This is a genomic window from Lysinibacillus sp. S1, from assembly GCF_044986265.1.
In the GTDB taxonomy this organism is placed as follows: domain Bacteria; phylum Bacillota; class Bacilli; order Bacillales_A; family Planococcaceae; genus Lysinibacillus; species Lysinibacillus capsici.
In genome coordinates this window covers 978,620-1,036,290 of record NZ_CP173154.1, presented here as the reverse complement: position 1 = coordinate 1,036,290, position 57,671 = coordinate 978,620, and the positions used below count along the sequence as shown (strand labels likewise).

The window sequence follows — 57,671 nt, the reverse complement described above, 5'->3', positions numbered from 1 at the left end:
AAACACTTCGTAAGCGTTTTAGTGGATAGCTCGGTATTTTTATGGGCTGAAACACTGTTGCTCCAGCCTCTTTACATAAGTATTGAAAAACAAAACCATCAATAGAATTTCTGATGCTGGCTACTTGCTTTCCTGTGGATTTAGCGTTACAGAGGAGACCATGGAGCGAAATCACCCCCACCTTGCTAGAAAGTTTTAGCTAGTGACATGATCTTTACTTCAACACTTTGGACATATCCACTTAATCAGAAGACTGGATTTTCGTTGCCAATTATTATTCAATTGTCATTTTTTTCGGTGTTTCTGTACCTGTATACCAATCAAATTCAATTTCAAATGAATGCTTGTCGCCCTTTTTTGTATAGGAGTATTCGATTTTGAGCTGTTCACTTGGGCTGACAACTGTTGGCTCTGTGTCTTGAACAAAAGTGAATTCACCATTTTCTTTAAGCTTTTTTGCAATCGTTTCCAGTGTTGCTGCAAATTCTGCTACACTTTGTCGTTCTTTATGCTTCAAAATAACTTCAGTCATGGGTTTATTTTGTTTTTGCATCGAAATCCCTCCTTACGTCTTGTTACTTCTATTATAACATGGAGGGGGCATTCAGCTTATAAAACAATACAAAAAGCGGATGAAGGAAACGATGCATTTCCTAATCCGCTGCTAATCTGGAACTACACGGATAGTCCCATTACGCTTATAGTTTTACAACATTTGATGCTTGGGGTCCACGATTGCCTTCCACAACATCAAATGAAACCTTTTGACCTTCTTCAAGTGTACGGAAGCCTTCCTCCTGGATGCCCGTAAAATGAACAAATACATCTTCGCCATCATCACATTCAATAAAGCCATAACCTTTTTCATTATTGAACCACTTTACGATCCCCTGTTGCATAAGCATTCGCCTCCAATGCGCTTGAATGTAAAATAAAGTTAAATAAATGGTGCACTCATTGAGAAAATGTGAAAAAATTGCATTTTCTCTTAGAACATACAGGAATTGAACAAATAAGTCAATTGATTGACGAAATGCTTGCATATCTGGCTTTCTTTTTTTTCACAATTAAGACTATAATGGAAATGAACAACATAGAAAGTAGGATGCCAAATGACAACGAAAAATCAACCATTATCAGATTTAGAAATCGCTAGTCAAGCAGTGATCAAACCTATTACGGAAATTGCCAATGCTGCGGGTATTCCAGAGGATGCTCTTGAGCAGTATGGACGCTACAAAGCAAAGATCGACCCATTAAAAATTACTGCTCAGGGCGAGGATGCAAAGGTAGTATTAGTATCAGCTATAAGTCCAACCCCAGCTGGTGAAGGAAAGTCGACTGTGACTGTTGGACTAGCAGATGCCCTTCATCAATTAGATAAGAAGGTGATGGTCGCATTACGTGAACCATCATTAGGTCCAGTCATGGGCGTAAAAGGTGGCGCAACTGGCGGAGGTTACGCACAAGTTATACCAATGGAGGATATTAATTTACATTTTACTGGCGACCTTCATGCGATTACAACAGCTAACAATGCTTTATCCGCATTTATTGATAATCATATCCACCAAGGAAATACACTTAACATTGATCCACGACGCATTATTTGGAAGCGTGTCATGGACTTAAATGATCGTGCCCTTCGTAAGGTAGTGGTGGGATTAGGTGGTCCTGTTCAAGGCATGCCGCGTGAGGATGGCTTTGATATTACGGTTGCCTCTGAAATTATGGCGGTATTCTGTTTAGCAACAAGCATTGAGGATTTACGTGAGCGAATCGCTAGTATCGTGATTGGCTATACTTTCGAGCGTGAGCCTGTCTTTGTGCGTGATTTACAGGTAGAGGGTGCCTTAACACTATTATTAAAAGATGCCTTCAAGCCAAACCTAGTTCAAACATTAGAGGGAACACCTGCTATTATCCATGGTGGTCCATTTGCGAATATTGCCCACGGCTGTAATTCTATTATGGCGACACAAACCGCTCGTAAGCTAGCTGATATTGTGGTGACAGAAGCGGGCTTCGGCTCTGATTTAGGTGCTGAAAAATTCATGAACATTAAAGCTCGTAAGGGAGGCTTTAAACCAAGCGCAGTTGTCATTGTAGCGACAATTCGTGCATTAAAAATGCATGGTGGTGTACCGAAAACAGCGCTTGTAGGTGAAAATGTGGAAGCACTCCTACAAGGAATTGAAAACTTAGCTAAACATGTAGATACAGTTCGTACATTTGGCGTTGAACCAATTATTGCCTTAAATCGTTTTATCACGGACACAGAGGCTGAACTAGAAGCCGTTCTGAACTGGTGTCAAGAAAATCATGTTCGCATTGCCCGTACGAATGTCTGGGAAGAGGGCGGTAAAGGTGGTCTAGCCTTAGCTGAGCAAGTACTAGCTGTGCTAGAGGAAGAAAACAACTTCTCTCCTTTATATGATGTAACAGAGTCAATTGAAGAAAAGGTACGTACGATTGTGCAAAAGGTATATGGCGGGAAAGATGTACAATTTACAGACCAAGCCAAAAAACAAATTGCCCAAATCGAAAAATTTGGTTGGGACTCCCTTCCAATTTGTATGGCGAAAACCCAGTATTCTTTATCAGACCAACCAAGTTTACTTGGTCGTCCAGAAGGCTTTACCATCACAATTCGCGAAGTTATTCCAAAGCTTGGTGCAGGCTTCTTAGTTTGTCTAACTGGCGATATTATGACAATGCCAGGACTTCCAAAAGCACCAGCTGCGCTACGCATGAATGTCGATAACGAAGGACATGCGGTAGGATTGTTTTAACAGAATATTAAAAGCTGCCTACTTAAATGGGCAGCTTTTTTATTGATAATGGGTAAACATGGTTTGTAGGAGGTGACCCAATTCATCGTCTATCTACAATGCAAATATGGTATAAAAGTAAAATTTCGGATGATTCCTTCATCCACCTCTTGAGTAAAAATTCATAAAAATTAATTTTTTTAAAACGATTTTAAGATTCTAGTGAAAACTAGGATCTTTTTTATGTTGCACAAAAATCACGAGAACCTTCCTTATATAAATGTGTTTGGTATTTTTTATCAATAGTTCTCTGATATTGGAAAGATAGAGCGGGTTTTTACAACGAAGGACAATTGTCAAATGAATTTTTATTTAAAAAATACATTGAATTTTCTTTTTCTTTTAAATATAATTTATTTAATTCTAATTCGGAACACTGTACCGATAATAGGAACAYGGAGGKATGAAGTCTTGAAAATCGCAACAGATATTGKCGGTACTTTTACTGACCTAGTTTTCACAGATGAAAAAGGAAATCTTCATTTTGATAAGGGACATACGACACCTGGTCACTTTGAGGATGGCATATTAAATGTATTAGGACGACATGTAACGGAAGATTCTTTCATTGAATCATTTATTCATGGATCGACGGTTATCATCAATACATTAACGGAAAGAAAAGGGGGCGTAGTTGGGTTAATTACAACAAAGGGTTTCCGTGATGTTATAGAAATTGCTCGTGGAAATCGACCAGACTTATATAACTTTAAATATAAAAAGCCAGAACCATTTGTAGAGCGTTATTTACGTCAAGAAATTGATGAGCGAATTGATTTTAAAGGAAATATTATGAAAGCGCTTAATACCGAGGAAGTTGACGAGATCGTTTATAAATTTAAGGAATTAGGTGTTGAGGCGATTGCCATTTCCTTAATACACGGCTATAAAAATCCAATTCATGAACAACAGTTAAAAGAAGCCATTTTAAAAATTTGGCCGGAAGTATATATCACACTTTCAAGTGAAACGATTAAAGAATACCGTGAGTATGAAAGAACAAACACAACAGTCCTTAATTCTTATGTAAAGCCAATTGCACATGCCTACTTAAAAAGCCTAAAAGAGAAATTAAGCACAATTGGCATTACAGACCATTTAAAAATTATGCAATCGAATGGCGGAACTACAAGCTTTGATAAAGCAATGGAGCTACCAATCAACCTCGTTGAATCTGGACCTGTAGCAGGGATGTTTGGGGCAGCTAAATTAGGCCAACTTTTAAATGAATCGAATATCATAGCTTTTGATGTTGGTGGGACGACAGCAAAATGTTCGCTTATTACAGATGGCAAAGTCAATGTCACAACAGATTACTATATTGAAAGAAATGAAAAATTTGCGGGCTATCCAATTAAAACACCTGTAGTGGATATTGTGGAAATCGGAAATGGTGGTGGCTCTATCGCACGTGTAGATCAGTTTGGCTCATTAAAGGTTGGACCAGATTCTGCTGGGGCAAAGCCAGGGCCTGTAGCATATGGCTTAGGGAATACACAGCCAACAATTACAGATGCCAATGTTTATTTAGGAAGATTATCCTTAGCAAACTTTGATAACCCAGTATCCATTGACAAAGTGGAGGAGGCTCTTGTTGAAGCAATTGCGAAACCATTTAATGTGTCAGCAGAAGAAGCAGCACAGGGTATTTTAGATATTGCAAACTCCAATATGTTAAATGCACTGAAGCTGATCTCTATTCGTAAAGGCTATGATCCTGAAGACTTTACAATGGTGGCATTTGGTGGTGGTGGTCCACTACATGCGATTAATTTAGCAGAAGAGCTTGGTATGAAAAAAGTCATTATTCCWTAAGGATCATCCGTCTTCTCAGCAKTAGGAATGATGATGACCGAATATCGACAAGATTACATTCAAACAAGTTTAATGAAMTTTGACAAAGACCATCTTGCGGCTATTCAAGAAAATAKTGATCAAGTCATTGCTAATGCMTATGCAGATGCACCATTATCAAAGGATCATTATTATTTTGAAATTAATTATGATTTACGCTACAAAGGTCAAGAGCATGCCGTTAAATTAAATGCATCAGCTATTACGCTTGATGAAGAGGGGCTACTTGCATTAGCAGAAGCCTTCCATATCAAACATAAACAAGAGTTTTCTTTTGATTTACCAGCTACACCAATTGAGTTAGTCAACTTACATCTTACAATCTACGGGAAAGATGAGGCGGTTCAATTTAAAGAGCTAGACTTCTCTCATATCGACAATTCCACATGTATCAAGGCACAACGCAATTTATATGTGAAGGGAACAGGTTGGGTAGAGGTCAATGTCTATGACCAACAAAAATTAGTACCTGGCTATGTCATTACAGGTCCTGCAATTGTGGAAAATCCAACATCTACGGTCGTAATCAATAATAATCAATCAATTGAAATTGATAAATACGGCAATTTGATAGTAGAGATGGAGGGGAAATAAAACATGAAAAAAGATGTTTTTGCAGTAGAAATTATTCAAGATTCATTGCTAGCTATAGGCGATGAGATGTTTATAGCTTTAGCACGCTCTTCTATGAGTCCAGTAATCTATGAAGTATTAGACTATGCTTGTGGTTTAACAGATGCCAAGGGTAATTTAATTAGTCAAGGAAACGGTGTAACGAGCTTTATTGGGATGTTAAGTCCAATGGTACAGCGTGTAATAGAGAAGTTTGATAATGGGAAAAAACTACATGAAGGTGATGTCATTATTATCAATGACCCTTATGTTGGAGGTGGCTCGCATTTATCGGATGTGGGCTTAGTTCTCCCAATTTTCTACAACGGTGAAATTATTGCGTACTCTGCCAATAAAGCACACTGGACAGAGGTAGGGGGCATGGACCCTGGTTCGTTTACAAGTAATTCTAATGAAATCTATCAGGAAGGTTTACAGCTACCAGGTGTCAAACTTTATCATCAAGGTGAGTTGAACGATGCAGTCTATGAAATCATTTCTACGAATGTTCGTTTACCAGAGCTTTCAATCGGTGATATGTTTGCACAAGTAGCCGCCTTAAAAACAGGTGAAAAACGAATCGCAGAGCTTTGTCAGAAGTTTGGTGCGGAATCGGTGAAATTGTCCATTCAAAAATTATTGGACAAGGGTGAGAAAATTGTAGAGTATGAGCTTCAACACCTACCTAAAGGTGAATTTTATGCGGAGGACTTTATTGAAGGGGACCCATTAAAGGGTGGACCTTATCCAATAAAAGTGAAAGTCACAATTAGTGATGAGGCGTTTATTTGTGACTTCAGAGGCTCACATCCTGCAGTCAATGTGCCAATGAACTGTTCTCAGTTTGGTTTAATGGCAAGTGTGCGCGTTATGTTCCTAGCATTACTTGGCGATATTGACGTAATTAACGAAGGTGTCTTTAAACGCTTAACGATTATCACAGATGACAATTCGATTGTTTCAGCTAAACGCCCACATCCTGTGTCTATGAATTTTGAGGCACGTATTGGGGCAGCTGATCTAATTTGGAAAGCTCTTGCGCCGCATTTACCAGAACGCTTATCGGCGGGGCATTTACAATCTGTTTGTACGTTTATTCTCACTGGGAAAAATCCTGAAAATGATGAGTCATTCCTAATTGTTGWSCCATCTGTTGGTGGCTGGGGAGCGGCGAATGATGAGSATGGGCAAAGCGGGCAATACKGTAWGGGRGWTGGTGAAACATATAATCTTCCCGTTGAAATTGCAGAAACAAAATACGGTATTCAAATTGATGAATATAGCTTGAATTGTGACGGTGCTGGTGCTGGTCAATTTAGAGGTGGCTTAGGTGTTCGTCGCGTTTATACAGTCAATCATGATGGTCAAAGGGTTTCTGTGAACTTAGGTAGACATCAATTCGCGCCATTCGGCTTAAATGGTGGTGGAGAAGGCTCTCACAACTATTTAATCATTCATAAAAAGGATGGAACCAAAATTGGACCAGTGGGCGTACTTGCCAATTATGAATTGCAAAAAGGCGACCGTATTGAGCTTGTGACTGCTACTGGCGGTGGTTATGVTTCTCCACACGAACGAAGCTCAGAGGCCATTGAACGTGATCTATTAAATGAATATATTTCTGTAGATGTAGCGAAAGAGCGATACGGTTATCAAAACGCTTAAAGGGAGAAATAGATGACTGTCAAGACATTAAAAAACTCATTGGATATACTAGAATGCTTTGCAACGACAGAAAATGCATTAGGTGTTCGTGAAATTTCACGCATGATGAAACTGCCGACAAGTGTCGTGCAAAGAACCATTAATACATTTACAGAAGCGGGTTATTTAATACAGGATGAACACACGAAAAAATATAAATTAGGTTATAAAATGTACCTTTTTTATGATGTGTTATCGAATTCAAAAGACCCTCACTCGACCATTTATGAATTGATGCAAAATCTTGCCAGTGAAATCAATGAATCAGTATTTCTTACTTATATGGACAATGAATACGGTGTCACAACGAAAATAGCCGAAAGCAATAAAAATGTAAAGTATGCGGTGTCTTTAGGAACAAAGACACCCCTTTACATCGGTGCTTCCTGTAAGGTCATGTTTGCTTATTTAGACCAGGACAGGCAACTGGAATTAATGGCCTTCTTTCATGAGGAACAATCGAAGGAAGAGCAGGTTTCTTTCCTAGCGTCATTAAAGGAAGAGCTGCAACAAATTCGCCAAAACMACTGGTGTGTTACCATCGGGGAGTATAATGAACATGCATTTGGCATTAGTGTACCGTTATTTAACTATAAAAAGGAAATCACTGCATCTCTTACAATTTCTGGGTTAGTATATGATTTAGATGATCAAAGGGAGAAAAATATGCTTGAACAGTTAGTGAAAGTAGCTCAGCAAATACAATCACACATTTCAAAATTATAACAACAATAGGGGAGCTGACACTATGAATAATAAAGTATTACATCCAAGGGCTTTAGAGCCTGTAACTCTACTAATGATCGTCTTAACATCTGTTGTGGGGGCAATTATTGGGATACAGCTAATTACGACTTTAGGGATTTCTGCCAATACATCAATCGTTGGGGCAATATTTGCGATGATTCTTGGAAGAATACCGATTGGCAAGCTAATTGCCTTTAAATCTGTACACAGACAAAATATTATTCAAACTGCCATTTCGGCAGCAACGTTCAGTGCAGCAAGTAGTTTAATGTTGCCAATTGGTATTCCATATGTATTAGGCTATGAAAATTTAGTATTACCATTGTTTATCGGTGTTATTTTAGCGATGTTTGTTGATGCTTTATTATTATATAAATTTTTCGATACAAAGATTTTCCCAGCAGCAGGTACTTGGCCACCAGGGATTGCAACAGCTGAAGCCATTAAGGCGGGCGATAAAGGCGGTAAGAAKGCAAAGGTATTAATTGGTGGCGTGTTAATTGGTATCGTGGGATCTGTTTTGAAAATTCCAATGTCAGCTTTTGGGGTAGCGTTCATCGGTAATATTTGGGCACTGACGATGTTTGGGATTGGGCTTTTATTAAGAGGCTATTCTGTTCAATTATTTAATGTTGACTTAAATGCTTACTATATTCCACATGGCGTTATGATTGGTGCTGGGATTGTAGCACTTTTCCAAGTAGCTTTTGCCTTATTGAATAAAAAGTCGGCTAAAAAGTCAGAAGAGTTAAGCTATTCAAAAGATGCAAAAGAAATTCGACAAGCATTTGGTGTTGGGTTTATAGCATATTTAGCCATTGCTCTATTAATCGCTATTTTAGGCGGTATTATTTCACACATGTCTTTCGGTATGTTAATAGGATTCATCATCTTTGCAACGATTGCTGCATTTGTCCATGAGCTAATTGTAGGTATCGCAGCGATGCATGCGGGTTGGTTCCCTGCATTTGCAGTGGCATTTATTACACTGATTGTTGGTATTTTAATTGGTTTCCCAGCTCCAGCACTTGCATTACTAGCAGGGTATAGTKCTGCTACAGGGGTAGCATTTGCGGATATGGGCTATGACTTAAAAACTGGTTTCATTDTACGTGGTAATGGTAGTGATGTTGCATTAGAAAAAGAAGGTCGCAAGCAACAATTGATTGCTGGTATGCTAGCTTTTGCAATTTCCGCAGTTGTAGTATTGCTATCCTATAAATCTTATTTTGCACAGGATTTAGTAGCACCTGTTAACCATGTGTATGCAGCAACAATTCAATCAGGCGTTACAGGCGATGTAGCGAAACAATTAATGATTTGGGCGATTCCAGGTGCATTAATTCAGCTAATTGGTGGTTCAAAACGTCAAATGGGTATCTTATTCGCAACAGGTTTATTACTTGTCAATCCAATTGCTGGCTGGGCTGTATTAGTGGGTATCATACTTCGTGTTATTTTCACATATGTGACGAAAGGTAAGAGAGAATCTGAAATGACGGTCTTTGCAGCAGGTGTCATCGCTGGAGATGCGCTATATAGCTTCTTCTCTTCCATTCTAAAAATAGGGAAATAGAAAGGAGTCATGCTGAATGGCGAAAGGATTATCGTATGAGGATGGGATTGCTGCCGTTTACGGAGGAGCAATCCTTGGCGGAGGCGGCGGTGGTCTCCTAGAGGAAGGACTCAAGCTAGTGGAGGAAATCTTTGCAGTAGGCGAACCTCAAATGGTTGATATTACCGAATTAGACCAAGAAGATTTAGTTGCCTGTGTGGCAATGGTAGGTGCGCCATCAGCGGCCGATCAATATATTTCAAATGAACAGCTTTGTTGGAGCTATCGTAGTATGAACAACTATATCAATCAACGTCTAAAGGGCATCATTACAAATGAAAATGGTGCCATCACGACGATCAATGGCTGGTTGCAGTCAGTCTTATTAAATGTACCTGTTGTGGATGCTCCCTGTAATGGACGAGCACATCCAACGGGAATCATGGGTTCTTTAAATCTCCATGAACAACAAGAATATCAATCCGTACAATTTTATGCAGGAGGAAAAGGTGACTTCGCCGTCCAAGGCTTTGTGGAAGGGAATTTACACAGCACCGCAAAGACAGCACGCCAAGCTTCTATTTTAGCAGGCGGGCTAGTCGGGGTCACTCGAAATCCTGTGACGATTGACTATTTACAAAAACATGGCGCACCAAATGCGATTACCATGGCTATAGAGCTTGGCTATTGCTTCTTAAATGGGCAAACCTTTGAAGAAAAGCTAGCCCATGTGTTGCAGTATTTGAATGGCGTGCACATTGTATCAGGCGCTGTCACAAATTATTCGTTAACAAAGGAAAATGGCTTCGATGTAGGGGAATTATCAGTGGGTGATTACCATCTGACGTTCTGGAATGAATATATGACATTATCGAAAGAAGGGCAGGTACAATCCAAATTCCCAGACCTCATTATGACGTTCGATACAGAGAAAATGATGCCAGTTCCAAGTGCAAGTATTGAAGAAGGAATGCATGTTGCAGTGATTCATGTAGACCAATCTAACTTAAAATTAAGTACAACCATGCAAAACGAAGCACTATTGCGGGAAATTGATGAAGTGATCAAAGGCGTTCTATAAAGTAAGAAAATAAAACAGTAAAAGCTGCCATCATCTACTTGAATGTAAGATGGGCAGCTTTTATTTGTCCTTCAGCGGGATGGTAATACATTTTATCACAATCGTTCCTACTTCCTTTTTCACTTCATACATTGATGGCTTAAATGAATTTCTTACTGATTTGCACAACTCATCGAACGTGGTATTCACAAGCTGTAAGCAATTATCGTGTACGATTTTCATTAAAGGGAGGAGCTACGTTCATACATAATCAAGGTATTGACTAGAAGAAGGTAACAACCAGTAATGAAAAAACAATGCACTTCTGCTACAACTGGCGAAATCCTTTTGGTCATGCAACAAACTAACTTGTTGTTCACATTTTCGGCATGTACATTTGGCTATGCGGGTTAAACAAAGAATTTCTAAGGGAAAGTGTTCACTTTTATTTGTTTAGATGATAGGTTTTCAATACGCACGTCATCTTTTAAACAGGTTATTCAATTGTAAGCCCGCTGAAGTTAATGTTAAATCTGTTAAACACACAGCTGTTGTACATTGCTGAAAAATATGAGGTACAGAACAAATAGCTGTTCTGTACGTTTATCATACAATATTCTGAAAAATTAGTCAATTGAAATGGATTTGATTTTTAATTTTTCTAGATTACCTCTTATGTAATAAAATACAGTATAATTTTGTAGGAAAGGAATGAGTGAAGACTATGAATCATTTAATGAATAAAGTACGTGAAATATATGATCAATTTGATGCTAGTCATGATTTTCAACATATTGAACGTGTCTATCAAAATGCATTAGCTATCCTACATAGCGAGCCAACAGCAGATGAAGAAGTTGTGAAAATAGCGGTACTTTTACATGATGTCAGTGACAAAAAGTATACCGATAGCAAGGAAAAGGAAGAACAGCTTATTGCGGAATTACCTGTTAGTGAAGGTAAAAAGCGGCATATTCGAGATTGCATTGCTCAAGTGTCATTTAATGGTGGGAATGAGCTAGAAGCAACATCATTGGAAGCAAAAATCGTCCGAGATGCAGATCGTTTAGATGCAATTGGTGCTATTGGCATTGCCAGAACATTTGCTTATGGTGGCGCAAAAGGTCGCAAGCTTTATGATAAGGAAGAAGAAGCACGCACAAATATGTCAGAGTCAGAATATCGTCAAAACAATACCGCGTCTGTTACTCATTTTTATGAMARATTATTACTGCTAAAAGATTTAATGGTGTCGGAAAAGGGCAAGCAAATGGCACTTGAACGTCATCAATTTATGGAAAGTTTTTTAAAGCAACTCCAGCACGAAATCGGTCAATAGCACATAGCACAAAAACCGCCTTTTCAATTTGAAGGGCGGTTTTTGTGCTTCATTCGGGTATGGTCTTCGTACCACCAAAAGGATGTATGGTAAGCTAGTACTTTAGTTTTGTATTGACTATCAAATAGATGGGAGACGCACAAATGAGGAATCCTTCATCATGTGTTACTCCATTACCTTTTAATAGCTTAGATAGATTCATTAAAATAGGAGGATATCGCTGTTGTTAATGCTTCCCAAATGATTGCCAGGTCTGCTTGGGAAGTACGCCAATTACTGAAAGCCGCGCGAATAGCTGGCGTACCTTTGTAGACAGTTGGCGTCATGTATACTTGGCCTTGTTGATTTAAAGTTGTTAAAAATTGTTGGTTCATTTCAGCTGTCAGTGCCTCATGATTGACGGCGAAGCACACGATATTCAGTCGAACAGGTGCTAGCAATGTAAAGTAGGGACTGTCATCTATTTTTTGACCAAGCTGTTGTGCGAGTAATACATTTTCTTCTATTAATTGTTGGTAGCCCAATTTACCATAGGCCTGTAAAGAAAACCAAGCAGGTAGCGCACGAAAACGACGTGAATTTTCTGGTGTAAGATCACAGAAATCTGGATTTTCAAGGGAACTACCAAGATAGGCAGCATTATTTTGAAAAACGGTTGCTTGCAACGATTGATGACGGGTAAATTGCATAGCGGCATCATAAGGGACGTTCAGCCATTTATGTGCGTCAATTGTAATAGAATCTGCATAATTCATGCCCTCAACAAAGTGACGATACTTTGGTGAACAGGCTGCAAAGCCACCAAAGGCCGCATCGATATGAAGCCAGAAAGGGTATCGCTTTTTTAGCTCGCCAATTGCTTGTAAATCATCAAAGTCAACCGTATTGACAGTTCCCGCATTTGCTACAACTATACAAGGTTCATGTAGGTTTTCTTCAAGAAACTGCTGTAATTTTGTGATGTCAATGGCTTCTCGCTGTTCTAGGCATAGCATAGTGTGAATGGAATTTCTTCCCATGCCAAGCATAGAGGTTGCTTTGATTATACTTGAGTGGGGCGTTCCGCTAACAATCTTTATTGGAGGGATACCATATAKACCATCCAGMGCMGTGTTTTTTCCATAGTATTKTGCAATCCATTCCCTTSYTTGAGSAARTCCTACAAAATTAGCCATCGTAGCCCCACTGACAAATGTTCCTCGATAATCATCGCTTAATAGCAATAACTCCTTTAGCATGTCAATTGTCGCAAGCTCCATTGAACCTGCAATAGAGCCCTTAGAATGGGATAAATTTTGATCGTAAACACTTACTAACCAATCTCCGACAATCGAAGCAGGGGTAGATCCACCTGTGACAAAACCCAAGTATCTTGAGCCTACACTACTATTTAAGCCTTCAGCAAATTGCTTTGTAAAATATTGAAGTGTTGCCTGAGCACCCTCACCCACTTCTGGAAGTGTCGGAGTAGGAAGGCTAGAGGAATGGTTCGTTACAGCTCTATGCTCCAGATTAGTAAAAAAATTGGCTGCATGGTCAACTACATCCATTAAAAGCGTTTTTATTTTTTCCTGATCTTGCTTCATGTTCATCATGTATCATCATTTCCCTTCATTTTAACTTAGCTATTTCTGCCTCTACACTATATAGTGATATATATAACAGTCAAATGAAGACTATAACAGTTGGAGGTCCAATGGAAATAAAGCTGAATCGTCAGTCCGATCAATCTTTAATTGATCAAATTTCAACTATCCTTGCAGAAAAAATAAGGTCAGAATTTTTACAGGAAGGGAGCCAATTACCTTCTATTCGGAGCTTTTCAAAAGAAAATCAAGTGAGTCCTGTCACAGTCAGTAAGGCATATGCCTTATTAGAAAGAAATGGTTATATTGAAGTGATACATGGCAAGGGGGCGTTTGTTCGAAACAAAGAACAAAGAAGCTCAAATGAGAGCGGTAGTGATTATAATTGGCAACTAACCATTCCTGATTACATTCAACGTTCACAATCTAWGTKAAATAAAAGAATGGAATATGYGATGAAATTCTCCAGTGCGACCATCCACCCTGGATTATTACCCTCTGTTTATTTGGTGAATGAAATTGTGGCGATATTACAGGCAGATCCTCAGATTGTGGCTCGTTATGGAACGGTAYAGGGRGWTGAAGATGYACKAAAGGCAATCCGAGACTATGTCAAAACATATAGTAATATTGCCACAACACCGCAGGAAATTATTGTKACAAACGGTGTACAACAAGGTATAGATTTAGTGGCTAAAACATTTATTGGMCCTGGAGATATTGTCATTACCGWAGCCCCTACAWATACAGCAGCAATCGATGTCTTTAGAAATCGTGGGGCCCACATTATTCCCATACCAGTAGACGAGGAAGGAATGCAGACAGCTCTTCTAGCGACACTCTGCCTAAGCAAACAGCCAAAGCTTATCTATACAAATCCTACCTTCCATAATCCTACARGCACAGTATTAAGTGAAGCAAGAAGGAGAGAATTACTGGATCTTGCCCAACAATATGGTTTTCTTATTGTAGAGGACGATTCATGGAATGAAATTTATTTTGACGATAACTCACCACCACCACCTCTGAAAGCTTTAGATACAAGTGGTCATGTTATTTATTTAAAAGGCTTTAGTAAGACGTTGGCCCCAAGCTGTAGAATCGGCGCTATCCTTTCAAAAGGTACCGTTCATCAACGACTTTTATCTGCCAAATCCAGTGCCGATTCGGGTAACCCCTTATTAACACAAAAGGCACTGATTCCATTTTTACGTTCAGACCGAATGCATGCCCATTTAGAAAAACTGCGCATTGCACTTGAGATAAGAAGGGATCAGACCATTGCATTGTTGAATAAGCATGCACCAAAGGGCGTTACGTGGATCGAGCCAAAAGGTGGACTTAATATTTGGGTGTCTTTACCTAGTAATGGCAATACGGATGAGCTGTTATGGAAGGCTCAACAAGACCAAATTACCTTTTTACCAAGCTCAGCTTGTTATCCAGGAGAGCCACAATATCACCATCTAAGAATTAGTTACTCTTATCCTGAACCCCACGACTTAACACAAGGAATCATCAAGCTTTGTCAGCTTATGGAATCCTATTTACAGGACATGCCACCAGTTCGTTGATAGTTTGTTGTTCTTTGTTTACCTGCGGTTTGATGTTATGATGAATAGTGGATATCAATAATCGTCTACATAAAAATCGTGTGGGCATGAACAATACCTAACATGAAAGAGATGGAATAGTGGAATGAGTCATTTAATTGTACAAAATTTAACCAAAACAGTGGGCGATAAAACGCTTTTTCAAAATATTGAATTTACCATTTATGAGGGAGAGCGGGCAGGCTTAATCGGTATAAATGGAACGGGAAAATCAACCCTGTTATCCATTTTAGCTGGGGACATGGAAGCGGATTCGATGACAGTAGATCGCCCGAATAAATACCGTGTCGCTTATTTACCACAGGAGCCTACTTTTAAGGCAGGCGAAACAGTTTTACAAGCTGTCTTTTCAGGCGATTCGCCCATTTTACAGCTGAATCGTCAATATGAGGAAACGGTTGCTGCTCTAGCAAGTAACCCAACATCCGAAAGTTTACAAAAGACGTTATTTAGTCTGCAACAGCGCATGGATGAAGAACAGGCATGGGATGTCAATGCCCTTGCAAAGACGGCCTTAACAAAGCTTGGGATTGAAACTTTTGAAAAAGAGGTACTAACGCTATCAGGCGGTCAGCAAAAACGTGTTGCATTAGCGAAGGTGTTAATTGAACCAGCGGATCTTTACTTATTGGATGAGCCCACCAACCATTTAGATGTACAATCTACAGAATGGCTTCAAGAGATGGTCTTACGATTAAAGGGTGCAGTGATTTTCATCACCCACGATCGTTATTTCTTAGATGAATTATCAACACATATTTACGAGTTAGCAAATCAAACCTTGTATCGTCATACAGGGAATTACGGTGATTATTTAGAGGCTCGAGCTATTCGTGAGGAGATGCAAGCTGCTTCTGCACAGAAGGATCGCAATCGTTATCGTTCAGAATTAAAATGGATACGTCGTGGTGCGAAGGCGCGTTCAACCAAGCAAAAGGCTCGTATTCAACGCTTTGAAAAGCTAGAAGAAAACCTAGAACGCAAAACAGAAGATGTTTCCTTGGATATGGGACTTGCGACAACACGTCTTGGACGTAAAGTGCTGGAGGCTGAGAAAATTTCGAAAGCCTTTGGCCAGCAAAAAATCCTTGAAAACTTCTCGTTTCTAMTACAGMAAGGTGATCGAATTGGCATTATCGGCGCGAACGKTGTAGGAAAATYAACTTTGTTGAACATGCTAGCAGGAKMGCTGMCACCCGAWCAAGRYGAAATTCTTGTTGGGTCAACGGTCAAGCTGGCACATTTCAMGCAAACATDGCCGAAAATGAATGAAAATGWGCGCATGATDKAWTATATACGNNAGGCTTCAAATGATATYWCCGATGSAGAGGGTGTCCGTTACTCAGCTGCTCAAATGCTGGAGCGCTTTTTATTCCCGTTGCATGCTCATGGTACAGCAATTGGAAAAGTATCGGGGGGTGAGCGCAAGCGTCTTCATTTATTACGTTTATTGATGGAGCAACCAAACGTCTTATTATTGGACGAGCCAACGAATGATTTAGATATTGAAACATTAGGTGTGCTAGAGGATTTCATCGAGCATTTCCCAGGCGTGGTTATCACGATTTCCCATGATCGCTTCTTCCTCGACCGTATTGCGAAAAAGCTATGGATACTAGATGGTCAGGGACAAGTAGAGGAAACACTGGATCTATACAGTGAGTATCTGGAGAAACGTGAGCAGACAGCTACTGTCAAAGTAGAAACGCCAAAAGTAGAAAAGGCCAAATCAGAAAAGCCAAAATCAGACAAAAAAAAGCTATCGTTTAAAGAGCAAAAAGAATGGGAAACGATTGCAGACGAGATAGAGAAAACAGAAACTGCTATTATGGAAACCGAAGAAGGAATCGCCAATGCAGGCTCAGATTTTACCAAGCTACAGGAATTAACAGCTAAGTTGGATGAGCTAAATGCACAGTATGAGCATCTAATTGAAAGATGGTCGTATTTAGATGAAATAGTTAACGGATAAGGAGCGATAGACATGAAGATTATTACCATTGAACCGACGCCAAGTCCCAATTCTATGAAGATTGTTGTTGATACAGAGCTACCATTCGGGAAGAGCTATAATTTTACAAAGGATAATAAAGACGAAGCAACAGGCGAAGCGGCTGCTATTTTAGCGATTGAGGGAGTAAAGGGCGTTTACCATGTAGCCGATTTCTTTGCTGTTGAGCGTAATGCTAAATATGCATGGGAAGGCATTCTAGCAAGTATTCGTCAAGTGTTAGGGGAAGATGTCCAAACACAAGAAGAAACGGTTGTGGCCAATGAATTTTATGGAGAGGTTTATGTCCATGTACAATTTTACAAGCAGGTGCCTTTACAAGTAAAAGTTTTTGATAACCAACGTGAATATCGTATTAGCTGCGGAGACCGTTTTGTCGATGCTTTTAATCAAATTATTGAGTCAGCAGTAGATGAAAACTATATTTTCCAACGTAAGTGGATTGATTATGGGGTTCGCTACGGTGAGCTGGAGGAAATTGCTGAAACAATCAAACAGGAGATTGATGTCACTTATTCTGCTGACCGTTTAGCAGAAATTGTCACAGCTATCAATAATGATGGTGAAAAAGCCGCTGTGAAAACGGACAAACTCAAAGTGACAGTAGAACAGTTCAAGCAACCTGAATGGGAGAAACGCTTCCAACTGCTCGATCAAATGGCTGATCCTGAGCTAGACGACCTACCGCTATTAGATTTAGMCTTACAGGATGAACAAATGTCTATCCGTCGACTAGCGACGGTGTACTTAGGCATGATTGAGGATGTGGCAGTTGTCCCTTATTTAGAAAGAGCCCTACAAGATAAAAGTGCAGCAGTACGTCGAACAGCAGGTGACTGCATGAGTGACCTGGGCTTTGTAGAATTTGAAGAAGCCATGCTGCAAGCCTTACAGGACAAAAACAAATTGGTTCGCTGGCGCGCAGCCATGTATTTATATGAGGTCGGCACAGAACAGTCCTTACCAGCATTGAAGGCTGCCGAAGATGACAAAGAATTCGAAGTGAAGCTACAAGTGAAMATGGCCATTGCYCGTATCGAACAAGGCGAGGAAGCAAAAGGCTCGGTTTGGAAGCAAATGACCGAATCCCGTCAACAATAATCAGGAAAAACCAGCAAATGCTGGTTTTTTCTATTTTGTAATGGTTGGCATTCGCCCTAATAAATGGGTAAGGTGCTTCTGAATGGTGATAGGTCCTCTCCAAGAGATGAGCGAACCACTCCAAAGAAGTGTGGACCCGCTCTTAAAAAGAGTGAGCCGCTCAAAAGAAGCGAATACCCGCTCCAAAGAACCAAAAACTCTTTCTCCAAATTAAAGAAATCCCACTCAAAAAAGTGTTCCCTCTTCCAAACTATAATTATCTAACCACCTGAAAATCAAAAACAATACTCTCTTGCATTCGATGAATTGATCGAAAAACCGTATAAAACAGAAAAAAATGTTGTTTTCTAGTGATTCATTGCTAAACAAAAAGTTAAAGGCGTTCTTTGAATCATTAACATATTGTCTAGTTTCATAGAGAAAGGACAATGTTAAAATAACATAAATTCAGAATATTCTTTAAAAATAGGAGGTCCTTTGCATGACAGTAACTAGTTTAAAGACAACAAAATCGTATGTGCGAGATCGTGAGACGGTGATCGCCTTAACACAGAAGCTCGTGCGCATTGAAAGCGTTTACCGTGAGAACGATCCGAAGGGCAATGAGCAAGAGGTGGCGACTTTTGTAGCGGCGTATTTACGAGATATTGGCATCGAGACGCATATCGAGGAGGTTTTGCCAGGGCGACCAAATGTCATTGGTATTATTGATTCGGGCAAGCCTGGGAAAACATTACTTTTCGAAGGACATACGGATGTGGTGACAGAGGGCAATCGAGAGGCTTGGGCCTATGATCCATTTGGAGCAGAAATTGTAGATGGGCGTATGTATGGCAGGGGAACGAATGATACAAAAGGGAATCTTGCTTGTATGATTACAGCTTGTCAGTCATTGCTACTAGATCAAGAGGCGTTTACGGGCAAAATTANTTTMTGTWTTCCATGTGATGAAGAAGGGCTTATGCTAGGCATTAAGCATTTTATTAAAAATGGCTGGGMCGWTGGTGTKGATGGTGCGATTATCTGTGAGCCACAGGAAAATAATGTGTGTATTGCACAACGCGGGGCTATTCGTTTACAGGTAGATATTTTCGGTAAAATGGCGCATGGTGCGATTTCGTGGAGTGGCATTAATCCTAACTGGCGTATGGCACGTTTCATCGTAGAGCTTGAAAAATTGGAAAAAGAGGAGCAAGCACGATTAGGGCGTGATCCAATGCTGAATTGGCCATCTATTACACCAACGATTTTACGAGCGCCTGTAAAGGGAGATGCACAAATCAATGTCATTCCCGATCACTGTATGACAACACTCGATATTCGCACGGTGCCTGCGCAGGACCATGATGAACTACTGGGCAAGATTGAAGCAATTATTAAACGATTACAAGCAGATGATCCTGATTTCAAAGTAGAACTGACGGTTCTTGATAACCGACCTGCAACAGCAACAGCGAAGGAAGACCCTGTTGTACAGGCAATATATGAGGCTGTGGCAGAGGTAACAGAGAAGGAACCAAAATATAATGGTGTTCCAGGCGCGACAGATGGGACGTTTCTTCATGTGCATGGTATTCCAATTGTAACGGTTGGAGCAGGAGATCGAGAAATTCCTCATCAAATCAATGAGTATGTGGACATTGAAGAATTGGCAGAAACAACGGCCATTTACCGTTTAGCAGCATTAAAATTTTTGGCGGGTGATGCACAATGACAGCTATCAAAATAGCAGTAATACCAGGAGATGGCATAGGAAAAGAGGTTATGCAGGAAGCGTTAAAAGTTTTAAATTGTTTGCAAGAACAACATAGCTCCTTACAAATTGAAACAACCATCTTTCCTTGGAGCTCCGATTACTACGTACAGCATGGCTGTATGATGCCTAATGATGCACTGGCAACACTTCAAACATATGATGCGATTTTATTTGGGGCTATTGGCGATGCTCGTGTGCCTGATGATGTTACCGTTTGGGAATTAATTATGCCCATTCGAAAGCATTTCCAGCAATATGTGAATTTCCGTCCTATTAAATCACTACCTGGGATAGCGTCGCCCTTGGCTAACGGCAAAGAAATTGATTTTGTGATCTTCCGTGAAAATGCAGAGGGTGAATATTCTGACAGTGGTGGTCGACTGTACCAACAGCAGCCGCAGGAAATGACGATTCAAAATACAATCATGACGCGCATTGGGATTGAAAAGATTGTCCATGCTGCCTGTGAATATGCGAAGCAACACGGTAAAACCAAAATAACAAGTGCGACAAAATCGAATGCCATTATTCATTCGATGAAATTCTGGGACGAGCATACAAGCAAAGCGGTGAAGCAAAGTTCACCAGCACTACAGCTCGAATCCATTTATATCGATGCACTCGTCGCCTATTTCGTAGAACGACCACAGAATTTTGAAGTGGTGGTAGCGTCCAATTTGTTTGGCGATATTTTATCCGATTTAGGCTCTGCTATTGTCGGAGGACTTGGTCTATCACCATCAGCCAACCTGAACCCCGAAAAGGATTTTCCATCGATGTTTGAGCCTGTTCATGGCTCAGCACCAGATATTGCAGGCAAGGGCATTGCCAATCCAATCGCTCAAATTTGGTCGCTTGCCTTACTGCTTGGCCATCAAGGCAGACCAGATTTAGAACAGCTCATTGTTAAAGCCATTACAGCTGTGCTGCAGGAAGGCGTTGTGAAAACAGCAGATATTGGTGGACAAGCGACAACAGCACAAATGGGCGATGCGATTTGTCAGGAAATTATTAATAGAACTTTAACAGCAGGAGGTGTTTAGCATGGCAGTTGAGCAACAGGTGATTGTGGTTACTGGTGCAGGAGGCGGTATGGGAAAGGCCATTATTCACGAGCAATTAAAGCTGGGCAATCGAGTTATTGGACTTGATCTATCCATAGATGCCTTATCAGATATTACACAGGATGCCCTTCAATGCTTTGAAGTCAATGTGTTACAGGAGGAACGTGTGCAAGACATCTGCCAGCAGGTTTTTGATAAGTATGGCAGAATAGATGGTCTTGTTAATGCACTGGGAATTGCCCAGTCAGCTACGCCGATTGAAGAGGTCACAATGGATGAATGGAATCGTTTAATGGATGTTAATGTGAAAAGTTTATTTATCACGACAAAGGCAGTTGTCCCTTTTATGAAAAAACAGCAAAGGGGTTCTATTATTACAATTGCCTCGATTTCAGCAGTGCGACCAAGACCGGGCTTACAGGCTTATATTGCATCGAAGGGTGCAGCAGAGAGCTTTACGAGAGGACTAGCAATTGAACTAGCATCTAGTCAAATTCGGGTTAATACGATTCATCCAGGACCAGCAGACACACAAATGCTTGGTCAATTTGCCGCACAGGGTGCAGACGTAGAGCAGACGAAGCAAAGTGTCTTTGTGCAATCTGTGCCATTAGGACGATTAGTGAAGCCAGCAGATATAGCAGGAGCTGTTAGTTATTTACTATCAGATGCAGCAAGTATGGTCACAGGAACGACATTACATGTAGATGGTGGCCGTGGATTATAGGAGGGGTACAATGAAAAAAATTCCTATGTTGATAGATGGTGAGTGGATTCACGGTGATGCTCAGACATACCTCGATGTTAAGAATCCCTCAACGGGTGAAGTGATTGCACAAATTAGCAACGCGAGTAAAGAACATGTAGAAGAGGCAGTACGTGCAGCCCGTGTAGCCTTTGAACGTGAGGACTGGCGTCAATGGAAAGCCTATGAACGTGGGCAGTTATTGATCGAATTTGCACATTATATTCGTAAGCATGCAGAGGAATGGAGTTTGCTAGAATGTCGGGATGTAGGAAAGCCCTTATCACAGGCAAGAGCAGATATTGAAGCAGCGGCACGCTATTTTGAATTTTATGGTGGTGCAGCGGATAAGGTGATGGGAGATACAATTCCGATTGAGGATGGGCTTTTAAATGCAGTAGTGCTAGAGCCAGTGGGCATTACGGTACATATTGTGCCATGGAATTATCCGATTCAAATTACGGCAAGAAGTGTAGCAGCCGCTATAGCAACTGGTAATGCAGTCATTGTGAAAAGTGCGGAGGATACACCGCTAACAACACATGCCATTGCAGAATGGTTCGCCGATAAGTTGCCGAAAGGGATTTTCCAGCATATTACGGGCTTGGGACGAGAAGTTGGTCCTTATTTAACTTCACATCCCGATATTAATCATATTACGTTTACAGGTTCTGTTCCCACAGGAATTGCGGTGATGAAGGCGGCTGCTGAAAATGTTGTGCCTGTGACATTAGAGCTTGGTGGTAAATCTCCTAATATTGTTTTTGCGGATGCTAACATGGAGCAGGCATTAGAGGGAGTTGTACGTGCGATTATTCAAAATGCTGGTCAAACTTGTTCAGCAGGGGCACGTTTACTCATTGAGGAACGAATAAAAGAGTCCTTCATTTCCCGATTAGCCCAAAGGTTCCAAGTGATCCAAGTAGGACCAGGTGAAGCAGATATGGAGATGGGACCGTTACTGAATGAACAACAATATACAAAAATCACTGCATTATTACAGCAAGCAAAGGTAGATGGCTATGTTGTGACGGGTGGGGAACCATTGACATTGGCAGGCTATGAGAACGGCTTTTATGTTCAGCCAACTATACTTGATGGTGTTGATCCAAATGATCCATTAGCTCAGGAGGAAATTTTCGGTCCAGTGTTAACCGTCTTGACATTTTCGACTGTAGAGGAGGCCATTGCATTAGCCAATAGTACGGACTATGGCCTAGTGGCGGGCATTTGGTCACAAAATATCGATACGGCTCACTATGTGGCAAGTCGTGTGCAGGCGGGACAAGTATTTGTCAATAATTATGGGGCTGCTGGAGGCATTCAAATGCCATTTGGAGGCTATAAAAAAAGCGGAATTGGTCGAGAGAAGGGCTTTGTTGCACTGCGAAACTATACGCAAATGAAAAATATCGCTATACGCTATGCACCACCTAATCAACACTGAGATGGAGGGACGCATATGGAACAGCCAAAAGACAAAGATGTGCTTTTAGAGGTCAATCATTTATCAATTAAATTCCATTTAAAAAATGGCAAAGAGGCAAAAGTTGTGGAAGATGTGAATTTTACTATTCATAAAGGAGAAACCGTTGCACTGGTTGGTGAATCGGGAAGTGGCAAAAGTATTACATCCTTAGCCATTATGCGGTTGCTGCCTATACCTCCAGGAGAAATTACGTCAGGTTCTATCACTTTAAACGGTAAAAATCTACTTACCTATAAAAATAAAGAAATGAGCCGTATACGAGGCAATGAAATTAGTATGATTTTTCAAGAGCCCATGACCTCTTTAGATCCCGTTTTTACGATTGGCAATCAAATGATTGAAGGCATACGAAGACACCAAAAGGTATCGAAAAAAGAGGCATGGAATAAAGCGCTACAGCTATTAAAAGAAGTCGGGATTGCGAATGCAGAAAAGGTCATCGCTGAATATCCTCACCAACTCTCAGGCGGGATGCGACAACGAGTTATGATTGCCATCGCAATGTCGAATAATCCGCAGCTATTGATTGCGGATGAGCCAACTACTGCACTTGATGTCACGGTTCAGGCACAGATTTTAAAGCTGATGCTAAAAATGAAGGAAGAGCATCGATCAGCCATTTTATTCATTACCCATGATATGAGCGTTGTTGCAGAGACAGCTGACCGCGTTATGGTGATGTATGCGGGACAGATTGTCGAGGAGGCCCCAGTAAGAGAGCTCTTTTTAAATCCACAGCATCCTTATACCACAGCGCTTTTAAAGACGATGCCAAGCCTTGAAACAGATGTCAAAAGGCTACCATCGATTCCTGGTACTGTGCCACCTGCGTATGCATTACCTGACGGCTGTCGCTTTGCGCCACGTTGTCCCCATGCGCTGGCACATTGTCATCAGGAGCAACCTGCTGTTCATCACATTCAGGAGGCACATAAGGTACGCTGTCATTTATTCACGGAGAAAGGAGAGCTGGCTCATGACAGAGAAAGAAGTTTTGCTGGAAATTAATCATTTAAAAGCCTACTTTCCTGTGAAGCGTAAATMGATGAAGGAAGAGAAAAAGGTCATAAAAGCGGTTGATGATATTTCGATTGAGATTTATAGAGGGGAAACACTTGGAATTGTTGGTGAATCAGGCTCAGGAAAATCCACCTTTGGGCGAACAATTTTAAAGCTCGTTGAACCAACAGCAGGCGAAGTGCTATATAAAGGACAACCCATCCAGCATTTAAAGGGGAATAAGCTACAAAGTTACCGCAATCAAATGCAAATGATTTTTCAAGATCCCTTTGCCTCTCTCAATCCTCGGATGCGAATCGGTTCTATAATCGAAGAGCCGATGAAGCTACAATTAACCTTGACGAAGGAGCAACGCAAAGAGCGTGTGAAGGAGCTATTACAAAAGGTAGGGCTACCTGAGGATGCCATGCATAAATTTCCACATGAATTTTCTGGTGGGCAGCGGCAGCGTATTGGGATTGCACGGGCATTAGCGATTCATCCAGAATTCATTATAGCCGATGAGCCCGTTTCAGCATTGGATGTGTCGGTGCAATCACAAGTGCTCAATCTCATGATGGATTTACAGGATGAATTTCAATTAAGGAGTCTCGTGGGCTCAGATGGTATAAGCGTTGATAGGCATATTAGTGACCGTGTGGCAGTGCTGTATTTAGGTAGAGTAGTAGAGATTGGGACAAAGAAGGAGCTATATGCCAATCCGTTGCATCCCTATACACAAGCATTACTATCTGCAATACCAGTTGTTAATTTTGATGAGCCTAAGCAAGAAATACTTTTACAGGGCGAGTTACCAAGTCCGATGAATCCACCTGTTGGCTGTGTCTTTCATACACGTTGCCCGCATGTGATGGAAAGATGCCATCAGGAGAGACCGAAGCTTCACAATGAAAATGATCATCAACGAGTAGCCTGTTTTTTATATGATGAAAAATCAGAAAATTATAATTATTTAAAAAGTGAGGTGTGAAGAATGTTTGGCAATATAACGGATGTGCCAGGTGTTAAGGTAGGACATCGCGAGAACAAGGAGGGCATCACAGGCTGTACGGTGCTAGTAATGGAAAACGGAGCAGYTTGTGGAGTGGATGTTCGAGGCTCTGCACCAGGTACTCGTGAAACAGATGCGTTAGATCCCATCAATGAAATTGACCGAGTTCATGCTATTTGTTTAGCTGGGGGTAGTGCGTTTGGGTTAGATGCTGCTACAGGCGTCATGCAATTTTTAGAGGAGCAAGGGATTGGGGTAGATGCAGGAGTAGCGAAAATACCGATTGTACCAAGTGCTGTACTCTTTGACTTGTTTATCGGTGATCCACATGCACGACCTACAGCACTAATGGGCTATGAAGCGGCACAAGCGGCACAAGTTGGCTCATTTCCAAATGGCAATGTAGGCGCAGGCTACGGAGCAACTGTAGGCAAATTAGCTGGTCCAGAATTTGCAATGAAGGGTGGGCTTGGTAGTGCTTCCTATGCGGGAAAAGATGGTCTTGTAGCAGGTGCTATCGTGGCTGTCAATGCAGTTGGAGATGTCAAGGACCCTACAACGAGGAAAATTTTAGCTGGAGCAAGAGATACGCATTCTGGTCAATGGGTGGATTGCTGTGCCTATTTAGAGCAACATGCACAATCAGAGGCTTTAGCGGGTACAAATACAACCATTGGTGTTGTAGCAATGAATGCCAAGCTAACGAAGGCTGAGGCTAAAAAGATTGCGCAGCTTACGCAAAATGCCTTAGCACGCACGATTTATCCTGTTCATACAATGCTGGATGGCGATACGATTTTTGTGCTTGGTACAGGGGATCAATCCTATGCACTTGATTATTTAGGCCAGCTAGCGACAAAGGTGATGGAGGAAGCAATTCTGGCTGGCATTAAAGCCGCTGAACGATTGGCGGATGTTGAGAGTTATACAAGCATTCAAAAGACAAGCACTTAGAAAAAGGGGGAACAGCCATGCAATGGAAAAAAAGCGGATTAATACTACTAACAGTGTTAATGGCAATCGTTATGGCAGCGTGTTCAAGTGATGGAGAGAAAACGACGACTACTTCAGGTACTACAGATGGTCAAGCGGCAACAGATGCTCCACAGGAAATTGTTGTACGTGTGAATGATGATCCAGATTTTTTAGATCCACATAAAGCGACAGCGTCCATTTCTTATCAAATGATTCTAAATATCTTTGAGGGGCTAATGGCTCCTGAAACGGATGGCTCCTTAAAGGAGGGACTTGCTGAAAGCTATGAAATTTCTGAGGACGGCTTAACCTATACGTTTAAAATTCGCCAAGGTGTGAAGTTTCATAATGGTGATGATTTAACGATGGAGGATATTCAATATTCCTTTGACCGTTTAATGGGGAAAAATGGTGGGGAAAAAATGTCCAATAGCTTTGATAATGTAGCATCTACAGAGGCGCCTGATGCAAGTACATTTGTGATTAAGCTAAAAGAGCCAAATTCAAATTTCTTGTATTCATTAACAGGCAGACAATCAGCTATTATTCCAAAGAGCAATGATGGGAAGCATAATGAAAATCCAATTGGTACAGGTCCATTTGCCTTTGTGAAATATGCACCAGGTACAAATTTAGAGCTTAAGAAAAATGAACCGTATTGGCAAGAAGGATTACCTTATTTGAATAAAGTAACCTTTGCCTTCCAATCAGATGATCAGGCAGCCATTATGAGCTTAATGGCAAACGAAGTTGATTTAACGAGTGTTCCTTGGCACCGTGTGAGCGAGGTAGAGGGAAGCTATAATTTATCACACCAAAATAATAACTCTTCTCTTATTGTTACATTTAACGAAACAAAGGCACCATTTGACAATGTGAAGGTTCGTCAAGCAATCAATTACGCAATTAGTAAAGCCGATATTATTGACTCTGTGTTTGCAGGCTATGCTGTGCCACTTGGCTCTAATATGAGTCCAGCGATGGGCGATTTCCAAAAGAAGGGCTTAGAAAGCATGTATGAGCGAGATGTGGAAAAAGCGAAGGCGTTATTAGCAGAAGCAGGATATCCGGATGGCTTTAAAACAAAAATTACAGTGTCTTCACACAATGATATTTACTCAAATATTGCACAAATTGTCGTAGCTAATCTACAAGAGATCGGAATTGATGTAGAAATTGAAGTAGTGGAATGGGGAATTTGGCTAGATCGCGTTTACTTTGGTCGTGACTATGCAATGACAACGATTGACTTAACAGGTCGTGCATCTGCTTTTGAAGTGTTGAATGATTACATTTCTACAAACGATAGTGAAAACTTCTTCTTATTTAAAAATGAAGAATACGACAAAATTATGGCTGATGTTTTAAAGGAAACCGACCAAGCCAAGCAAATAGAGTACTATCATCGTGCACAGGAAATATTAGCTGAGCAGGCAACAGCAGTGTATATTGCGGATTATCAAATCGTTTGGGGATCTGACAAACAGGTGACGGGGCTCAAGAGCTATCCATTCTGGTTCCACGATATGTCAGAGGTCAAGTTTTCAAACTAGAAAGGGATGAGTGCTTATGATGTATATCCTACGTCGAATCATCCTGTTAATAACAACCATCCTTCTAGTATCCATTATTACATTTGGTGTTTTTCAAATTTTACCTGGTGATCCAGTTCGCACAATGCTAGGAACAGAGGCGGATCCCACTCAAATTGAAAATTTACGATCYGAGCWTRGCTTGGATCGTVCKCTWKRTGAACWATATKTGGATTGGATGAAGGGCTTATTGACAGGGCAATTAGGGAATTCCATTCGATTTTCCATGCCAGTAAAAGAATTACTATTTGATCGACTTCCTGTCACCATGTCATTAGCAGGACTCACCCTTATCATTGTCTTAATCATCTCATTACCTTTAGGGATGTTTGCAGCAAGAAGACAAAATAAATTAAGTGATGTGTCATTATCGACTGTAACCCAGATCGGTATGGCAGTGCCTTCCTTTTGGCTAGGGATGATGCTTATTCTTTACATTGGCCTACAGTTCAGCTTCTTTAAAATTAGTGGCTATATACCTTGGACACAAAGTGTAGCAGGGGCGCTCAGTACCCTAATACTTCCAGCCTTAACGATTGCGATTCCGCAAATTGCGGTGAATTTTCGTTATGTTCGTACAGCCATTTTGGAGCAGGTCCAGCTCGATTATGTCCGTACGATACGCAGTAAAGGGATGTCTGAACAAAATGTAATGTATAAGMATGTTTTGAAAAATTCCATRATTCCGATATTGACGGTTTTTGGGTTGATTATGGCGGAGGTTGTGGCAGGAACGATTATTGTGGAGCAGGTGTTTTCATTGCCAGGGATTGGTCAGTTATTGATTACGGCTATCAGTAATCGTGATTTTCCACTCGTACAAGSGATCGTTATGTATATTACAGTAGCTGTCGTCATGATTAATTTTATCGTCGATGTTTTATATTCTGTGTTGGACCCTAGAATTCGATTACGTTAAGAGGTGACTACCATGAAACAATTACAGCGCTATACTAAAAAAATCAATTTAGTCATTGGTCTCCTCGTCATTGTTGGCTTTCTGCTCGTCATGATTGTTAGCTTTTTTTATACACCCCATGATGTCAACGCGATGAATATACCTGAAAAATTGCGTGGTCCAGGTGGTGCCTATATGTTTGGAACAGATGAATTTGGGCGAGATATTTTTAGTCGCATTATGAAGGGGACACAAACAGCCTTTGCCGTGGGTCTATTAACGGTTGCGATTGGAACGATATTTGGTATTCTCATAGGCGGAATTGCAGGCTATGTTGGTGGCTGGGTCGATGAAATATTTATGCGTACGATGGACGCTTTAATGGCCTTTCCAGGAATCATCTTAGCATTAATGCTTGTAGCAGTATTCGGCCCAGGAATAACGAATACAGCGATAGCGCTGGGGATTATCGCGATACCTGCTATTGCGAGGATTGCCCGCAGTGGCTTTGTGCAACAACGTGACTCGGAATATGTGCTGGCAGCGAAATTAATTGGTGTTAAGCCTTATAGCATCATGTTTCGTCATATTTTGCCAAACATTTCGTCGCAAATTATTGTGGCAGCAACCGTGACTTTTGCGACAGCAATGTTAGCCGAGGCAGCACTGAGCTATTTAGGGCTTGGGGTACAGCCACCAAACCCTAGCTGGGGCAGAATGTTAAAAGATTCACAAGCCTATTTAATCGGTGCCCCTTGGTATACGTATGCCCCTGGAGGAGCCATTACGATTCTTGTTTTAGGCTTATATATGCTCAGTAATGCTTTACGAGATTTTATGGACCCGCGTTCAAAATCGTAATAGATCAGGTGCTGTCTTTTGCAACAGTTCATATGCCTTAACAGCCATCTCAATATTGAGGCGATGGGGAGCTTGTAAAAAATCAGCACCTAGTATACTTTCTAAGCGTTCTATTCGTTTGTAAAGTGTTTGACGGACAATAAACAGCTGTTCTGCTGTATCATTTTTAGCTCCATTACAGGACAGATAAACAGCTAATGTTTGAAATAAATCATGGCTACTTTTTTGATCTAATACTAAAATTTCCTGTAAATAATCTTTTACAAATTGTAAGAGAGCTGTTTGATCCTGCTGTAATAACAATCGATAAACACCTAAATCCTTATAATAGATGGAGCTCGTCAATTGATGATGCTGCATTTGGATGGCTGATTTGGCTTCCTTATAGCCCAGATGAACACTTTCGATCGTTTGATAGACATTGCTAATACCACAGCTAAGGGTAAGTTGCTCAAAAAATTGTGCTGCTTTTCTTGCAATGATTTGTGAAATTGCTTGATCAAAAGCGTCGCGATTGTCTTTCATATAATCTGCGGCAATGAAAAAGGCTAAAATAATTATCTCGTGCTGTCTTACTGAAACAGTAGGGAAAAATCCAAGCTTTTTCAGAATCGAACGAACATACATGGCATTTTGTAGCTGGATTTCCTGCCATTCTTCTTCAGGTACAGTATTGGCTTCATCATGTAGATTGAACACGACGACTCGGTAAAATAAATTACGACTTTCGATTGGTAAATAGCTTTGGTAGTATTGAATATCTACTGGCTGACCTTGAATTAAGGCTAGTATGAATTCATCTTCCCGGCTTTGCTGTCGCTCCTGAAGCATGCGGTTACGCATTAAAATATGGGCAATTGACATAGTTGCTCGTTCAAGATTTAACAAGGTGTAATCACTCTGCTTTGGCAGTTCAGAATGCATACATAAATAGCCCCACACTTGTCCAAGTCCATTAACAGGAATAATGACAAAATGGTCTTTACCCAAGGATAGAAGGTGCAAGGGCTCTTGTAGTTCTAACTGCTGACAATGCTCCTCCATGACACGTAAATATTTTTTAGCCTCCATAGGATAATAAAAGCTTTTTGTATCTTCTGAAACAAATAGAAAGGGAGCATTTGTATCTTGATGGAGCACTTGTAATATTTTTAAAATACCATTTGGCATTAATGATAATTCCATAAAAGTTTTGGATAGTGTATCTAGCTGTGTAAGTGCCTGCTGGTGTTGATTAATTATGTACGTGTGCAAATCTTGCGTAATATCAATAAATCGTACAATTTCCTCAAAGATGATGATAGGGAAATGATGGGCATTTGCCATGGCAATCAATTCTACGGGAACATGGTCAAAATAGTCGCCAATTTCTATACAAAGACCAGCTGCCTCATTACGAATAAGGTTTTGTAAGTAGGCTATTTGTGTTTCTCGTTCTAGCTGTAAACCGACACCCGTGGTTAAAATTAATTCACCACCATTGATTAAGGTTTCAAAATCTTTAATTTCTAATATATGTGTCCACAATACTTGGCGATCTAGGCCGTGCTGCCCTGCAATAAGCTTCGCCGATTCAAAATGCTTGCGCTTGAGGACATCACGTACGAGTAGAGGATGTTTCGACATCAATTAGCACCTGCCCTTCGAATGTACAATGTCTATTTCATTATGTTAGAGAAATCAGAAAATTTCAATATTAACTAGCTTAATAGGGAAAATGGTGATAGACAAAAAGACACCGATGATACACGATTGGAGGTCATGATATGGAGCGAAACGATCAGTTTACACATACTTTACAGCAAAAAGATCATGAAAACATTTGGCATCACATGTCTATCTATAACGACAAAGCACCTCCCATTATTGAGCAGGGAGAAGGGGCATGGATTACAGATAGTTTAGGCAATCGCTTTTTAGATGGCATGTCAGGCTTATGGGCAGTGAATGTAGGGTATGGGCGTGAGCGTCTTGCTAGGGTTGCGTATGAGCAGCTAAAAAAGCTTTGCTATGCTCCTTTAACACAAAGCCATGAACCTGCCATCAGGCTCGCTGAAAAAATAAACAGCTTACTTGAGGATGACTATATGATGTTTTATTCCACTAGTGGCTCAGATGCGAATGAAGTAGCGTTTAAGTTAATACGTCAATACCATCAACAAAATGGGGAAGGGAACCGCTACAAAATCATTGCTCGTTATCGGGGCTATCATGGCAGTTCACTTGGGGCATTAGCAGCTACAGGTCAGGCATTACGTAAATTTAAGTACGAGCCGCTGACACCGKGCTTCTTACATGTTGCTCCACCTGATCACTATCGTCGTCCAAAAGGGCAGTCAATTGAGGCATACAGCCTAGCACTTGCCCGAGAAATGGAAGAAAAAATTATTTGGGAGCAAAAAGAAACCATTGCGGCTGTCATTATGGAGCCACTCATCACGGGTGGTGGAGTGCTTATTCCACATCCAACTTATGTCAAAGAAGTCGAGCGCATTTGTAGAAAGCATGGAGTATTACTCATCATGGATGAAGTCATTTGTGGCTTCGGACGGACAGGTAAGCTATTTGGCCATCAGCATTTTGATATTCGACCAGATGTCATTACCATGGCGAAAGGATTAACGAGTGCCTACCTACCACTATCCATTACAGCTATACGGAAAGACATTTATGAAAAATTTAAAGAGACGGACGGCTATAGTCATTTTCGCCATATCAATACGTTTGGGGGCAATCCAGCAGCTTGTGCAGTGGCTTTAGAAAATATAAAAATCATGGAGGAGGAAGGACTTGTGCAGCGAGCAAGAGATTTGGGTATTCAATTCCTACATGATTTGCAAGACCTATTAGAGCTGCCTTTCGTTGGCGATATTCGTGGGCTTGGGTTACTCATTGGCATCGAGCTGGTCGAAGATAAACAATCTCAAACACCTGCTAAGCCTGAGCTAATCGCGAAAATCATGGCTGATTGTCAAGCAAATGGCTTAATTATTGGAAGAAATGGTGATACAGTTGAAGGCTTCAATAATATCATTACGTTAAGTCCGCCGCTGTGCTGTACAGACGAGGACTTTGATTTTATGGTTGCTGTATTAAAACGAGTATTTGCAGCCAATGTCTAGCCTAAGGCGATTCCAAATGTGCGAAAAACACGAGGAATCGCCTTTAATACTGTCGTTTATGCCCTTTCTTCACCTCTTCCCAGTCAATTTCGATGTTATGCAACACACGTGTTAGAAGACTGTGAATGCAGTTAATCTCCTCATTAGAAAACCCCTCAAGCGCACGAGCATTGGAATATTCGCCCTCCCGTTTTAAAAAAGGGTAGATGTCCATGCTTTTAGCTGTAGGAAAAAGTAATTTATTTTTCTTATTACCTTGTTCAATTCGTTTTTCAATAAAGCCTTTGGTCTCCAATTTTTGAATAGCTCGTGAAGCCGTTGTACGGTCTACCTTCAATAGCTCTGCGACTTTCTCTTGAATAATACCTGGATGTTCACAAATACGGATGACATATAAATATTGCCCCTTTGTCAAATCCAATTCCTTGAATTCAATATTGCTTATCGAGTCTAATGCCCGTGCTATGGCACCTATTTCACGTAAGATTTCTTTCATGTTCGATCCTCCTGAGATTTTTGTTGTAATTGCAATAAAAATCATTCTATACTAATACTATCATCTTCAAAGTGAAATTGCACCTAGAGAAGATGATAAGGCAGGAGAAACTAGGAGGAATAGTAATGACTATAAAAAAAGTGACAACTGAAGCAGAATTACAAACAGCGTTTGATTTTAGACGAAGCGTTTTTATTGAAGAGCAGCAAGTCCCTGAGGAAGAAGAATATGATGAATTTGATGCACTGGATACTCCATGCGATCATATTTTGGTGTATTACAATGAGCAACCTGTTGGAACAGGGAGACTTCGAGTTGTAGAGGACTATGGCAAATTGGAGCGTATTTGTATATTAGAAGAATACCGCAAATATGGCCTTGGTAAGGAAGTTATTGTGGGCCTAGAGCAAATTGCTCGAGATAAAGGACTAACAAAAGCAAAATTAAATGCTCAGTCCTATGCAGAAGGCTTTTATGAAAAATTAGGCTATCAGCGTGAAGGTGAAGAATTTATGGATTGTGGCATCCCCCATATTTTAATGAAGAAATACTGGTAGCAGACGAAATTCACACGATTATAGAAAATGCCAGACTTAGCGTCATACGTTGTAACTTTTTAATCGTTGCTCGGGTCTACTGCTGAAAGGGGGGATGTTGTTGAAGAAATGGATATGCCTTTGTATCATGTGTTTGTTGTTACTGACTGCTTGCGGTAGTCAAGTCATCATCGAATGGGTTGATTTAATCAAATGGGATGGTAAGCAATATGAAGCTGTATATGAAGTAGCGTTAGCCGATCGTTCATTCATTGATAAGGAAATAGGGGAAGTTGATTTTAAAGTGGCAGATCATATCAAAAGAACTTCCTATCGCTTTAAGGATGGCGATGCAGCATTCCATGAGAAGGGAACAAAGCTTTATGCGATAAAGGGTCTTGACGATGCCATTGCGGTAGAGGATCAGTCGGTTATTAATGGCTATCGAATTTATATGATAAGAGCTGAAGCTCCGCCGCGACGGAATTTTGATCAGGTTCCATTAGAAGAAGTGAAGAAAATAGAATTCTACTCATCTACGGAAGAAGGCAATCGGAAAACGGCTAGCTATACAAACCAGTCTGACATGGCAGATATAAAGGCAATTTTAGTCAATAGTAAACCAGCCCCATCCTTTGAGCCGAACGGGGATACGAACCGTTATGATGTACTCCTTTATACAGACGATGCCATTGCTTTTCAATATGGCATACAATTTGATGGTACTACTTATTTTTGGTTTCCGTCAGAAAACGCGATTTTATCGAATGATATACAGCAGTTTATTTCCAAAGATTAGCGTACTTCTCGAAAGAGAATTGAAGGATAATGCCTGTACTTCTTAATGGTTCAGTCGGATTAACACTTTAGCAAAATGTTCCAATTAAAGAAAGCTGCCCAAACATAAGGCAGCTTTCCTTTATTTTTTCTTTACAACCGTACCTGCAAAGCTATCATGAGGAAGACGTTGACCGTGCTGCTGCTCGAAGGCTTGGCGATCTTTTAGATAATCGAACGTACTGATAGTGTCTCGATATGCCATGCGTTTAATAATTTGACATTCTGATAATGGACGACCATCTTCATTTTCGAGTGTCAATCCCATTGCTTTGTAGCCAATCGTTTGTCCGTTTTTACGGAGTTGTGCATATTCTAGCGCCCACAATACCACAGTTGGCGTAACGAGTGCATGAACAGCCTCATTTTTTACTTTTTTTCGTAGGAAGTATTCAACCCCAAACGTGACAGCTGTTGAAACAGCTGTATCGATTAAAAATGCAGCTGTGCGTTTTTTTGTCATCGATTCCATATAAGCCCTCCTTTAATGACCTGTCACTAGTACATACGAACAATAAGGACAAAAAGTTTCGATTTATCCTAGATTCATATCTAATGAAAGTACAGGATAGGATGGAATTGCCCCATGCTTTGTTGTTGAAATGCCCGCATATCCGTTTGCAAAAGATAGCAGAGACATTGCATACTGTTCACAATGAGCTGCCACTTGATCTACTGTTAGTTGATGATGAAGAAATTGACTTAAAATCGCGCCAATAAAAGCATCACCAGCACCAGTTGTATCAACGGTTTGTACCTTGTTAGCAGGAGCCTTCACATGATGTTTTTTCGTATATAAGGTAGCCCCAGCAGCACCATGTGTAATGATAATAACTTCTACATATCCCTTGAATAACGTTTGAACAGCTTCCTGTTCATCTTCTAGAGTTGTTAAAAACAACAGTTCTTCCTCTGAAAGCTTGACAATATGGGCTTTTGGTAAAAAGGCTAGAATGGTTTCACAACACGCCGTCTTATCCTGCCATAAAGGAAGGCGCACATTCGGATCGAAGGATATAAGGCTTCCTGCTTGATGTGCCTGTTCAATAAGGGCAAGATGTGCTTGTTTCATAGGACTCTCTACAAGATTAACAGAGCAAAAGTGAACGATATCGTGCGCTGTTAATAGCTGCGAGGGGAGGTATTCCTGTTTGTATAAGAGATCTGCAGCATGTCGGCGATAAAATTGAAAATCTCGTTCGCCATGTTCATTTAATGAAACAAAGGCAAGACTTGTTTCACCATCCGTTGATTGACGAATAAACTGTGTATCTACACCTGCTTGCTGCAACGTTTTGATTAGGAAGTCACCAAAGGCATCCTGACCGACTTGTGTGAGAAGGGCCGCCTGCTGTCCTAGCTTTGCACAGACAGCGGCTACATTGGCAGGTGCTCCTCCTGCATGTTTAGTAAAATGCTCAATGTTGGCTAGGGAGCCGTGCTGCTGTGTCGGTGTAAAGTCAACTAATAATTCTCCAATTGTGAAGAGCTTGCCCATTATGAGACCTCCTGTGGTAGTCGCTTTTTCTTAGGAACATAAATGGTATAAAAAATACCAGCGAAAATGAGAAGGATCCCCATCGTTTGCGTAAAGCTTGGCATAAAATCAAGCAATAGCATATCCAGTAAAATGGCGACAACAGGGTCGACAAAAACCAATACAGAGACAAGAATCGTAGACAGGCTACGAATACTATCAAAAAATAAATAGTAAACAAATCCTGTATGAATAAAGCCTGTGCCGAGTATATAAAACCAATTAGTTGACGTTAATCCATCAAACAGCGAGAAGTCGATAAAAGGCAGTAGTATCACGATTCCAACTGTTGTTTGAATATAGGTTAACGCATACGAGCTAAGCTTCGTGATGGTTTTGCTTGTTAGCATTGTAAGGGCATAAAATACTGCTGACAGTAATGCCCAGATAAAGCCAGATTGCATAAATTCTGAGAACGACACAAAATTATTGAGACCGATGATAAAAATACTACCGATAAAGCAAGTGATTGTTGCGACAAGTGCCTGAATGGTCATTTTTTCCTTCAAAAAGATAGCGCCTAAAATTAACACAAATATGGGGGCTAAATTATAGATGGAAATGGCAATTGAAATGGACATTTCCTCAAAGGCTTTAAATAAAAATACCCAGTTTAACACAATAAAGACACCGCAAATAAGCGTTTGAAAAATTTCTTTCTTATCCCATACCTCTGTTTTATGTCCACCAGTGATGAGCCACATACCACCTAGAAAGAGGGTTGCGCAAATGCATCTAACAAAGACAAGCTCTGTAGCGGGAACACCAGTGTGAACGGTAAAAAAGCCGATGGAACCAAACAGTGCCATGGAGACTGTTAGTTTAATGATTGCTGAGATGTTCATACGAAACCTTCCTTCTATTATTTTATGAAACTATAAGAACTATTCACGAATTTGGCCGTTGCCATGAATAACATATTTTGTTGATGTTAATGCAGGCAAGCCCATTGGTCCACGGGCATGTAGCTTTTGTGTACTAATACCGATTTCTGCACCATAGCCAAATTCAAAGCCGTCTGTGAAGCGGGTGGAGGCATTATGATACACTGCTGCTGCATCAACATTGTTTAAGAACGTCTCGGCGGTTAATTGATCTTCTGTAATGATGGCCTCAGAATGATTTGTGCCAAAGTATTGAATATGCTCAATCGCTTCATAGACATTTTCCACCAATTTAACGCTTATTTTTAAATCAAGGAACTCTGTCGCATAATCTTCCGCCGTAGCTGGAAGGGCAGCTGCAAATTGCTGACATACTTGCTCATCACCGATGATGGCTACACCTGCATGATGAAGGGCCGTTAAAAGCTGGACGCCATGTTCTTGAAACCAAGTAGGATGAATGAGTAAGCTTTCTGCTGCATTACAAACAGAAGGACGCTGTGTTTTAGCATTCAGACAGATTTTTTCTGCTTTTATGTAATCCGCCATTTCATCCACGTAAATGTGACAGTTGCCTGCACCTGTTTCCAGTACAGGAACAGTCGCTTCATTGACAACTAAATCGATCAGGGCTTTGCCACCGCGAGGAATGAGCACATCTAAGTACTCTTTTAAATGGAAGAGTTCTTTGGCTGTTTCGCGGCTTGTATCCTCAATTAATTGAACAGCATCTGTAGGGATGGATGTTTTAGCAAGCGCGCGATGAATACTTGCAACAAGAGCCATATTAGAAAACTTAGCAGAGGAGCTTCCACGCAAAATAACTGCATTGCCCGTTTTTAGGGAAAGTGTTGCTGCATCGATCGTGACATTTGGTCGAGCTTCATAGATCATACCAATAACACCAAGTGGCACAATTCGTTTTTCAATGCGCAGCCCATTGTCTTTTTCAATGCGTTCAACAATTGTACCTACTGGATCGTTTAAGGAGATGAGTAAATGAATGGCATCGGCCATTGCCGCAATCCGTTCTTCATTGAGCATGATGCGATCTAACGTAGACGCAGGAATACCTTGCTGCTCACCCTGTGCCAAATCCTTTGCATTTTCAGCCATGATATCAGGTTGATCGATTAATAGCTGTTCTGCAATTTTTTTCAGTGCCTCATTTTTCTCGCAGGTTGTTTTAATATTTAACATGTAGCTTGCGGCTTTTGCGCGTTGTCCTTTTTCTTGAATTTCACTTGTCATTTGTCATTCCTCCTTAATTCGTTTGAATTTTCAGCCATTTGTCTCGGTGAATTACCTCAATAGGGCTTTTCAGCAATGTATCAGTCCGTTTTCCCATGGCAGAGATAAGCTCTTGGGATGAGTACAGTACTTCGCCGCGTCCTAGTAAGTCCTTCTCACTATAGACTTCAACAACATCACCATTTACAAAATCACCTTCTACACGATAGACGCCAGCAGGTAATAGACTTTTCCCATTATTCATTAAAGCCTGTTCAGCACCACTATCTATAAAAATCTTACCAGAAATTTCCGTAAGTGCAATCCACTGTTTATGATTTGTTAACACAGCAAGCTCGTCATGCTCCACWTWAGTGCCATCACCTTGTCCTGCTAAAATATCGACGAGCTTCTGTGCACCATGACCTGTTCCGATAAATACCTTCACCCCTGCACGTAGCGCTGTTCGGGCCGCCAGAAGCTTAGAGGCCATGCCACCTGTGCCAACCTTTGATCCTGTACCATCCGCAAAGCTTAGCAGATCATCTGTAATAGCCGCTAATCGATCAATGCGCTCTGCCTGAGGGTTTTTATTGGGATTGGCATTATAAAGGCCATTGATATCTGTTAAAATGATGAGCTGATCTGCGTGGACAAGTCCACTGACGAGTGCTGAAAGCATATCGTTATCTCCAAAGGTTAATTCACTAATTGACACTGTATCGTTTTCATTAATAATCGGTAGCATGGATCGTTCTAACAATTCCTCGAAAGTCGCATAGGCATTTTTATAGCATTCTTTTTTAGAAAAATCTGTTCGCGTCAATAATATCTGTGCAGGCATGATATCATAAATACTAAATAAGGCACTGTACGTTTGAATAAGTAGGCTCTGTCCTACAGCAGCAGCTGCCTGCTTTCCTTTCACTGTCACAGGGCGAGCAGGGTAGCCTAGTTGTTTAAAACCCGCCGCTACAGCACCTGACGAGACAAGCAACACTTCATGACCCAATTTCTTCAACTCSGCSATTGCCTKCWCATSGTCCMTTWMGCKWMCTTTATCGATTTCACCCTTCACATTCGTTAAAGAGCTACTACCAATCTTAACAACAATTCTTTTTCTCTCCATCTCACTACCTCCATCATTGCTGAATCAAGATAAAAAAAGCCTTTTCATCCTAAAAATTAGKACGAAAAGACTTGCCTTCCGTGGTACCACCTACATTGAATATCATGCGACATTCCACTTTTCTCATAACGCTCGAGACTGCGCCTAGTTTGGCTAGGACGTTTCACGAAGTAGGTTTCATTAGTCTTTCTTGTACAATGCCTTTCAGCCGATGGGCATCGCTCTCTTTTCAAGCAGTGGCTAACTACTGGTCTTCGTTCGTTTTCTCATCTATTGACTAAAGGATGCACTACTTCTATAAGTCTGTCAAGCTGAATGGGTAAATTACTTGAAAGTTTTGATAAATTAAGAAAGGGATGCGCTAAAACGCTAAAGAGGTCGCTTATTCAATTATTTAAACCACCAAATCGCAATGAAAAGGGGTAGCATAGCCAGTACAATGACAAAGAAACTCCAAATGACTTGTTTCCCCGAAGACATATTTTTGGGTTTAATGCTCATTTGTTCATACAGCTGGTTAATGGCCCGTTGCTCTTTCGCATAAAGCATTGCTTGAAATTCTTCGTAATCTTGTATATAGCTAGATGGGGCACGTGGACTGAAGCGTAAATTTCGAATGGAATCTGTAATCTCTTTGTCAGCCATCCAATACGTGAAGACAGGTGCTAAGCCTGCGTTTTGTGTGGCCTTTACCTCAATGTCATGGGATTTCATTTTATAGTAAACCTGTCCATGCTCATCCTCATATTGCGTGACAATATCACTTACTGCCATTATCAATCACCTCTTATGGAAGTTATCTGGTTTATCATGAGTTTCTACTATTATAATGGATTAGGGAAGAAAAGTATCGCTTGAGCGAGCATAAATTGTGAAACCAAAATTTAAAAAAAGTTTTGGATAAAGTCATAAACTTACATCTAGTGAGAACAACGTCATGTAGTATAATGTATATAGTTTTTTAAAAGAAGTTGAAGGAAGGGAAAGTTTTGGACATCTCAACGTTATTTGCGTTTTTAGGGGCTGCGATGATTTTAACCATTATGCCAGGGCCCGATAATTTATTTGTGCTTGCCCAAAGTATTACACAAGATAAAAAAGCGGGTATTGCCACATCTTTTGGATTGTGTACAGGGCTACTTGTTCATATTAGTGCAGCAGTACTTGGTATTTCTGCGATAATTTATCAATCGACCATTATTTTTACCATCGTCAAATTTGCAGGAGCAGCGTATTTATTATATCTAGCTTGGCAATCATTTCGTGCTAAAGGAGACCCTTTTACGTTGCAACAGCAAAATACGCAAGCCTATATTAAATTATATAAAAAAGGAATATTAATGAATATTTTAAATCCTAAAGTATCGTTATTTTTCCTAGCGCTGTTACCACAGTTTGTTAATCCATCGCAAGGACATGTGGCGTTTCAAATGCTTATTTTGGGTATTGTATTTTTAATACAAGCGCTTGTATTATTTTCATTGTTTAGTATATTTGCAGGGAAAGTTAGACAAGTCATTATTGGTAAACCTGCGATTGCTAAACGACTAAATACAGTTCAAGGTATTTTATTCACATTTATCGGGATACAGATTGCCATCAGCAAACAGTAGGGAGGAATGGACATGGCTATTTTACATATTACCTTTAGCTTAGCAACGCAGGGTTCTATGAAACTTGCAATTCGTCAACATCGTTTGCAGCGAAGTGAATCAGTTCTAAGTGTCCATGATGATCTCTCGATTGGACCTCTTCAAAACTTTGAAGAACGTAAAACTTGGTTAGCCACGCATATTTTAGATGATGATGACCAGCAATTGTATGATGAGATGTATGAAAACTGGAGGAAAAAAATCGCTAATTTACCTTGTGATGTGGATGTGTGGATTTGGTATAGTCACAACACACATGAACAGATAGGACTGCGCTATGTGATGAGTGAGTTAATTCATAAATGCAGTATGGTGTATGGTATTGATGCAACGGAGAATCTGAAGAGTATTCACCCCAATTTAGACATTCGCCATACAGGCGAGCTTTCCTCGGAAATGCTAATGAAGCTTCGCCCTAGTGCAAAACGATTCTCTGTGCAAGAATGTCAGCAACTCGCTAAGGAATGGGAAAACATCAAAGAACAGCCAAGTACATTACGGTTATGGAAAAGTGAACTATTGCATGTAGAGGAAGATGCAATGGATGCATACATTATCGCCAGTGCAAAAAATTTGCATTTACAGCAAAATGAAGAGTGGCTAATGCCTACGCATATTTTGGCACAGACATTTGAAACATTTGTCCATTATGTAGGAAATGATTTTGTAGAGTATCGCTTACTGACGCTCGTCGAACAGGGAGTATTTGCAATGAAAGGCGATACAAATGATATTTTTTCCTATCAGGTTAAATTACTTTAATACATTTAAGAGAATGAACAGTAAAAATCAGGCGAGCAAAGCCTGATTTTTTATTGTGCCAAATGCTTGAAGCCGTTTGTATTAGTAGTGCTCAAAGTCAGTCGTTTCAACATAATGATTCAGCACAGTAACTTAACCTTTTTAATTTTGATAACACTTTTCATATTCATCTTTCATTAACAAACTTTGACAAGCCAAGCCATTTTCATGATAAATCTCTTTATCAATACTTAATACTATACTTCTATTTGAATTGGTATAATTAGGCTCTTTATTAACAATGGATAATTTTTCTTCGTCTAGCCATTCCATCGAGAATTGACTTTTTGCCTCTGCATAATAGACGATTTTGTTTGTGTGAGCATTATTATTTAAAATTTCTATCCATACATGAACACCACCACTTGGACCTGCACCACCATATGGTTCATAATAAGCGTGCGCTGTATATTCCCCTGTAGGAGATGACACAGATTCGGGCACCTTTTGCGTATCTTTTTTATCTAAAGTACTAAACGTAAAAAAATATTGGATATATATAAATATTCCCAAAAACAGTACTAAACCTGTCAAGAGTGATATTAGTGTTTTTTTAGGGAAGTTTTTCTGTTTAAAAAAGAAAATCATTAATTTGATTACAAAAATGAACAATACGATCAAGGTAAATAAAAATACAAAGAAACCTAATGTATTAAGTAATAAATTCAAATTATTACCTCCCTAGTATGGTAAAACAGTGCCTTTTAGAAAATAAAGCGAGTAACAAGGACATCTAGATGATGTTGTTACTCGCTCTTTCTATTTATTGTCATAAAAATCAAAGACAAATTGTTTAAACTGACGTGCAGATGGCGATAAATAACGATTTTCTATCCAAGCCATGCCGATAATTCGTTCACATACCATATCCTCAACATGGATTTTAACGATTTTTTTGGGGTTTAAATCCTCATCATCGGGCAGTAAGGAAACGCCAAGCCCCGCACCAACAAATCCAGCGATTGTCGATACTTCATCACCTTCATAAGAAATTTTAGGCTTAATGCCCGCAGCATTTAATAAGCGATCAGCTGAGCGGCGTAATGCATAGCCTTTTTTCATTAAGACAAAACTTTCATGCTCCAATTCTTTCATTTTGATGCTTTTACGATGGGCTAATGGATGGTCAATTGGGACCATTATAAAGAGCTCATCTCGCCATAATTCCTTCCAACAAACTGGCGGCTCTGTATCGATCGCGGCTAGTAGGCACAAGTCTAACTCACCTGCCAGTAATTGTTTTAACTGTGAATGGGAGTAGTTTTGTGTGAAATGAAAACGGATATGGGGATGTTTTTGACGGAAGGCACGAATCAAGTCGGGTACAATACTCGTTCCAAGTGTATGTAAAAAACCGAGTGATACATCTCCAAGTTCTGGATTATTAAGCTCCTGTAATTCTAAAACAGCCTTTTCATATTCTTTACGCATGCGCTGGACACGATATAAAAATAGCTCTCCATATCGGTTTAGCATAATCGAGCGCCCTTGTCTGTCGAAAAGCGGTACACCTAATTCTTCCTCCAGCTTTGAAATTGAACGACTAAGTGCTGGCTGTGAAATCGCTAATGCTTCGGCAGCCCGTGTCATATGCTCTAACTTTGCAACGGTTACAAAATATTCTAATTGTTGCCACTCCATTTTTTTCACCTCTTTTCTTGTGATTTTTAAGTTATCTGCATTATAACGGGAAACAGACGGGAAGTATAGGTAACAAAAAATTTTTAAAAGGACGTTGCAATTATTTAGCAGAAAGGAAAAGTTAAGTAGCAGAAAGTGTGATAGTACAGCCGTTAAGTTGACATCATTCATGCACAATAAACATTGATTTGATAAAAACTATAAATTGTACATTATGAATAAAGGGTGATAAGATAGACACATAAAATACACAATTATTAATTTCCGTGAAGGGGATATCATAAAATGAAGTTAACAAAGCCACAACCTCTAACAATCGAGGGAGGCAAAAAAGCCGTACTATTACTGCATGGATTCACAGGTAGCACAAAAGATGTGAAAAAGCTAGGAGAATTTTTATCTCAACGAGGTTATACTGTGCATGCACCAATTTATAGTGGGCATGGCGTAGAACCAGAAGCATTATTAGAAACAAAACCAGAAGATTGGTGGAACGATGTAGTAGAAGGTTATAACTTCCTACAAAAGAAAGGCTATGAAGAAATCGCTGTTGTTGGGATTTCACTTGGAGGCGTCTTTTCGTTAAAGGTCGCAGAGACATTCMCAGTGAAAGCATGTGTAGCGATGTGTGCACCGATTACWYKTKWTAWTTCAWWWKGCTTWTTTAMMMGTTTGTACCACTATGCTCGTTTATATAAACACTTTGAAAATAAATCAAAAGATCAAATTATTTCAGAATTACATGAATTACGTATTTCACCGAAGGATTCATTGGACGGCGTAACACGTTTAACAACAGAAACGCGTGAAGAATTATCAACAATCAAAGCACCAACTCTTGTGTTACAAGGCTCACTAGATGATGACCTATATCAAGAAAGCGCACCTTTTATTTTAAATACTGTGGAAACAGACGACAAAGAAATCATTTGGTATGAAAACTCTGGCCACATTATTACATTGGACAAAGAACGCGATAAAGTGTATGAAGATGTTTATAAATTTTTAGATCATATTGAATGGTCAGTTGCAAACTAAGAAGGGGCTGTCAGTAGACAGCTCTTTTTTTGTTGAATCTCACTGGATAAACGAAAAAACTATTGTAATTATAATAAATGCTTGATAACATGATGAAATTGTAGTGAAAAATCATTCGATTAAAATAATTTGCTATAGTCTAAAACTTCTAAGGAGCACATCAATTATGCAACAAAAAATACCTTTTTCAACTTACGCAGTCATTGGTACCATGTTATTTGGACTGTATTTTGGAGCAGGGAACCTAATTTTTCCTATTCAAATGGGTCAATTTGCTGGGACTAATTTTTGGTTTGGATTAATCGGATTTTTAGTGACTGCTATCGGCTTACCATTCCTCGGAATTTTGGCAATTGGCTTATCAGGTAGTAATGGTTTACGTGATCTAGCCAATCGTGTTCATCCTATATTTGGTATTATTTTTTCATTGGCACTGTACTTAACAATCGGACCATTCTTTGCCATCCCACGTACAGCAACTGTACCTTTTGTAGTAGGGTTTGAGCCATATATTCAAGCACAGCATGCAACGCTACTACTAGCTGTATTTAGCTTTGTATTTTTCGCGATTGTCTACTATTTTTCTTTAAATCCAGCGAAAATAATGGATTATATCGGTAAATATTTAACGCCTGCATTTTTAGTTGTTTTATTTATTTTAATTATTACAAGCATTACGAAGCCAATGGGCCATTTCCAGCAGCCAATTGGTGAATATATGGATGCCGCCTTTATGACAGGCTTTAAAGAAGGCTATAATACGATGGACGCCCTTGCCTCACTAGCCTTCGGGATTGTTGTCATTAATGCAATTAAAAGTGCAGGGATTACAAATCGTAAGGAAATTGCCAAGGCTACATGGACATCAGGTATTTTTGCGATGGCTTTAATGACGCTGATTTATGGTCTCATAACATATATGGGCGCTTCCAGTATTAATGCTGTCGGGACTTTTGATAATGGTGGTTTAATCTTTGCGGCAGTGGCCGATCATTATTTCGGCTCATTTGGAGCTATTTTATTGGCGGTCATCATCGTGCTCGCTTGCTTAAAAACAAGTATCGGCTTAATTACATCTTGTAGTGAGTTTTTCCATGAGGTATTTCCAAAAATTAGTTACAAATGGTTTGTGTTTCTGTTGTGTGCTGTATCCTTTACGATTGCGAATTTTGGTTTAAACAATATTATCAAATATGCTATTCCAGTTTTAATGTTCTTATATCCATTAGCAATCGTCCTAATCTTGCTCGCTCTAAGCTCATCCTTCTTTAAGAATAAGCAAACAGTGTATGCCATAGCGATGATTTTTACATTTTTCATTAGCCTGATTGATGGCTATAAAGCTCTGGTAGAAAGTGTGCCAGATGCGAAGTTAGGTATATTGGATGCAGTAGAGAAATACTATTCTGCGATGCTACCTTTTTATGATATTGGCTTAGGATGGATACTGCCAGCGTTAATAGGGGCAGTAATTGGAAGCATGATTCCGTCTCGAAAAGTTATATAATGAAAGAAACACGCACAGAAAATGTCTCTGTGCGTGTTTCCTTATGGATTAGTAAGCTGTCCAGCMACCATCAACAGCAATAACTTGTCCATTCACAAAGCTAGCCTCATCTGAGCCTAGGAAGATCGCTAATTGAGCGATTTCTTCTGGCTGACCAGCCCGCGGATTGATGGATAGTCCTAATGCTTGTCGTGCAGCACCTGTTTGGCTCATATTTGTCATAGAAGAGGCGATATTGGTCATCACTGCTCCTGGAGCAATACCATTACAGCGAATATTTTTATCAGCATACATAAAGGCTGTATTTTTTGTTAAACCAACTACCGCATGTTTTGAAGCTGTATAAGCAGCCCCAGCCCGTGCACCATATAAGCCACCTGCAGAAATATTATTGACAAAGACACCATGACCTTGTGCAAGGAAAATTTCGGTAGCCATACGCATAGAGCGCATAATAGCTGTTGTATTCACTGCAAATACTTTTTCCCATCGTTCATCAGAAATTTCTCCAACTGGCTCCATACCATCCATAATACCTGCATTGTTGACTAATATATCTAATTGACCATAGTTCGTTTTTGTTTCATCAAATAAGCGTTGTAAGTCTTCTGTTGATGCGACATTGGTTTGAATGGCAAATGCTGTTCCTCCAGCCGCTTGAATACCTTCCACAACCGCTTGGGCACCCTCTAAATTTAAGTCTGAAACGGCAACCTTAGCGCCTTCTTTTGCATATCCTTCTGCAATGGCTTTCCCCATACCTGAAGCTGCACCTGTCACAATGGCTACTTTACCTTCTAATCTCATCTCAAAGACCTCCTCATAGTAATTTCTTTACTTATTGAACATCTGTTCATTAAAATCATATAATAAAGATGAAAGCGATTTCAATATGCAAAAAAACGGGATGTGTTGAGTAATCAACACATTTGGACAATCTGTTTATTAAGGAGTTGAAAAAATTGCGCACTACGGATTTACGGATTATTAAAACGAAGCAAGCTCTCCACGATGCTTTATTGACCTTGCTTAGCCAAAAACCATTGGAGCAAATCTCCATTGCTGAAATTTGTAGAGAAGCAAAGGTCAATAGAGGAACCTTCTATTTACACTACGAGCAAAAAGAGGGGCTCTTTGAAGAGTACTTTCAGGAGATAATGGAGGATTTATATCAATCCTATGAAGAACCCTATCGTGCCGTCACGACATTGGATACAAATCAATTAGATCCCAATACTATCCGTATTTTTCATCATATTGAACGCTTTAAAATGTTTTACCGTATCGTCTTTTCTAAAAATGTCCCGCTGACCTACTATTACATGCTATTTGATGGGATTTATTCCCTGCTAAAACGCGATATTACCACACAGCACATACATCAAATGGAGGATCATATCTCGATCGACTATTATAGTGCCTATCAAGCAAACGCCATCATCGGACTCATCATCCAATGGTATCGCGGCGATTTCAGCGATAGCGTGACCATGTTAAATCAACAGCTAGCAGCTATTTTAAAGAATGTGAGGAGTGGGGGATAGAACGCTTGAATTGAAGGATAGAAGAGAAAAAGTGGCGGATAGAACGCTCAATTTGAAGGATAGAGAGAGAAGTGACGGATAGAACGCCAGAATTGAAGGATAGAAGAGAAAAAGTGGCGGATAGAACGCCCAATTTGAAGGATAGAGTAAGAAGCAGTGGATAGGACGCCAAAATTGAAGGATAGTATAGGAAAAGTASCGRATAGCCAGCTCAARGTGAAGGATAGAGAGAAGCAGTGGATAGGACGCCAGAATTGAAGGATAGAAGAGAAAAAGTAGCGGATAGAACGCTCAATTTGAAGGATAGAGTAAGAAGCAGTGGATAGGACGCCCGATTTGAAGGATAGTATAGAAAAAGTGGCGGATAGAACGCCCAATTTGAAKGATAGAGTAAGAAGCAGTGGATAGGACGCCAAAATTGAAGGATAGTATTAGGAAAAGTAGCGGATAGCCAGCTCAAAGTGAAGGATAGAAGAGAAAGAGTAGCGGATAACCACTMAAAGAGAAGGTCTACATCAACTTGTAGACMTTCTCTTTTSTATTAAATCATCGGACTGGAGCTGGCTTAAATGTGACGATTAACGTAGCGATGGCTAGTGTCACGAAGATKATGATGGCCAATGAGCTACTGTTTTGCAGGAGATTATCAGAACTACCACCAAAGATGATTGTGTAGTAGCCATCTGCTCCATACGAGGCAGGTAGCATGGCAGCGACCTGTTTGTATCCTTCAGATAGCATGGTTTTTGGAACAAGTACACCTGATGTTACTAATTGGAGTGAGAGAGCACAAATATTAAATATCATCCCCATATTCCCAAAGGCAATTACAAATACTTGGGCCAAGCTAAGGAAAGCAAGATACATTACAGATTGGAAGAGATAAATCGACAGCAGGCTTTCTTGACTATCGATATTAAAAAGGTGCATCAAGCCAATTGTTATGAATGGCAATGTAAAGGCTACGCCCACATTGAGTAGCTGTCGTGCGAGAAACAATTSCCATWTTGATAGGCTGYCTTGAACGAGCTGGGATGCTTGAKGGTGTTGCATAATCATAACCATCGCTCCCACAAAGGAGGAGATGATGACCATAAGTGGGACAAAGTTTGCAGCAAATCCCTTTACATCATTGGTTTTTACAATCGTACCATCGACGGGATGGTCTTTGACATTCATTACAGTCGTTTTGACAGAAGTGGTAATTTGTTGGGCAGTGTGTTGCTCGAAGGGAAGCTGAGCAAATTGTTGAGCAAAGACTGCAACCGCTTGATTTTGTTGCATTGGATAGAGGGCTTGATTGATTTCTTCTGTTAATTGCTTTGCTACACCCTCCATCATATTTTTCGCTACACTTGCATTGGCTTGATTAATCGCATAAATAATTTCAGCCTCTTTCCCTGCTTGAATTTGATTTGTAAAATCGGATGGAATTTGCATAATCATATTAATTTGTCGTTCGTTTAATGCGCGCTCAGCTTCCTTCATCGAAGAATAGCCCTTCATTCCAAAGGGGATGGAGCCTTTGATGTTCTGTGCTACCTGTTGACCCATTACAGAATCTTCCACAACAATACCAATGCTTAACTGTTCCGCTCTTTCATTGACACCATCATAGGCAGTCATCCAAATTGTAAAGAATATTAATTGGAAGGCAATGGTTGCAACAATGCCGATATAGGTTTCACGAACTCGCAATAGTGCTTGTAAACCTGTCATTTTTTATTCCCCCTAAAATTAAGTAAGTACTTACTTGCATTGATTAGAAAAATTTTTTCTAGGAAACGAGTCCCCTAGAAAAAATAGCAACACTAGTTTGTAAAAGTTCTTCAGTTGGTAAGTCAGACACGATAGTTCCAAGGCGAGCACGTGACATAAAATGACCAAAATTCAAAGCTATAAGCGATAACGCTGCTGCTTCAAAATCAACTTCTCTTATTTTTCCTTGTTGATGCATCTCTTGAAAATAGTGAATGAGCTCCTTTTTTATGAGGAGCGGGAGATTGGCGATTTCCTCACTAATTTCAGGAAATTGAATAGATTCCTTAAAGCCGATCATGACAAAATCTTTAATCGACATTAAAAAATGAAAATGCTTCAGTGAGAAATTCAATAAATCCTTTTCTAATTCCCACGTTACATTTTGATTGATCTCCTGCTGTAGAAGAGGATAATAAGAAAATTGCTCAATAATGGCTTTTAATAAACCACGTTTGTTGCCAAAGTGACGAAAAAGAGTGACCTCATTGACACCTGCTAATTCTGCAATGGTTTTGGTAGTTGCAGCTGTATAGCCTTTTTCACTAATCAATTGTAGAGCAGCTTCGATAATTCGTTGCGCAGTTCCTTTCGTTGTCAAGAACATACTTCCTTCCATGCAAGTAATTACTTACATCCTAGCATAGTGTACGAGGATCTGCAACACTGTGAATGAGCGTTGACAATTATATCGACTGCTGATATATTTTGAGTATATCGACTGGCGATATATTGATGGACGATATAAAGGAGGATTAGTATGACACAGGAGCATCCGCCATTAACAGAGGGCGTTTATTATATTTTATTAGCATTATTTGAGTCGAGGCATGGCTATGGCATTATGCAATTGGTGGAAGAAATGAGCAATGGAAGAGTGCGCTTAGGGGCCGGAACCATATATGGTGCGATTAAAACATTGTTGGAACGAGGATGGATAGAGGCACTTGATGGAGATGGCAGAAAGAAAGAATATATTATTACTGAAACTGGAAAAACAGTGGTGGAATATGAAATTTTACGATTAAGGGAACTTTTTGACAATGGTATCCGTATAACGAGAGGAGTTGAATAATATGCATAAATATCGATTGATGATTAATCCCTATGCAATAGAGAAGTGGGTCAATGACATGGCTAGTCAGGGCTGGCACTTAAAAAAATTTACATGGATTCGTTTTACGTTTGAGCGTGGAGAACCAAACAGCTATATTTATCGCCATGATGAATTAGAGCGATACGGTACGCACTATGAAGAGGAATTTCTCGAATTTCTCAAATCCTCTGGCATTGAACAAGTAGACCGCTCTGGAAATTTTGTATTTTTTAGAAAAGCAGCACAGGAAGGTCCATTTGAGCTGTATACAGATAAAAAAACGAAAATTGGTAACCTGTCAAAAAAGATGAGGATCCTGCTTTCTCTTATTCTACTTAATTTGTTCATTGGACTGATCGGTTTAATTGGCGATTTTTCGGAGCAAACAACAGACTGGGTTGGTTTTGCGTTAAATACGCTGAATCTTGTGGTTGTTGTAGTATTTGCCCTCCCATTCTATAAGCTTATGCGTATACGTAATCGATTAAAGAGAGAATTAAATGTATTTTCGGATTAACGAAGCGTCTATTATTTTCCGGGAAATCAGAAAATAATGAAAAAGGAAGCATGATTTTATAGTAGGAGTGATGCAAAATGAAAAAAAGAATGTATCGTTTTTTTATTGATTACGAAAAGGAAGAACGATGGGTCAATGACATGGCAGATCGGGGGTGGAATCTTAAAAAGACAGTAGTAGGCTACTTTGTTTTTGAAAAAGGGACACCAGGTCAATATATTTATCGAAATGAATTTATCAATAGAAAGTCGAAGGATTATTTTGAGTTTCTAGACGAAATGAATATCGAGTGTGTGTCTAAGTTTGGTGGGTGGGCCTATTATCGAAAACCGAAATCGGAGGGCCCTTTTGAGATATTTTCAGATGCTTCCTCGAAAATAAACTATATTAAATCCATGAATCGCATTTTTATATTCGTGCTACTGTTAAATTTAATCATTGGTATTTATAATCTATCGCTAGGTTTACGGGAATTCGTTGTAGGATCTATGAATACAAGTGTGGGGTGCATGAATTTGATTGTCGCCTTACTGCTATTCATTCCTATAGTAAAAAATGAAAATCGTAAAAAGGGCTTGAAACAAGACTTACATATATTTGAAGGATAAGGAGGAAGACAACATGACATTACAGTTACAGCATGTCACAAAGAAGTACAAGGATTTTACAGCTGTAGATGATTTAAATTTTACCATTGAAAAAGGGGAAATTTTCGGTCTAATTGGTCAAAATGGTGCAGGAAAAACAACGACATTCCGAATGATTTTAGATTTACAGGAGACGACAGCGGGGACGATTACTTGGGATGGGCAGCCAGTTAATGCCATTAACCGAGATGTCCTTGGTTATTTACCAGAGGAGCGTGGTATTTTCCCAACAATGAAGGTAGAGGAGCAGCTTTACTTTTTTGGTGAGCTACGTGGCATGAAACGAGCAGAGCTGAAAAAGGAAATAGATTTTTGGATTCAACGCTTTGAACTGGAGGAAAAACGCAAGGATAAGGCAGAAACACTGTCAAAGGGGAATCAGCAAAAGGTACAGCTAATTGCAAGCTTTATCCATAAACCTGCGTTTTTAATTTTAGATGAGCCGTTCAGTGGGCTAGATCCCGTCAATAAAGATTTACTAAAGGATGCTATTTTACTATTGAAAGAGCAAGGCACGACGATTTTGTTCTCCAGTCACCAAATGGACAATGTCGAGGAGCTTTGTGATCATTTGTGTTTATTAAAACGAGGTGTTTCTTTATTTTCTGGAAGCTTACTAGATTTAAAGAAACAATATGGTAAAACAAAGCTTGCTGTCCGTACGGATTGGTCAACAACACAATTATTGGCACTTGAGGGTGTCAAGGATGTGCGTGTAGAGAAGGAGCAAACAGTGCTTACATTAGTGGACGAAAGCTTTGCTCAAGGTATCTTTGAGCAGCTATCCAATGGGAAGTATATTGAAAAATTCAGCTTAGATTATTTATCGTTAGATGAAATCTTTAAAGATAAGGTAGGTGGCCATGTTGTCGAAGTTTAGTTTATTAATGAAGCAATTATATAAAGCTAAAATTAAATCAAAATCCTTTATCTTAATGACTTGTTTATATGTAATTGTCATGTCAGTGGCTGTCTTCTGGTCAGAAATTAAGGAATTATTCACAGGTGATGATGAAGCACAGCAAATCGCGATTATTAATAAAACCTCTGCTGATCTAAGTGGTATTTTTGTCTCGAATGGAGATATGAATTTTATTCAAGATGAGCAAGATGTATCGACCCTTGAAAAAAGAGTAAAGGACGGCAAGCTGGATGCGATTGTGACGATTAACGACCAAAATGGTCAATTACATGCTGAAATTGCTACGTTTACACCACTGAAATTAAACGATCAATCTACATTATCATCCTTATTACAATATGCAGGACAACACTATGCCGTACAACAATTATCGCTTTCACCTGAGCAAGCGGCACAAATCATGGCAGCTCAAACAACAATTTCAACGAAAAACTTAAATGAGGCATCAACAGGTGGAAAAAGTGAAGAAGAAAAGCAATCAGGGCTAGTAGTTTCCTATGCGGTAGGAATTTTAATCTATTTCTTCATTTCTACATTCCTATCGATGATTACGACTGAAATAGCCTCTGAAAAAGGCTCACGCGCAATGGAAATGCTGTTAGTTAGTGTCAAACCTGGGACACATTTTAAAGCAAAAATCGCTGGAGTTTTATTGCTCGCTTTAACACAGATGGGTATTATTGCGATCGTGTTCCTTATCTATGCGAAGTTTATCAAAGGTGGAATGGTTTGGGATGCAGCTGCTAGCATTGTCAAGGAATTGTCCGTTGGCTATGTCATCTATGCTATCGTATTCCTACTGTTAACAGTTATCCTTTATCTTATTATCGGTGCATTATTTGGCTCTTTAGTATCGAAAGTAGAAGAGGCGGGTCAAGTATTAATGCCTGCGATGATTATTACGATTATTGGCTTCTATGTTATGCTGACAGGCATGGGGAATCCAGATACAATTATCATTAAAATATTCTCTTATATCCCACTAACTTCTGGAATGATCATGCCAATGCGTATTGGCGCTACAGATATCGGTGGCATTGTACCATTACTTTCTTTAGGAATTTTAGTCGTAACGATTGTTGTCGTATACCTATTCAGTTTATCGTTCTATAAACGTAGTGTATTGACATATAGCTCTGGCGGCGTCATTCAAAAAATTAAAACGGTATTAAAGGTAACAACATAACATAATGGCAGCTACATGGATAATGTAGCTGCTTTTTTGGTGTCATGGTGCCATTGTTAGCAAACAATGTAAAGGAATTTACGGAATCAGTCGAATTTTGGCTAGAAAGAAGCTATAATTTATAAAAGGGGATGGGATGATGTTAGCTAAATCAGAGGTGGAGGCAATTCTTGACCGATCATCAAATCAGCGTTTAGCAACAATCGAAGAAAAAGCGCAGCTCTTTCAAAAGCTTCAACAGCTGTGCGCTACTAGTAAAGAAATAGCAGAAATTCTTCACTATTGCACTGAAGTGGAAATTTTTGTTGATAATGCTCACCCTAATCAATATAGTTTGCAATATAAGGTACACCAGAATGACTATTGTATAGCAGATTCGTATTTTTTCATCCTATAGAAAATGAAACTTTTTTACATGGTAATCGTAAGTAATTAGTAGAGATAAATTGCAGGGGGTAAAACATATGTCTGAATTCAACAATGATCTTTTAAAATCCAAGGACCCATTCGCTTCAGAAAATCCTTTATTACAGCCAAATCCACTTTTACAGCAAACGGCTGAGCAAAAGCCAGTACTTGTATCTGAGCAGGAACTATCACAAATCGCTCAAAACCAGCTAATGTTAAAGCAGGATCCAGAGGTTCATACACTTGCACAAAAAATTGATGTCAAAGATCAAATTGCCATGCTAGAGCTCGGTAAAGAAACGGCAAGTGGCATTTCAACCTTTTCTGATAAAATGCTCGCAACGATGAAAGCTAGTAAGCTGGAAGAATCGAGTGTGCTTTTAAATAACCTGAATAAAATTATGGATAAATTTGATCCACAGGATTTTGCGGAAGAGAAAAAGGGCGGTTTCATCTCCAAGCTCTTTAACAAAGGAAAAGAGCAATTGGAAAGATTCTTATCTAAGTATGACAGCATGAATAAAGAAGTGGATGTCATTTACCGTGAAATCCAAAAATATGAAGGGGAAATGAAGCGTAATACCATTGACCTTGAAAATTTGTATGATCAGAACTTAAACTACTTCCAATCATTAAGTAAATTTGTTGCAGCTATTGAAGTGAAAACAGAAGAGGTTCGTGCGTCTTTACCAGCACTTGAACAAAAGGCTCAAAGTGGTGATCAATTGGCAGCTATGGAATATGAAACAATGCTACGCGCTGTGGAATTATTAGAGCAACGTCGCTATGATTTAGAAATGGCACAACAAGTATCATTCCAATCAGCACCACAAATTCGCTTAATGCAGCAAGGGAACAATCACCTAATTGCCAAGATTAATTCTGCCTTTGTCACAACGATTCCGATCTTTAAGCAGGGGCTTATTCACGCAGTGACATTAAAGCGTCAAAAGTTGATTTCTGATTCTATGGTGGAACTAGATCGCCGTACGAATGAAATGCTTGTGCGTAATGCTGAAAATATTAGTAAGAACAGTGTGAATATTGCTCGTCAAGCTGGTAGCCCAAGCATTAAAATCGAAACCATTGAAACAACATGGCAAACAATTATGGCTGGTATTCAAGAAACAAAGCAAATTCAAGCAGAAACAGCAAGAAACCGTGAAGAAGGTCGTAAACGTATTGAGCGTTTGCAATTGGAGTATGAGAAACTGAAAAAAATGTAAGGCTAAAGCTTCTTGCAGCTATTGTTGCAAGAGGCTTTTTTTATGGAAAGGGTAGGCAGGTAGAGGCTCCTTCCACACAAGGGAAATGATCTTTGACAAAAAGCAAAAAAGTGATTATGATAATGTTAAATGAGAATGATTATCAAATAGAAAAGGAAGCGGAAAGATGCTACACAAAGGTATTCGATTACATGTAATTATTCGTGGAGGTGTGAAAAAATAAATGGCAAATAAAATAAATCCCTCTACATTGTCGTATGAGCCGTTTAAAGATGGAACGCTTGCTCTATACACGACAGATAGCTTAATGATTGTACCGCAAAGTCGCTATCTAGAGCTTCTGCATATGGAAGAGTTATATAATGCTATGTATAAGGATTTAGATAACAAGCAAAATGGTTTAGAACGAGAACGAAAAATGCTAAAAAAACAAAATGCACAGCTAACAGAGGATCTACAAAAGTTAAAGCAGCAAAACACGGTCTTGCAGAAAAAGGTCACTGAATATAATTGTGTGGTGGAGGAGATGAAGGTGCTCCGTCAACAAAATACAGACCTTCTCATTGAACTAAGTAAATATACAGCGATGTCAAGAGAGTCATTGACGGGGCCCTTGAAGTCGATGATTCGAGATATGCGTGAGCAAGGGGTTGGAATTAAAGAAATCCATATTCGCATCAAGCGCCAAATCAATCCAGAGATTAGCTATAGTACTGTACGCAAGTATATTTCTGAGCTAGAGTCGGAACAAAAAGGTTAACAGCTTTTAAAAGGAACTAGAAATTTGGCATTTACAGCAGCTACTCAAAGTCCTATAATGAGTCTATTCTTTAACTAGTTTAAGATTATAGGAAATCGTTAACCGATTTCAGTAAGAGTAGGAGCGTTAATATCATGTCAAATGAGAAAAAAGGAGTTTTGGCAGCCTTTTTTGCCTATGCCTTTTGGGGAGCATTCCCTCTATATTGGAAATTACTTGAGCATGTACCAAGTATGGAGATTTTATTATCCCGTGTCATTTGGTCCTTTGTCTTTACGGTGCTGGCAGTACTCGTATTTCGAATGCGTCAGGATCTCGTAGCAGATTTAAAATATTTATGGTCACATCAAAAGCATTTCTGGCAGCTTGCGGGTGCATCCTTTGTCATTTCAATGAACTGGTATTTATATATTTGGGCAGTGACGCATAATCATCTCATTGAAACGAGCTTAGGTTATTATATTAATCCGCTATTGTCTGTAATTTTCGGGGTGATTTTCTTTAAAGAATCGCTGAGTCGTGCACAATGGGTAGCAACAGGAATTGCTTTTATTGCGGTGATTATTTTAACGATCAATTACGGCTCAGTACCTTGGGTAGCTTTATTGATTGCGCTATCTTTTGCTATTTATGGTGTGCTGAAAAAGAAAATTACACTGGATGCTACAAGAGGCCTAGCCATTGAAACGTTATTGATTTTACCCTTTGCATTAGGCTATTATGTCTATCTTTTTGCTACACATCAAGCCTCGTTTTTACATGTCGATGTTAAAACAGATATTTTGATGATCTTTAGTGGTTTAGTAACAGCCGTCCCGCTTATTTTATTTGCGAAGGGGGCACAAAATATTCCTTTATATTTACTAGGGTTTATCCAATATGTATCGCCAACGATTGTCTTGATTTTAGGTATCGTGCTATACAAAGAGCCATTTAGTCAGGTTGAGCTCCTTGCATTCAGCATTATTTGGGCAGCTTTACTTTTATTTTCTGGTTCGAAAATTATAGAAACAAGAAAAGCCCATCATAAATCAGTTTCGTAAAAGACTTGTAGATTTTTCTACAGGTCTTTTTTTGTAACTTTTACCACTTCGCTTTGTWATGGACAAAACTTTTTTATTTCTTATCKGATTGGGCTGCTGGATTGTCTGCTATTTTGTTTARTCKTATCCGAAAGATCGATAAAATTCCTCCACTAACATGGTGAAAAATATAGGTAGCTTATTGAGATGAAGTGACTGTTTGAGCACTATTAAAATCGCTAGAGCGAATGGCAGAACGATTACGATGGCTGCGGGATTTTTCAGCTCATGCTTTTGCCTTCTAAAAAATAACCAACAAATAATGGTAGCCATTAAGAGTGCACTGAGTAGGATGAGGCTAACAATGAATAACTCATTCACCGCTGCTTTATATTGCGCTAAATGCAAGACTGCATAATGAAAGCCCCTAGCGTTTATTTCACCACTCACAGTGGCAGAGGCTGTAGGGATTATAAAAATAAATAAGAAAATGAAGGTAAACAGGCAATGGGGAGTCTTTTGTTGCATTTGGGTACTCCCTCCAAATAGAGTCTTTTTGATAGATTCGACAAAATAGGAGAAAACCTTTTGAAGGTAGGTACCTTTACTTTCCTGTTAGCATATAGTAAAATGTCAATAATTAGATAACAATGATCAATTAATGAGAGGTGCTTTTTGTGAGTGCGGTAGGTTCTAACTAGGTAAAAATTGAATGAAATAGTGGCGATGACGACAGCAGGGGATACATGTTATAAACACCCCTTATTTTGT

52 protein-coding genes and 2 pseudogenes are annotated in these 57,671 nt (G+C 39.7%); 37 read left to right on the top strand and 17 right to left on the bottom strand.

What is annotated here, in order from left to right; genetic code table 11:
• Positions 1-274 precede the first annotated feature (274 nt).
• The gene (locus ACHZEU_RS05555; RefSeq protein WP_048390101.1) at positions 275-553 is read right to left on the bottom strand and encodes an amphi-Trp domain-containing protein; all 279 of its coding nucleotides are present in this window, start codon (positions 551-553) and stop codon (positions 275-277) included.
• 145 nt (positions 554-698) lie between these two features.
• The gene (locus ACHZEU_RS05550; RefSeq protein ID WP_004269397.1) at positions 699-899 is read right to left on the bottom strand and encodes a cold-shock protein; all 201 of its coding nucleotides are present in this window, start codon (positions 897-899) and stop codon (positions 699-701) included.
• A gap of 213 nt (positions 900-1,112) precedes the next feature.
• Here ACHZEU_RS05550 and ACHZEU_RS05545 point away from each other — a divergent pair, with 213 nt between their 5' ends.
• The 7 genes and pseudogenes from ACHZEU_RS05545 to ACHZEU_RS05515 all read left to right on the top strand — a co-directional run bounded on the left by ACHZEU_RS05545 (position 1,113) and on the right by ACHZEU_RS05515 (position 11,702).
• Entirely contained in the window at positions 1,113-2,792 is a 1,680-nt protein-coding gene (locus ACHZEU_RS05545) for a formate--tetrahydrofolate ligase (RefSeq protein ID WP_048390103.1), read from the top strand.
• A gap of 450 nt (positions 2,793-3,242) precedes the next feature.
• Positions 3,243-5,279, top strand: a pseudogene (locus ACHZEU_RS05540) (hydantoinase/oxoprolinase family protein).
• Between the two features lie 3 nt (positions 5,280-5,282).
• Positions 5,283-6,962 carry a hydantoinase B/oxoprolinase family protein gene (locus ACHZEU_RS05535; RefSeq protein WP_404804160.1) on the top strand — a complete coding sequence of 560 codons (1,680 nt, stop codon included), beginning with the start codon at positions 5,283-5,285 and terminating at the stop codon, positions 6,960-6,962.
• Positions 6,963-6,974: 12 nt separating this feature from the next.
• Complete coding sequence (locus ACHZEU_RS05530; RefSeq protein WP_404804159.1) at positions 6,975-7,727, top strand: IclR family transcriptional regulator; 753 nt, start codon at positions 6,975-6,977, stop codon at positions 7,725-7,727.
• Between the two features lie 22 nt (positions 7,728-7,749).
• On the top strand, positions 7,750-9,324 hold the full coding sequence (locus ACHZEU_RS05525) for an OPT/YSL family transporter (protein ID WP_404804158.1): 1,575 nt from the start codon (positions 7,750-7,752) through the stop codon (positions 9,322-9,324).
• A 16-nt stretch (positions 9,325-9,340) separates the two neighbouring features.
• Complete coding sequence (locus tag ACHZEU_RS05520; protein ID WP_048390113.1) at positions 9,341-10,384, top strand: DUF917 family protein; 1,044 nt, start codon at positions 9,341-9,343, stop codon at positions 10,382-10,384.
• Between the two features lie 703 nt (positions 10,385-11,087).
• Positions 11,088-11,702 (top strand): HD domain-containing protein, encoded by a 615-nt coding sequence (locus tag ACHZEU_RS05515; RefSeq protein ID WP_404804157.1) that lies wholly within the window; start codon positions 11,088-11,090, stop codon positions 11,700-11,702.
• 188 nt (positions 11,703-11,890) lie between these two features.
• Here ACHZEU_RS05515 and ACHZEU_RS05510 read toward each other — a convergent pair whose 3' ends face one another.
• Positions 11,891-13,288 carry a pyridoxal phosphate-dependent decarboxylase family protein gene (locus ACHZEU_RS05510; RefSeq protein WP_404804156.1) on the bottom strand — a complete coding sequence of 466 codons (1,398 nt, stop codon included), beginning with the start codon at positions 13,286-13,288 and terminating at the stop codon, positions 11,891-11,893.
• Between the two features lie 110 nt (positions 13,289-13,398).
• Between ACHZEU_RS05510 and ACHZEU_RS05505 the strand changes: the two genes are divergently transcribed.
• The 13 genes from ACHZEU_RS05505 to ACHZEU_RS05445 all read left to right on the top strand — a co-directional run bounded on the left by ACHZEU_RS05505 (position 13,399) and on the right by ACHZEU_RS05445 (position 29,404).
• Positions 13,399-14,862 (top strand): PLP-dependent aminotransferase family protein, encoded by a 1,464-nt coding sequence (locus tag ACHZEU_RS05505; RefSeq protein WP_404804155.1) that lies wholly within the window; start codon positions 13,399-13,401, stop codon positions 14,860-14,862.
• A gap of 124 nt (positions 14,863-14,986) precedes the next feature.
• Entirely contained in the window at positions 14,987-16,873 is a 1,887-nt protein-coding gene (locus ACHZEU_RS05500; protein ID WP_404804154.1) for an ABC-F family ATP-binding cassette domain-containing protein, read from the top strand.
• 12 nt (positions 16,874-16,885) lie between these two features.
• Positions 16,886-18,013: a conserved virulence factor C family protein gene (locus ACHZEU_RS05495; protein WP_404804153.1), complete on the top strand. Its 1,128-nt coding sequence runs from the start codon at positions 16,886-16,888 to the stop codon at positions 18,011-18,013.
• A 481-nt stretch (positions 18,014-18,494) separates the two neighbouring features.
• Positions 18,495-19,727: a M20 family metallopeptidase gene (locus ACHZEU_RS05490; RefSeq protein ID WP_404804152.1), complete on the top strand. Its 1,233-nt coding sequence runs from the start codon at positions 18,495-18,497 to the stop codon at positions 19,725-19,727.
• The gene (locus ACHZEU_RS05485) at positions 19,724-20,812 is read left to right on the top strand and encodes a tartrate dehydrogenase (protein ID WP_004229600.1); all 1,089 of its coding nucleotides are present in this window, start codon (positions 19,724-19,726) and stop codon (positions 20,810-20,812) included. Before ACHZEU_RS05490 ends, ACHZEU_RS05485 begins: the two co-directional genes overlap by 4 nt.
• Position 20,813: 1 nt before the next feature.
• Positions 20,814-21,560 carry an SDR family NAD(P)-dependent oxidoreductase gene (locus tag ACHZEU_RS05480; RefSeq protein WP_048390123.1) on the top strand — a complete coding sequence of 249 codons (747 nt, stop codon included), beginning with the start codon at positions 20,814-20,816 and terminating at the stop codon, positions 21,558-21,560.
• 10 nt (positions 21,561-21,570) lie between these two features.
• Positions 21,571-23,025, top strand: a complete 1,455-nt coding sequence (locus ACHZEU_RS05475; RefSeq protein ID WP_404804151.1) for an aldehyde dehydrogenase family protein — start codon at positions 21,571-21,573, stop codon at positions 23,023-23,025.
• A 15-nt stretch (positions 23,026-23,040) separates the two neighbouring features.
• Positions 23,041-24,075, top strand: coding sequence for an ABC transporter ATP-binding protein (locus ACHZEU_RS05470; protein WP_048390127.1), 1,035 nt, complete (start codon positions 23,041-23,043; stop codon positions 24,073-24,075).
• The gene (locus ACHZEU_RS05465; RefSeq protein WP_404804150.1) at positions 24,044-25,057 is read left to right on the top strand and encodes an ABC transporter ATP-binding protein; all 1,014 of its coding nucleotides are present in this window, start codon (positions 24,044-24,046) and stop codon (positions 25,055-25,057) included. Before ACHZEU_RS05470 ends, ACHZEU_RS05465 begins: the two co-directional genes overlap by 32 nt.
• A 3-nt stretch (positions 25,058-25,060) precedes the next feature.
• Positions 25,061-26,032, top strand: a complete 972-nt coding sequence (locus tag ACHZEU_RS05460; RefSeq protein WP_404804149.1) for a P1 family peptidase — start codon at positions 25,061-25,063, stop codon at positions 26,030-26,032.
• Positions 26,033-26,049: 17 nt separating this feature from the next.
• Complete coding sequence (locus ACHZEU_RS05455) at positions 26,050-27,606, top strand: ABC transporter substrate-binding protein (RefSeq protein ID WP_404804148.1); 1,557 nt, start codon at positions 26,050-26,052, stop codon at positions 27,604-27,606.
• 16 nt (positions 27,607-27,622) lie between these two features.
• Entirely contained in the window at positions 27,623-28,564 is a 942-nt protein-coding gene (locus ACHZEU_RS05450) for an ABC transporter permease (protein ID WP_404804147.1), read from the top strand.
• Between the two features lie 12 nt (positions 28,565-28,576).
• On the top strand, positions 28,577-29,404 hold the full coding sequence (locus ACHZEU_RS05445) for an ABC transporter permease (protein ID WP_004229583.1): 828 nt from the start codon (positions 28,577-28,579) through the stop codon (positions 29,402-29,404).
• Here the strand turns inward: ACHZEU_RS05445 and ACHZEU_RS05440 are convergent.
• A complete protein-coding gene (locus ACHZEU_RS05440; RefSeq protein ID WP_004229580.1) occupies positions 29,393-31,030 on the bottom strand; it encodes a PucR family transcriptional regulator in 1,638 nt (545 codons plus the stop codon). The genes ACHZEU_RS05445 and ACHZEU_RS05440 overlap by 12 nt on opposite strands.
• 140 nt (positions 31,031-31,170) lie before the next feature.
• Here ACHZEU_RS05440 and ACHZEU_RS05435 point away from each other — a divergent pair, with 140 nt between their 5' ends.
• A complete protein-coding gene (locus tag ACHZEU_RS05435) occupies positions 31,171-32,526 on the top strand; it encodes an aspartate aminotransferase family protein (RefSeq protein WP_404804146.1) in 1,356 nt (451 codons plus the stop codon).
• A 43-nt stretch (positions 32,527-32,569) separates the two neighbouring features.
• On the opposite strand, the gene ACHZEU_RS05430 is transcribed toward ACHZEU_RS05435, so the two are convergent.
• A complete protein-coding gene (locus ACHZEU_RS05430) occupies positions 32,570-33,022 on the bottom strand; it encodes a MarR family winged helix-turn-helix transcriptional regulator (RefSeq protein WP_004229576.1) in 453 nt (150 codons plus the stop codon).
• 125 nt (positions 33,023-33,147) lie between these two features.
• Here ACHZEU_RS05430 and ACHZEU_RS05425 point away from each other — a divergent pair, with 125 nt between their 5' ends.
• Together ACHZEU_RS05425 and ACHZEU_RS05420 are read left to right on the top strand one after the other, a co-directional pair.
• Positions 33,148-33,579: a GNAT family N-acetyltransferase gene (locus tag ACHZEU_RS05425; protein ID WP_048390136.1), complete on the top strand. Its 432-nt coding sequence runs from the start codon at positions 33,148-33,150 to the stop codon at positions 33,577-33,579.
• A 100-nt stretch (positions 33,580-33,679) separates the two neighbouring features.
• Entirely contained in the window at positions 33,680-34,357 is a 678-nt protein-coding gene (locus ACHZEU_RS05420) for a hypothetical protein (RefSeq protein ID WP_048390137.1), read from the top strand.
• A gap of 120 nt (positions 34,358-34,477) precedes the next feature.
• Here the strand turns inward: ACHZEU_RS05420 and ACHZEU_RS05415 are convergent, their stop codons facing one another.
• From ACHZEU_RS05415 to ACHZEU_RS05390, 6 genes and pseudogenes are all read right to left on the bottom strand, one after another.
• Complete coding sequence (locus ACHZEU_RS05415; protein ID WP_048390139.1) at positions 34,478-34,867, bottom strand: RDD family protein; 390 nt, start codon at positions 34,865-34,867, stop codon at positions 34,478-34,480.
• Between the two features lie 63 nt (positions 34,868-34,930).
• Entirely contained in the window at positions 34,931-35,893 is a 963-nt protein-coding gene (locus tag ACHZEU_RS05410; protein WP_404804145.1) for a carbohydrate kinase, read from the bottom strand.
• Positions 35,893-36,777 carry a DMT family transporter gene (locus ACHZEU_RS05405; protein ID WP_004229564.1) on the bottom strand — a complete coding sequence of 295 codons (885 nt, stop codon included), beginning with the start codon at positions 36,775-36,777 and terminating at the stop codon, positions 35,893-35,895. The genes ACHZEU_RS05410 and ACHZEU_RS05405 overlap by 1 nt, the downstream gene beginning before the upstream one ends.
• A gap of 39 nt (positions 36,778-36,816) precedes the next feature.
• On the bottom strand, positions 36,817-38,067 hold the full coding sequence (locus tag ACHZEU_RS05400; protein ID WP_328011921.1) for a glutamate-5-semialdehyde dehydrogenase: 1,251 nt from the start codon (positions 38,065-38,067) through the stop codon (positions 36,817-36,819).
• Between the two features lie 13 nt (positions 38,068-38,080).
• Positions 38,081-39,175 (bottom strand): annotated as a pseudogene (gene proB, locus ACHZEU_RS05395) (glutamate 5-kinase).
• Positions 39,176-39,565: 390 nt separating this feature from the next.
• Entirely contained in the window at positions 39,566-39,949 is a 384-nt protein-coding gene (locus tag ACHZEU_RS05390; protein WP_279494564.1) for a sodium:proton antiporter, read from the bottom strand.
• Between the two features lie 215 nt (positions 39,950-40,164).
• Here ACHZEU_RS05390 and ACHZEU_RS05385 point away from each other — a divergent pair, with 215 nt between their 5' ends.
• Positions 40,165-40,788 (top strand): LysE family translocator, encoded by a 624-nt coding sequence (locus tag ACHZEU_RS05385; RefSeq protein WP_279494566.1) that lies wholly within the window; start codon positions 40,165-40,167, stop codon positions 40,786-40,788.
• A gap of 12 nt (positions 40,789-40,800) precedes the next feature.
• Positions 40,801-41,589 (top strand): DUF1835 domain-containing protein, encoded by a 789-nt coding sequence (locus tag ACHZEU_RS05380; protein ID WP_054550835.1) that lies wholly within the window; start codon positions 40,801-40,803, stop codon positions 41,587-41,589.
• Between the two features lie 141 nt (positions 41,590-41,730).
• Here the strand turns inward: ACHZEU_RS05380 and ACHZEU_RS05375 are convergent, their stop codons facing one another.
• Together ACHZEU_RS05375 and ACHZEU_RS05370 are read right to left on the bottom strand one after the other, a co-directional pair.
• Positions 41,731-42,297: a DUF5412 family protein gene (locus ACHZEU_RS05375; protein ID WP_404804144.1), complete on the bottom strand. Its 567-nt coding sequence runs from the start codon at positions 42,295-42,297 to the stop codon at positions 41,731-41,733.
• 90 nt (positions 42,298-42,387) lie between these two features.
• Positions 42,388-43,269, bottom strand: a complete 882-nt coding sequence (locus ACHZEU_RS05370; protein WP_048390154.1) for a LysR family transcriptional regulator — start codon at positions 43,267-43,269, stop codon at positions 42,388-42,390.
• Between the two features lie 285 nt (positions 43,270-43,554).
• Here ACHZEU_RS05370 and ACHZEU_RS05365 point away from each other — a divergent pair, with 285 nt between their 5' ends.
• Positions 43,555-44,307, top strand: a complete 753-nt coding sequence (locus tag ACHZEU_RS05365) for an alpha/beta hydrolase (protein ID WP_404804143.1) — start codon at positions 43,555-43,557, stop codon at positions 44,305-44,307.
• A 166-nt stretch (positions 44,308-44,473) separates the two neighbouring features.
• Positions 44,474-45,814, top strand: coding sequence for a branched-chain amino acid transport system II carrier protein (gene brnQ / locus ACHZEU_RS05360; RefSeq protein WP_066037727.1), 1,341 nt, complete (start codon positions 44,474-44,476; stop codon positions 45,812-45,814).
• 48 nt (positions 45,815-45,862) lie between these two features.
• Here brnQ and ACHZEU_RS05355 read toward each other — a convergent pair whose 3' ends face one another.
• The gene (locus tag ACHZEU_RS05355) at positions 45,863-46,621 is read right to left on the bottom strand and encodes an SDR family oxidoreductase (protein WP_404804142.1); all 759 of its coding nucleotides are present in this window, start codon (positions 46,619-46,621) and stop codon (positions 45,863-45,865) included.
• Between the two features lie 155 nt (positions 46,622-46,776).
• Here ACHZEU_RS05355 and ACHZEU_RS05350 point away from each other — a divergent pair, with 155 nt between their 5' ends.
• On the top strand, positions 46,777-47,358 hold the full coding sequence (locus ACHZEU_RS05350) for a TetR/AcrR family transcriptional regulator (RefSeq protein ID WP_048390162.1): 582 nt from the start codon (positions 46,777-46,779) through the stop codon (positions 47,356-47,358).
• 546 nt (positions 47,359-47,904) lie between these two features.
• Here ACHZEU_RS05350 and ACHZEU_RS05345 read toward each other — a convergent pair.
• Both ACHZEU_RS05345 and ACHZEU_RS05340 read right to left on the bottom strand, forming a co-directional pair.
• Positions 47,905-49,077, bottom strand: a complete 1,173-nt coding sequence (locus ACHZEU_RS05345; protein WP_404804141.1) for a YhgE/Pip domain-containing protein — start codon at positions 49,075-49,077, stop codon at positions 47,905-47,907.
• A gap of 58 nt (positions 49,078-49,135) precedes the next feature.
• A complete protein-coding gene (locus tag ACHZEU_RS05340) occupies positions 49,136-49,723 on the bottom strand; it encodes a TetR/AcrR family transcriptional regulator (protein ID WP_227744833.1) in 588 nt (195 codons plus the stop codon).
• A gap of 153 nt (positions 49,724-49,876) precedes the next feature.
• On the opposite strand from ACHZEU_RS05340, the gene ACHZEU_RS05335 reads away from it, so the two are divergent.
• The 9 genes from ACHZEU_RS05335 to rarD all read left to right on the top strand — a co-directional run bounded on the left by ACHZEU_RS05335 (position 49,877) and on the right by rarD (position 56,921).
• Positions 49,877-50,191, top strand: coding sequence for a PadR family transcriptional regulator (locus ACHZEU_RS05335; RefSeq protein ID WP_131519801.1), 315 nt, complete (start codon positions 49,877-49,879; stop codon positions 50,189-50,191).
• Position 50,192: 1 nt separating this feature from the next.
• A complete protein-coding gene (locus ACHZEU_RS05330; protein ID WP_333879954.1) occupies positions 50,193-50,729 on the top strand; it encodes a DUF2812 domain-containing protein in 537 nt (178 codons plus the stop codon).
• Positions 50,730-50,806: 77 nt separating this feature from the next.
• Positions 50,807-51,337 (top strand): DUF2812 domain-containing protein, encoded by a 531-nt coding sequence (locus ACHZEU_RS05325; protein ID WP_048390174.1) that lies wholly within the window; start codon positions 50,807-50,809, stop codon positions 51,335-51,337.
• Positions 51,338-51,350: 13 nt separating this feature from the next.
• On the top strand, positions 51,351-52,256 hold the full coding sequence (locus ACHZEU_RS05320) for an ABC transporter ATP-binding protein (protein WP_048390175.1): 906 nt from the start codon (positions 51,351-51,353) through the stop codon (positions 52,254-52,256).
• A complete protein-coding gene (locus tag ACHZEU_RS05315; RefSeq protein WP_081011063.1) occupies positions 52,240-53,484 on the top strand; it encodes an ABC transporter permease in 1,245 nt (414 codons plus the stop codon). The genes ACHZEU_RS05320 and ACHZEU_RS05315 overlap by 17 nt, the downstream gene beginning before the upstream one ends.
• Before the next feature lie 139 nt (positions 53,485-53,623).
• Positions 53,624-53,881 carry a hypothetical protein gene (locus ACHZEU_RS05310; protein WP_404804140.1) on the top strand — a complete coding sequence of 86 codons (258 nt, stop codon included), beginning with the start codon at positions 53,624-53,626 and terminating at the stop codon, positions 53,879-53,881.
• 67 nt (positions 53,882-53,948) lie between these two features.
• Positions 53,949-55,118, top strand: a complete 1,170-nt coding sequence (locus ACHZEU_RS05305) for a toxic anion resistance protein (RefSeq protein ID WP_048390185.1) — start codon at positions 53,949-53,951, stop codon at positions 55,116-55,118.
• 223 nt (positions 55,119-55,341) lie between these two features.
• Positions 55,342-55,878 (top strand): hypothetical protein, encoded by a 537-nt coding sequence (locus ACHZEU_RS05300; RefSeq protein ID WP_048390186.1) that lies wholly within the window; start codon positions 55,342-55,344, stop codon positions 55,876-55,878.
• Between the two features lie 134 nt (positions 55,879-56,012).
• On the top strand, positions 56,013-56,921 hold the full coding sequence (gene rarD, locus ACHZEU_RS05295) for an EamA family transporter RarD (protein ID WP_048390187.1): 909 nt from the start codon (positions 56,013-56,015) through the stop codon (positions 56,919-56,921).
• Between the two features lie 117 nt (positions 56,922-57,038).
• Here rarD and ACHZEU_RS05290 read toward each other — a convergent pair whose 3' ends face one another.
• Positions 57,039-57,428, bottom strand: coding sequence for a hypothetical protein (locus ACHZEU_RS05290; RefSeq protein WP_404804139.1), 390 nt, complete (start codon positions 57,426-57,428; stop codon positions 57,039-57,041).
• Positions 57,429-57,671 lie beyond the last annotated feature (243 nt).

Excerpts from the sequence above, each read along its gene's own strand:
- ACHZEU_RS05430 (WP_004229576.1), bottom strand. The coding sequence starts at position 33,022 with ATGAAAGAAATCTTACGTGAAATAGGTGCCATAGCACGGGCATTAGAC.
- ACHZEU_RS05550 (WP_004269397.1), bottom strand. The coding sequence starts at position 899 with ATGCAACAGGGGATCGTAAAGTGGTTCAATAATGAAAAAGGTTATGGC.
- ACHZEU_RS05485 (WP_004229600.1), top strand. The coding sequence starts at position 19,724 with ATGACAGCTATCAAAATAGCAGTAATACCAGGAGATGGCATAGGAAAA.
- ACHZEU_RS05320 (WP_048390175.1), top strand. The coding sequence starts at position 51,351 with ATGACATTACAGTTACAGCATGTCACAAAGAAGTACAAGGATTTTACA.
- ACHZEU_RS05555 (WP_048390101.1), bottom strand. The coding sequence starts at position 553 with ATGCAAAAACAAAATAAACCCATGACTGAAGTTATTTTGAAGCATAAA.
- ACHZEU_RS05545 (WP_048390103.1), top strand. The coding sequence starts at position 1,113 with ATGACAACGAAAAATCAACCATTATCAGATTTAGAAATCGCTAGTCAA.
- ACHZEU_RS05445 (WP_004229583.1), top strand. The coding sequence starts at position 28,577 with ATGAAACAATTACAGCGCTATACTAAAAAAATCAATTTAGTCATTGGT.
- ACHZEU_RS05440 (WP_004229580.1), bottom strand. The coding sequence starts at position 31,030 with ATGTCGAAACATCCTCTACTCGTACGTGATGTCCTCAAGCGCAAGCAT.
- ACHZEU_RS05410 (WP_404804145.1), bottom strand. The coding sequence starts at position 35,893 with ATGGGCAAGCTCTTCACAATTGGAGAATTATTAGTTGACTTTACACCG.
- ACHZEU_RS05310 (WP_404804140.1), top strand. The coding sequence starts at position 53,624 with ATGTTAGCTAAATCAGAGGTGGAGGCAATTCTTGACCGATCATCAAAT.
- ACHZEU_RS05455 (WP_404804148.1), top strand. The coding sequence starts at position 26,050 with ATGCAATGGAAAAAAAGCGGATTAATACTACTAACAGTGTTAATGGCA.
- ACHZEU_RS05380 (WP_054550835.1), top strand. The coding sequence starts at position 40,801 with ATGGCTATTTTACATATTACCTTTAGCTTAGCAACGCAGGGTTCTATG.
- ACHZEU_RS05425 (WP_048390136.1), top strand. The coding sequence starts at position 33,148 with ATGACTATAAAAAAAGTGACAACTGAAGCAGAATTACAAACAGCGTTT.
- ACHZEU_RS05400 (WP_328011921.1), bottom strand. The coding sequence starts at position 38,067 with ATGACAAGTGAAATTCAAGAAAAAGGACAACGCGCAAAAGCCGCAAGC.
- ACHZEU_RS05475 (WP_404804151.1), top strand. The coding sequence starts at position 21,571 with ATGAAAAAAATTCCTATGTTGATAGATGGTGAGTGGATTCACGGTGAT.
- ACHZEU_RS05470 (WP_048390127.1), top strand. The coding sequence starts at position 23,041 with ATGGAACAGCCAAAAGACAAAGATGTGCTTTTAGAGGTCAATCATTTA.
- ACHZEU_RS05325 (WP_048390174.1), top strand. The coding sequence starts at position 50,807 with ATGAAAAAAAGAATGTATCGTTTTTTTATTGATTACGAAAAGGAAGAA.
- ACHZEU_RS05340 (WP_227744833.1), bottom strand. The coding sequence starts at position 49,723 with ATGTTCTTGACAACGAAAGGAACTGCGCAACGAATTATCGAAGCTGCT.
- ACHZEU_RS05520 (WP_048390113.1), top strand. The coding sequence starts at position 9,341 with ATGGCGAAAGGATTATCGTATGAGGATGGGATTGCTGCCGTTTACGGA.
- ACHZEU_RS05480 (WP_048390123.1), top strand. The coding sequence starts at position 20,814 with ATGGCAGTTGAGCAACAGGTGATTGTGGTTACTGGTGCAGGAGGCGGT.
- ACHZEU_RS05300 (WP_048390186.1), top strand. The coding sequence starts at position 55,342 with ATGGCAAATAAAATAAATCCCTCTACATTGTCGTATGAGCCGTTTAAA.
- ACHZEU_RS05335 (WP_131519801.1), top strand. The coding sequence starts at position 49,877 with ATGACACAGGAGCATCCGCCATTAACAGAGGGCGTTTATTATATTTTA.
- ACHZEU_RS05315 (WP_081011063.1), top strand. The coding sequence starts at position 52,240 with ATGTTGTCGAAGTTTAGTTTATTAATGAAGCAATTATATAAAGCTAAA.
- ACHZEU_RS05405 (WP_004229564.1), bottom strand. The coding sequence starts at position 36,777 with ATGAACATCTCAGCAATCATTAAACTAACAGTCTCCATGGCACTGTTT.
- brnQ (WP_066037727.1), top strand. The coding sequence starts at position 44,474 with ATGCAACAAAAAATACCTTTTTCAACTTACGCAGTCATTGGTACCATG.
- rarD (WP_048390187.1), top strand. The coding sequence starts at position 56,013 with ATGTCAAATGAGAAAAAAGGAGTTTTGGCAGCCTTTTTTGCCTATGCC.
- ACHZEU_RS05415 (WP_048390139.1), bottom strand. The coding sequence starts at position 34,867 with ATGGAATCGATGACAAAAAAACGCACAGCTGCATTTTTAATCGATACA.
- ACHZEU_RS05305 (WP_048390185.1), top strand. The coding sequence starts at position 53,949 with ATGTCTGAATTCAACAATGATCTTTTAAAATCCAAGGACCCATTCGCT.
- ACHZEU_RS05390 (WP_279494564.1), bottom strand. The coding sequence starts at position 39,949 with ATGGCAGTAAGTGATATTGTCACGCAATATGAGGATGAGCATGGACAG.
- ACHZEU_RS05330 (WP_333879954.1), top strand. The coding sequence starts at position 50,193 with ATGCATAAATATCGATTGATGATTAATCCCTATGCAATAGAGAAGTGG.
- ACHZEU_RS05370 (WP_048390154.1), bottom strand. The coding sequence starts at position 43,269 with ATGGAGTGGCAACAATTAGAATATTTTGTAACCGTTGCAAAGTTAGAG.